Consider the following 56,291-nt stretch of genomic DNA (forward strand, 5'->3'; position numbering starts at 1 on the left):
AAAACCACCGGAGGAACTCGGCGCCGTAGGCGACCTCGCCGCGCGCCTCGGCCAGCGGCTTGCCCATTTCCAGGGTCATCAGCAGGGCAAAGTCCTCGGCGCGCTCGGTGACCAGTTCAAAGGCGCGGCGCAGGATCTCCCCGCGCTCACGGGGGGCGGTGCGGGCCCACGCGTCCTGGGCGGCTGCGGCGGCGTCCATTGCGGCCGCGCCGTCCTCGGTGGAGGCATCCGCGATGCTCAGCAGCACCTTGCCGGTGGCCGGATCCTCGACGTCGAAGGTCTTTCCGCCCGCTGCCTCGCGCCACTCGCCGTTGATCAGCAGTCCGGTGGGGACGGTCGCCAGCAGTTGCGCCTCGCGCTCAGCGGTAATAGCCATGGATGTAGCCTCCAGATTAGGCGGATGGGTGCGGGCAGGTGCCCGGGTGATTGTCTTCACCGTAAGTGGCGCGGACAAATACTGTAAATACAGTGCTGCACTGTGACGGGCGGCTGCGGTTGTGCAGCCGCACAGCCAGCGGTGGGGGCGGCCTGCCCGGTCAGGACGCGGGCGGTGCGCTGCGGGAGTGCAGGACGGCCTCGTAGAGTTCGCGGCGGCTGACTCGGGCGTCGGCCGCGACCGCGGCGACGGCGTCCTTGAGCCGGGAGCCGTCGGCGATGAGGGCGTTCACAGCCGCCACGTGGTCCTCGGGCCGGGCGGGTTCCGGTTCCGGCGCCCCTTCGACGACCACGGCGATTTCGCCGCGGATCTCCGAGTCCTCGGCCCATTTCAGCAGCCGGCGCAGCGGCCCGCGCAGCACCTCCTCATGCAGCTTGGTCAGCTCACGGGCCACCGCGGCCCGGCGCTCCGGGCCGAAGGCCTCGTCCAGGGCACGCAGCATCACCTCGAGCCGGTGCGGGGCCTCAAAGAAAACCATGGTCCGCCGCTCGCCCGCCAGTTCCGCGAGCCGTGCGGCGCGGTCCCCGGCCTTGCGCGGCAGGAACCCCTCGAAGCAGAACCGATCGGTGGGCAGCCCCGACAGGGCCAGCGCCGTCAGGACGGCGGACGCACCGGGTGCCGCGGTCACCGGAAGGTCCTGCTCGACCGCGGCGGCCACGAGCCGGAAGCCCGGGTCGGAGACCGCCGGCATGCCGGCATCGGTCACCACGAGCAGGGTGGCGCCTCCGCGGACGGCGGCGAGCAGCTCCGCCGTGCGGGTGGCTTCGTTGTGCTCGTGGTAGCTGATCGTCCGGCCGGACACCGTGATGCCGAGGGCGGAGACGAGCCGGTGCAGGCGCCGGGTGTCCTCCGCGGCGACAATGTCCGCGGTCTGCAGCAGCTCCACCAGCCGCGGTGTGGCGTCGCCCATGTTTCCGATCGGAGTCGCGGCCAGGACGATCCCTCCCGGTCCTGCCCCCTGGCCGCCCGTCACGGCAGCGCCGCCGGTGCTGCGGGGGTCGTTGCGGGGAGTGTTGCCGGTGCCTTCGGGGGTGCCTGTATCCACTCTCCTACCCTACGCGAGCGGCTAAGGTGGAGCGCGTGAGCCCTGCTACGACCGTCGGCACGCGACCGGCCGCGCCGCTGCTCCAGGACCCGGCCGCCGCGTTCCGGTACCCCGTCCTGGTCGAGCGCCTCGGAGCGCTGCGCCTGGACCGGCGGGCAGCCGGTTGGATCGCCGCCCTGGCCGCCGCCGTCGTGGCCGGGGTCCTGCGCTTCGTCCGGCTGGGCGAGCCGGGCAGCCTGGTGTTCGACGAGACGTACTACGTGAAGGACGCCTTTTCCTACCTCCAGTCCGGCTACGAGCGGGCCTGGCCGGAGGACGCCAACGACTCGTTCAACGCCGGTTCTCCGGTCGGGCCGCTCGATGAGCCCGAATATGTGGTCCATCCGCCGGTCGGGAAGTGGATGATCGCCTTCGGCATGCAGCTGTTCGGCACGGACAACGCGTTCGGCTGGCGCTTCGGTGCGGCTCTGGCCGGTTCACTCACGGTCCTGCTGGTTGCCCTGATCGCCTGGCGGTTGTTCCGCTCGCCCGCCCTCGGCCTCACCGCCGGGTTGCTGCTCGCCGTGGACGGACACCATCTGGTGCATTCGCGCACGTCGCTGCTCGATGTCTTCCTCACCTTCTGGATCACCGCCGGCTTCGGTGCCCTGCTGCTGGACCGGTATGACGGGCGACGGCGGCTGGCGGCCCGTCTGGAGGAGGACGTGCGCGGCGCGGCGCAACGCACGGCTCCGGTCTGGGGTCCGTGGGTGCTGTGGCGTCCGTGGCGGCTGGCGGCCGGGCTGTGCCTGGGCCTCGCCGTGGGCACCAAGTGGTCGGCGCTGGCCTTCGTTGCTGTGTTCGGGCTGATGAGCGTGCTCTGGGATGTTTCGGCACGCCGGGTGGCCGGGGTCCGGCTCTGGCTGCCCGCCGGAGTGTTGAAGGACGGGCTGCCTGCCTTCTTCACCCTGCTGCCCGCCGCACTGGCCTCTTACCTCGCAGCATGGACCGGCTGGTTCCGGTCCGACGGCGCCTACAACCGGTCCTGGGCCGAGCAGAACCCCGGCGAGGGCTGGCAATGGCTGCCGGCACCGCTGCGGTCCCTCGCCGACTACCACCGCAGTGCCTATGTCTTCCACAACGGGCTGGGCTCGGACCATCCCTACGAGTCGAGCGCCTGGAGCTGGCTGCTGCTGGGCCGGCCGACCTCCTTCCACTACGAAACCTACGCAGACGGCGAGGCCGGCTGCGCTGCGGCCAGCTGCTCGGCCGCCGTCACCTCCGTGGGCAATCCGCTGATCTGGTGGGCGGCCGCCCTCTGCCTGCCGCTGCTGCTGCTGTGGTGGCTGGGGCGGCGGGACTGGCGCGCCGGCGCGGTGCTGGCCGGCGTCGCGGCCGGATATCTGCCCTGGTTCGCGTTTCCCGACCGAACCATGTTTTACTTCTACGCCGTCTCTTTCCTGCCCTTCCTGGTGCTGGGGCTGACCTACGTCCTGGGTCTGGCCGCCGGACCCCCCGAAGCTCCCGCCCGACGCCGGCGGATCGGACTGCTCGCCATCGGGGCGTACCTGGTGGCGGTACTGCTGGTCTCCGCGTTCTTTGTGCCGGTCTGGACGGCCGAGGTTATCCCGTATCCTGACTGGCGGCTCCGCATGTGGATGCCCAGCTGGATCTAGCAACAAAAAGTGCCACAAGCACGGAAAGTGAGGCCGCGGTTGCGCGAGTCCGCCACGGATCTGCTCGTCCATCTGCCGGAGGGATCCAACACCACCGACCTGCTCCTGAAGGTCCACGCCGAGGCGCCGGGGCGGCCGCTCTACGCCGTCAAGGACGATCAGGGCCGCTGGCAGGACATCAGCGCCGCCCAGTTTCTGGCCCAGGTCTCCAAGCTCGCCAAGGGGCTGATCGGGCTCGGCGTGCAGCCCGGCGACAGCGTGGCGGTCATGTCCCGCACCCGCTACGAATGGACCCTGGTGGACGTGGCGATCTGGTTCGCGGGAGCGGTAACGGTGCCGATCTACGAGACCTCCTCCGCCAGCCAGGTGGAGTGGATCCTCCAGGACTCCGGTGCCTCCCATGTATTCGTGGAGGATGCCCGCAAGGCGGCCGTCGTCCATGCCGCCGCGGCGGCGTCGGGCGCCAAGGTGGGGCTGTGGCTGATGGACGGTGAGGGGCCGGAATCACTGGACGGTGTGCGTGCCGCCGGCGTCCCGATCACGGACGACGAGCTGGAGGCCGCGCGGTCCAAGCCGGGCCTGGCCGACGTCGCCTCCATGGTGTACACGTCCGGCACCACCGGGCGCCCCAAGGGCTGCGAGATCACGCACGGCAACTTCGCGCTCTTCGCGGTCAACGTTCCCGAGTTCCTGCCCGAGATGCTCAAGCCCGAAGGCTCCAGCACGCTCATGTTCCTTCCCCTGGCCCATGTCCTGGCCCGCGCGGTGCAGGTGGGCTGCATCGCCAGCGGCATCCGGCTGGGGCACAGCAGCCCGAACGACCTCATGGAGGACATGGCCTCGTTCCGGCCCACCTTCATCCTCGCCGTGCCCCGGATCTTCGAGAAGATCCACGCCGGCGCGGCGGCGAAGGCCGAGGCCGCCGGCAAGGGAAAGCTGTTCCGGGCGGCGTCCGCCACCGCGATCGCCTATTCCGAAGCACAGGACCGCGCCCGCCGCGGCGGCCGCGGCCCCTCCCCGGCGCTCAAGGCCCGGCACGCGGTGTTCGACCGCCTCCTGTTCCCCCGGGTGCGGGCCGCCTTCGGCGGGCAGATGAAGATCGCCATCTCCGGGGCGAGCGCACTCTCGCCCACCCTCGCCCACTTCTTCCGCGGCGCGGGCATCACGGTTCTGGAGGGGTACGGACTGACCGAAACGACCGCGCCTCTCTCGGTCAACACGGTGCCGCTGACCCGGGTCGGCAGCGTCGGCCTGCCGATGCCCGGCACGAGCGTCCGCATCGCCGACGACGGTGAGGTGCTGGCGTCCGGGGCGGGAGTGTTCCGCGGCTACCACAACAACCCCGAGGCCACGGCGGAGGCATTTGCCGACGGCTGGTTCCACACGGGCGACGTCGGCACCCTGGACGACGACGGGTTCCTCACGATCACCGGCCGCAAGAAGGACCTGCTCGTCACCGCCGGGGGCAAGAACGTCGCCCCCGGCCCGCTGGAGGAGAAGATCCGGGAGCACCGGCTGGTCTCCCAGGTGGTCGTCGTCGGCGAGGGGCGGCCCTACGTTGCCGCGCTGATCACTCTGGACGAGGAGGAGATGACCGCCTGGGCCCGGGAAAAGGGACTTCCCGCCGTGCCCGCCGCGGATGATCCGCGGGTGCTGGAACAGATCCAGCAGGCCATCGACGCCGCCAACGCCACCGTCTCCCGGGCGGAACAGATCCGCAGGTTCCGGACCCTGGGCCGGGACTTCTCCCTGGAGTCCGGGCATCTGACCGCCACGCTGAAGCTGCGCCGGAACGCGGTCATCGCAGACCATGCCGCCGAGGTGGAACTGCTTTACGCCCGGTAGCCGATCCACGGCAGGGTATACGCCGAGGCCCCGGCCGCTCCTTCAGGAGCGGCCGGGGCCTCGGCGTATGCGGCGTCCGTGCCGGTCTGGACGTCCTGTCAGTGCACGTCTTCAAGGGCCGCGCGGCGCCGGAGCCGCGCCGCTTCGCGGGCCTTCCGGTCCTTCTCCCGACGGCGCCGGGTCGGCCACGCCGACGCCAGCACCGCCACGCAGACCAGGAGAACGATCCCGGCAATGGCGATCCCCGCATCCATCCAGAACTGGGCCGGGAAGAGCCGGATCAGGGTGTCATCGAGGCGGAAGGTCCAGTTGCCCTGGGCAAAAAAGACATTGTGCATCTGCGTGAAGAACTGCTCCCAGCTCAGCACGGCCGTCACCACGAGGGCGCCGATCAGCACCAGGGTCAGCAGCGCACCGCTGAACAGCGCCCTCCGGATGCCGCCGGGGCTGCGGCGGGCCAGGTAGACGGCGGCGAGGATGCTCAGCAGCAGCATGCCCAGGGCGGTCAGGAAGGCCACCGTCAGCACAAGCTTGACGTCGGCCATGTGGCTGACCTCGGTGTCCAGGTACAACGGCTGGCCGTCGGCGGCAACGAGGTCTCCCAAGTAGCGCGGCCCGGACCAGTTCAGCAGGTAGTCCACCGCATAGGACCCGTAGGTCATGCGGTCCTCGGTGCTGAAACCGTAGGCGTCTGCGGGGAACCCGGGGCGGTGGTATTCAATCCACAGGAACAGCGGGGTGGCGACCGCGCGAATCGCGGCGGCCAGCAGCATCACGGGGAAGAAGACGGCGATCATGACCTGCAGCACGCGGGCCAGGACCGGGCGGGGGTCGGCTGCGGCTTCACGTTCCGCGGCGCGGCGCCGTGCCTCCGCCGCCTCCTCGGGGCTCAGCCCATCGGTGTCACCGGCGTCGGCGGCGTCGTCGTCGTCCGTCCGGTCGCCCTGTCCCTGCGGGGAGGCTGCATGCGATCCCGCTGCCCGGGGCGCCGCCGCTGACGGTACGGCAGCGGTGGTGGCAGCGGCCGGGCCGTCCGCCGGGGACGCCGCAGCCTGCGCATCCGTGGTGGGTGGCTGGGGCTTCGGGTCAGCCTCCGGGCTGTTGCCGGTGTCGGAGGCGTCCCCGCCCCCGGCGCGCTCCAGGCGGCTGATGTCCGGCAGCGTGCTGGCCCGCCGCATCGGCAGCGAGCTGCGCTGGGCCAGCGAAGGGTGCCCGCCCGGAACGGTACCGTTGCGGGAGACGTTTTCGGCTCCGGTGTCCGGAACGGCGGCCGCCTCCGGAACGGCTCCGGCTTCGGGAACGGCCCGGAGGGCTGCGTCGGGAACGGTTCCGGCTTCGGGAGCGGCCCGGAGGGCGGCTGTGTCGGCGGCTTCGGGTGCGGGGCCGCCGGGGCGGGCCTCCTGCTGGCCGGTGCCGGGCAGGGCGGCGGCGAATGCCGCGTCCCAGGCGTCGTGGTCGTGGTCCGGCGCTTCGCCGTCGGGCCCGGCGGGGCGGCCTTGATCCTCCGCCTGGGCTGCAGCTCCGGGGTCGGGCGCCTCGGTGGCGCCCTCTGCCGGCCCTTCCCTGCGTGGGCCCGGTGTGGGGGTTTCATCCTGGCGTGCCACGGCTTCCTTTCGGTTCCCTCTGCGTCATTCCGCCGTCATGAGGGACGACGGCGTCCTTGTGTTCTCCCAAAGACACTACCGGCAGAGCGCACTGCGGGATGGCCGCCACCCCGGACCGTAACCAAGCCGCTGCCTGGTCAGGCCGTGCGGACCTGGTCGCCGGCGTCGCGCACGTACAGATCGCCCCGGTGCCCGGCCCGCCATGCCCGGCGCCCCAGGATCAGCGTGTAGGCCCAGTACGCGGCCAGGACCGCCGCCCCGATTCCGATCTTCACGCCCACCGGGAGGCCGCTGGGCGTAACGAACCCCTCCACCAGCCCGGAGATGAACAGCACCAGGACCAGGCCAAGGCCCACGGTCATCAGAGACCGGCCCTCCGCCGCCAGCGCGTCCAGCCGGCGCCGCCGCCCTGGTGCCACCCAGGCCCAGAAGATCCGCAGTCCCGCGGCGGCCGCGATGAACACCGCGGTCAGCTCCATCAGCCCGTGCGGGAGGATGTAGCTGAAGAAGACGTCGAGCCGGTCGTAAGCGGCGAACAGTCCGGCGGACTGGCCCACGCCCACGGCGTTGACCAGCAGGACGTAGGGCACAAAAATCCCGGTGATGCCGAAGGCCACGCACTGCAGGGCGATCCAGGCGTTGTTGGTCCAGACCTGCCCGGCGAACGAGGCGGCCGGGTTTTCCGAGTAGTAGTTGATGAAGTCATCCTCCAGGTACCGCCGGATCTTGCTATCCGTCCCGATGGCGGCCAAAGCCCCCGGGGTGCCGGCCACCCAGGCCGCGCTGAGCCAGCCGACGAGGATGAACGCCGCCATGCAGGCCACGGTCAGCCAGCGGATCCGGTAGAAGGCCGCCGGCAGCGAGAACGCGAAGAAGGTGCCCAGGTCTTCTGCGAAGTTGGAACGGGCGCCCGTAAGGCGGGTCCTGGCCCGGGACAGCCGCATGGACAGGGCCGCCGACAACGCGCCCTCCGGCTCCACCGAGCGGACCATCGAGAGGTGGGTGGAAGTGCGCTGGTAGAGGCGCAGCAGCTCATCCGCCTCGACGCCGCTCAGCCGCCGCCGCGCAGCCAGCTGGTCCAGCCGGTCCCAGTCGGCCCGGTTCACGGTGCTGAAGGCGTCAATGTCCACGGGCTCTACCCTAGCGCCCGGACCGCCGCTGCGCCGGTCCCCGCAGCCCGTCCCCGCAGGTCGGGCCGGCCGCGCTGGGTAGAGTGGCATCGGAACGGCATGGGAGGAAACGGCATGGGAAGTGTGGTCACCGGCGAAGCCGTGGTCCTGGAGCTGCGTCCGGCGTCCTTCGGCGCGCGCATGCTGGGGGCAGCGATCGACGTCGCCGCGCAGGTGATCCTGCTCGTCCTGCTGCTTGCGCTCATGTCGCCGCTGCTGGACCGGCTGGATCCGGCCGCCGCCCAGGCCACCCTGATGCTCACCGTGGTCGGGGTTTTCCTGCTGCTTCCGGTGGCGGTGGAGACCCTCACCCGCGGCCGCTCGCTCGGCCGGCTGGCCATGGGGCTGCGGATTGTCCGTGACGACGGCGGGGCCGTCCGTTTCCGGCACGCCTTCATCCGGGCCCTGGTGGGCATCCTGGAGATCTACCTGACCCTGGGGTCGGTGGCTTTCCTGGCCGCTGTGTTCAACGAGCGGTCCAAACGGGTGGGCGACATGCTGGCCGGCACGTACTCGCTGCGGGACCGGGTGGCGGCGCAGCGGCCCGCGCCTCTGCATACCCCCGTGGAGCTGCAGCCGTGGGCGGCGCTGGCGGATCTGGGCCGGCTGCCCGACGGCCTCGCCCGCCGGATCCACCGCTTCCTGATGCAGGCTCCCCGGATGGCGCCGGCGTCCCGGGCCGCTCTTGGCGCGTCCCTTGCCGCGGAGGCTGCGGGCTACACCGCGCCCCCGCCCCCGCCGCACACGCACCCGGAGGCGTTCCTGCTGGCGCTGCTGTCGGAGCGCCGGGACCGGGACCTGCACCGTCTGGCCGGGCACCGGCAGCGCAGCGAGGTGCTCGCGCAGCGGCTGCACCGGCTGCCCTTCGAATAGCAGCCGGTCCCTGGAGGAAACATTTGAGCCGGCGTGGGTGGAACGGAAAGGGCGGATGCGTGCTGCGCATCCGCCCTTTCCGTTCCGCCGGTTCCGCCTAGTAGCGGTAGTGCTCGGGCTTGTACGGTCCCGCCGGCTCCACGCCCAGGTACTCGGCCTGCGGCTTGGTGAGCTCGGTCAGCTCCACGCCCAGGGCGTCCAGGTGCAGGCGCGCCACCTTCTCGTCCAGCAGCTTGGGCAGCACATAGACCTGGTTCGCGTATCCGCCGTCCTCGGGAGCGAGGCCGTGCTTGGTGAACAGCTCGATCTGCCCGATGGTCTGGTTGGCGAAGGAGTTGCTCATCACGAAGGAGGGATGGCCGGTGGCGTTGCCCAGGTTCAGCAGGCGGCCTTCGGAGAGCACGATGATGCTGCGCTGGGTGTCGGTGCCCTCATCGAAGATCCACTCGTGGACCTGGGGCTTGATTTCGACCTTGCGGATGCCGGGCACCTTGGCGAGGCCGGCCATGTCGATCTCGTTGTCGAAGTGCCCGACGTTGCCCACGATGGCCTGGTGCTTCATCGCCGCCATGTGGCGGGCCATGATGATGTCCTTGTTGCCGGTGGTGGTGATGAAAATGTCGCCCTGGTCCAGCACGGATTCCAGCCGCGCGACCTGGTAGCCGTCCATGGCAGCCTGCAGGGCGCAGATCGGATCGATCTCGGTGACGATTACCCGGGCACCCTGCCCGCGCAGGGCCTCGGCGGCTCCCTTGCCGACGTCGCCGTAGCCGCAGACGACGGCGACCTTGCCGCCGATCAGCGTGTCGGTGGCACGGTTCAGGCCGTCGGGCAGGGAGTGGCGGATCCCGTACTTGTTGTCGAACTTCGACTTGGTGACCGAGTCGTTCACGTTGATCGCCGGGAACAGCAGCTTGCCCTCGGAGGCCAGCTGGTACAGGCGCAGCACGCCGGTGGTGGTTTCCTCGGTGACGCCGCGGATCCCGGCGGCAATGCGGGTGAACTTCTGCGGGTCCGAGGCGAGGGAGGCGCGCAGGCGATCCAGGATGATCGTGTACTCATGGGAGTAGTCGGGATCGCCCTCGGCCGGGTTAGCGGGCACCGCGCCGGCGGCCTCGAATTCGACGCCCTTGTGCAGCAGCAGGGTGGCGTCGCCGCCGTCGTCGAGGATCATGTTGGGGCCGCCGGAGCCTTCAGGCCAGGTGAGAATCTGCTCGGCCGTCCACCAGTATTCCTCCAGCGACTCGTTCTTCCAGGCGAAGACGGGAACGCCGCGGGGGTCCTCGGGCGTGCCGGTGCCCACCACCATGGCGGCGGCCGCTTCATCCTGGGTCGAGAAGATGTTGCAGGAGGCCCAGCGGACCTCGGCGCCGAGGGCGGTGAGCGTCTCGATCAGGACGGCGGTCTGCACCGTCATGTGCAGGGAGCCGGCGATGCGGGCGCCCTTCAGCGGCTGGCTGGGGCCGTATTCGCGGCGCAGCGCCATCAGCCCCGGCATCTCATGCTCGGCCAGGCGGATCTGATGGCGGCCGGCTTCGGCCAGGGACAGGTCGGCTACCTTGTAGTCAAAGCTCACGCGTGTCAATCCTCAGTTGGTGGTGTCAGTGCCGGCGGCGGGAACCGGGCGGGACTCCTGCTGCGGCAGGAGGACGGGGATGCCTTCGTCGAGGCGGTAGCGGAAGGTGCCGCCGGGGCCGGTCGACACCAGCTCGTCACCTTCCTGGACCAGCGGGGTGCGCGTCACGGGGCAGCGCAGCACCGCCAGCAGTTCTGCGGTCAGTTGTGCCATGGGCCGGTCTCTTCCTTCAGGACGGACGGCCGCCGATGCTGCGGCCCTTCCCTCCCAGCCTAGCGCCTCGGTCCGACCTCAGGGCGGGGTTAAGCGGCGCGCTGAGACCGGTTCAGCCCTGCTCGCGCAGCACGCGCAGGTGAGCGCGCCGGGTCAGCGGAGCGTCGGCGGGCGGCTCGATGACGTGGCGCCCGGGGCGGCGCGGGCCCTCCGGGTCGGGTTCCGGTTCGGTGTCCGCCTCCGGTTCACGGACAGCGTCGACGATGGCGGAGAGCTCATCCCGGCGGGCGGTACGCGGCTGCCCGGCCAGGTCCAGCCGGAGCACTTCCCATCCGCGCGGCACGGTGAGCCGGTCGGCGTGCTGGGAACACAGGTCATAGCAGTGCGGTTCGGCGTAGACCGCCAGGGGCCCGAGCACCGCGGTGGAATCGGCGTACACGTAGGTCAGGGTTGCCACCGCAGGGTTGCGGCAGGCGGATCGTGAGCACTGGCGTATTGATTCCACGGAGGACCACTCTACAGCGCCGGGCTGCGGCAGGGCCGAAGGCACGCCGTGCCTGCCGACTCCCCCGGCCCGGTTGCCGGGACGGCGACCCGGGCCAAGGGTTACAGTGGGCGTATGTCTCCTGCATCGCCGCTCCGGATCGATTCCGAGGCTTCCGGCACCGGCCGGCCGTACCGGCGTCGGCGGCGGAACCGGCACGGCCGGGGGCTGCGCGGAGAACTGATCCCCCGGCATCTGGCCGGCTCCCGCACCCGGGGGGAACGGTTCGAGGACTGGGTCATGGAGTCCGCCGCCCGGCTGGAACGGATCTGGGGCGAACAGCTCCAGTCCTACCAGTTCATGGTGGCGGAGATTCCGCCCGGGCTGGAGGACCTGGCCCGGTCAGGGGAACCCGTGCCCCTGGGCGCTGCAGAACCTGGCGGCCGCGGCCGGCCCCCGGTGATTACCGTGTACCGCCGCCCGGTTGAATCTGCCGCCCGGGGCCTGGTCGCCGTGGAGGAGCTGGTCCACGACGTGGTGGTCGAGCAGCTGGCCGCCCATATGAACCTCGAGCCCGAAGCCGTGGACCCGGGCTACGGGCGTTACCGGCCGCTTCAGTAGCCGAGCCCGACCTCCACGCTGCGGCCGCCGATGCCGCCGCGCGGCACCGGCAAGGTCGAGATGCCGGTCTCGCCCGTGGTCACCACCTGCGCGGCATACACCTCGTCTCCGGCGGAACTGATCAGCAGGGCTGACGTACCGTCGCCGCCGACGTCCGAGGGTGCGATCGTCACTGTGCCGTCCGCAGCCAGGTCGAGCAGGCGCTCACCCGCCACAGCCCCGTCCGCGCCCAGGGCCACCAGCTGCACCTCGGCCGGACCGGCGGGAGCGGTCAGGACCAGCGAGGCGCTGCCCGCAGCGGGGATGAGGGCGAGCTGTTCGCCGCTGAGCCGCGCTGCGGAGGGCGCGACGGCGAAGTCGGCCGGCGCTTCCGGATCCGTGCCGCGGCTGAACACGGCCGCCCCGAGGACCGCAACGTCGGAGGTCAGCTCCAGCGTCCAGCTGCCCGGCGGCAGGTCCAGGGGCAGCAGCACCGACCGGCCGGCGGGCACGTCGGACCGTTCCGCAACCACCTGCCCGCGGCCGTCGGTCCCGATGGCACGGACCGTCACGGCGGCCGGCGTGGTTCCCGGGACGGTGACCTGCACCGCGCTGGCTGCGGAGGCGTAGCGGTCGCGGCTGAGCCGGGCCGAGTCCTGGGCGGGCTGCAGCCTCAGGCCCGGAATGACCTGGCGCTGCGCCGGCGACGCGGCCGGCTGGATCAGTTCGACACCGCCGGGGGTGAGGCCGCGCAGGATGTTCTGCTGGATGACCGCGGCGACCGGACCGCCGGAGCTGCGCACGTGCACCGCCACCGCCTCCTGCCCGGCGGCCAGGCCCGCGAGGACCACGGAGCGGGTCTCCCCGGGGGCCACCGCGAGGCCGCGGGTGCCGGCGGACTGCACCGGGCCCTCCCCCGTGTAGATGTCCAGGTCCACGCTTGCCGCGGTCGCCGAAGCGTTCGTCAGCTGGAGGACCGTGGATACGCCCACGGTCGTCCTGGCCCCGGCCAGCCATATGTCGTTGCCGGGCGCCTGGCAGTTTGCGGCCGCGAGGCCGGTCAGGTCGCCGTCGTCCGCGGTGAAGGTGAGCTGGGCGTTGGCGAGGGCCTGCCGCACGCCTGCGGGGTCCACCCTCAGCACGGTCGCCGCTCCGACCTCCTGCGCGGGCAGCGTGGCAGCTCCGCGCACGTTCGTCAGCGGGGTCTCGTCGGAGCCGCCGAGGGCACGCACGGTCTCTCCGGCCAGGGTGTCCAGCCGTGCGCCCGGGGCCGCGCTCCCGGCCTCGGCCAGGACCAGGGATTTCACCCGGGTACGAGCGGATTCGGACGCGGGGCTGAACTGGGCGTCCGTTCCGGCGACGTTTCCCGAGAGCAGCCGGGGCGGCTCGGCGCAGACAGCCGCCAGATCCGGGGCCGGAACCTCTACCGGCGGCGCCGCCACCGTCCGCCCCGCGCCGCCGGCACCGGCCAGCGTTCCCGCCGCCACCAGCGCGGCGGTGACCGCAATGATTCCGGCTCCCGCGGCGGCCCGGCCCGGACCGGCACCGGTTCCGGCGCGCCGGGCAGGTGCCGCCTTCCTGACTGCCATCAATGTGCCTCTTCCTCGTGGCGCGTTTTCTCGGCAGCGGGCCGGCCTGCCGGCTTCTCCGCGTCGGTCATGTCGTTGGGCCGGGACGCCGGCGGTTCCCCCGTGTCCGTCACCGGGCCCGGTGCGGCAGCCGGTGCGGCGGCCGGTGCGGCGGCCGGCGGTGCGGGCGGCGGAGCCTGTGCGGTTCCGGCCGCTGCGCCGGGCAGCCGCGGAGCCGTCCGGCGGGCGGGGACCGGAACGGCCAGCAGCAGCGTCAGGGCCAGGACGGTGACCTGGACCACTTCGGTCCACGGCTGCCAGGGGCTGCTGTACCCCACTTCCAGGTGGCCGCCCTCCGCCGGCAGCGCGAAGGCCTGCGCCCACCCGTCCGTCGCGTCCTCGAGGGGCCGGCCGTCCAGCCGGGCATACCAGCCCGGATCGCTGCGTTCGGACAGCACCAGCCGGCGGCCCTCGCTGCCCGGCTGCAGCTCGCCCGAGGCGTCCTGCAGGCCGGAGTCCAGGACGGCTTCCGCGGCCCCGTCCTGCGCTTCGACCCGCACCCGTCCAATCTGCCCGGAGTCGGCTTCCGTGCCCTGCTCATCGAGGTCTCCGGTGACCCGCCAGAGCCAGCCGGCATTCGTGCTGCCGACCGCGGCGAGGCCGGGTACGGCGTCGATCCGCGAGGCCAGCAGTTCCGAGGCTGTGGAGGAGTGCTGCAGCACGACGAACGCCGCGCCGAGGCGGTGCAGTTCCGCGCCGGGGTCGGTGCCGTTGCCTTCGGTGATGATGGCGACGGCGCGGCGGATGTCCGCGGCCGCGGCGTCGTCACGGGCAAGCTGCCCGGCGGGATCGGAGCCGACGACGGCGCGGGAAGCGGCGGCGGCGGACAGCGAGTCCAGGGTCGTGCCGCTGCCGCGCATCAGCGCCGCCGTGACGGTGCCGGCGGAATCGGTGCCGATCACCAGGGCGTGCGTGTGCTCCGGACCGGTCCCACGGTCCGCGGCCGTCATCGGCAGGGTGGCCGGAGCCGACTCCCGCACGCTGATCCGGCTGCCCGGCAGCACCGGGCCGGCGTCCAAGCCGTCCACGAACGTCGGGACGGTCCAGGCGGCCAGGGAGAGGGCGGGCCCGGCACCCAGCAGCACCGTGAGGACGACGGCGGAGGTGCGGCGTGCGCGCTGCGGCGAGGTCCGGCGTCGGGCGCCCTGCCGGCGGCTCCCCAGCAGTGCCTGCGCGGCGGGCAGGCCCGCAGCAAGCAGGCAGAAGCCCGCAATGCCGACCAGCGGTCCGGGGAACGGGGCCACGATGCCCGAAGCCGATGCGCCGGTGGCGAGGTGGCCGGCGGCCGCTGCGGTGCCCAGCGAGGCCAAGGCCAGCAGCCAGCACAGCCTGGCCAGGCCCGGGCGGGGACCGAGGAACAGGCCCAGCACGGCCAGGACCACGGTCGGCGCCCCGATGATCAGCGCCGCGGCCAGTGCCCAGGGCACAGTCTCCGGCAGCGTTTCCGAGAGTGGATCGAAGATGTCAAAGCGGATCGGGTAGCCCAGCAGCTGCTGCCAGGGGTCCGCGGCGGCGAAGCCCAGGGGAAGCCCGGGGTCTGCAGCGAGTGCCCTGGGGTTCCCGGAAAGGGAGGAAAGGACGTTGGGCAGCAGCACGGCCGCGGGCGGCAGCAGGGCCCACCACAGGGTGCGTGCCCGCCGCCGCAGCCCCAGCATGAGCGCAACGACCGCGAGCACCATGACGGGCACCGTGGACGGAGCACAGGCGGCCAGCACGGCGAAGGCCAGGCCGGCTCCGGCGGCGGCCGTCCAGCTGGGCATGCCGCCGGTGCCCGGACGCGGGCGCACGGGGGCTTCGTTCGGGCCCGGCGCCGCAGCGGTTTCCGTCCCGCCGGCGCCCACCGCCCGTGCCGTGGCCAGCACGGCCAGGGGAATCGCCAGATGCGCGATGACAGCCCCCAGCCGGCCCTCCCCCAGGGCCAGGTGCAGCGCCGGGGCGGTTCCCCAGGCCATGGCGGCCCAGAACCGCAGGCCCCTGCGGCGCGTGAACGCACCTGCCGCGAACCAGGCGGCCACCCCGGCGGCGGGCAGCGCGATCAGCAGCAGGACCAGCACGGCGGCGTTGGCATTGCCGGCCCCGGCTGCGCCGAGCAGCCACAGCAGATAATCGAAGGGGTCGCCGTGCCCCGGAGCTCCTGCCCCCACGGCGGACCACCAGCCCGAAGCGTGCGCCCAGATGTCGCCCAGCCGTTCGGAGACGGGCAGCAGAGCGCCGCCGGCCGCGGCGGGCGCTCCGAGCAGTCCGCGCAGCGCGAGCAGCGAGGCGCCCAGCAGCACCAGCGCCGCGGTCAGCGCCCCCAGCCCCACCCAGGTCCGGGAGGGCGCCGCCAGATCGGCGAAGTCATCATGCAGGTCGCCTGTCGGCTCGTGTGCTGAAGGGTCGACGCCGCCGGCCTCATCGGCCCCGGAGACCGCCCGCGACTCGAACAGTGAACGGCGGTGTTCGCGCACCTCGCGCGGTCCGGTCACCAGGGCGTTCACGGCGCTGCGCGGCCTGGTGCGGGTGGCTGCGGCGACACGGCGGGAGCGGGCCAGCTCCAGCGGATGCAGCACGCCGGCCACGCTGGCCCCCAGGGAGCGGACGGCATAGCCGGGCTGCTTGGCGACCATGCCGAGCAGGAAGCGCCACAGCCCGCCGAGTACCGCGCCCACGGCCAGGAACGGCACCTGCCAGCCGGGAGCATGCTTGAGGCGCAGCTGGATTTCGCTGCGTCGTGCGGCCCAGGCGGCTTGGGCCGCGGGCGTCCTGGAGCCGGCGTGGCGGATCCTCGCCTGCGGCACCACGACGACCCGGTGACCGGCCAGGCGGGCCCGCCAGCAGAGGTCGATGTCGTCGCCGGGCCCGGGGAGTGCGGGGTCGAACCCGCCGAGGGCGGTCCAGACGTCGCGACGGACCAGCATCCCGGCCGAGTTGACGGCGAAGGTGTCGCTGCGCGCGTCGTACTGCCCCTGATCCAGCTCGTCGGCGTCGATCAGGGTCAGGCGTTCCGCCCAGCGGCTGACGGAGAGACCTGCTTCAGCCAGGCGGCGCGGGTTGTTCCAATCCACCAGCTTGCCGCCGGCCACGGCGACGGACGGGGCGCGCTCCACGGCCAGGAGCAGTTCCTCCAGTGCCCGGGGATCGGGAGCGGAGTCGTCGTGCAGCAGCCAGATCCATTCCTGCTCGGCGCCGTCGGAGAATGCTGCGGGAAGTTCAGCCAGACCGGCGCTGACCGCCGCCCCGAAGCGGCTGCGCCCCGGAGCGGCAATCACCGGGCTGCCTACCGGAAGGCCCAGCTGGAGCAGGGATGCGGAGGCGTCGTCGGACCCGGTGTCCACGCCGATGCAGAAATCCACCGGCCTGCTCTGACCGGCCAGGGCGGCCAGGGTGTGGGGAAGGTACTGCGCGCCGTTGTGGGCGACCACGACGGCACAAACACGGACACGCGAACGAATTAGACTGCCCGCTTCCTGAGCCGACGGCGTTCACGCTCGGATAGCCCGCCCCAGATGCCGAAACGCTCGTCATTGGCCAGCGCATAGTCCAGGCACTGCACACGGACGGCGCAGCCGGCGCAGACCTTCTTCGCGTCCCGCGTGGAGCCGCCCTTCTCAGGGAAGAACGCTTCGGGGTCGGTCTGGGCGCAGAGCGCGTCGGCCTGCCAGCCCAGCTCACCCTCGTAGTCGCCGGCGTCGCCGGGCAGGCCGATCCAGGTGGGAGCGGGCGCCGGGGCGAACAGCGCGACGGGCGGATCGAGGTCCTCCGACCCGTCCAGGGCTTCGTGCGCGGCAAGGAAGGCGGTTGCCTGTTCCTCAAGGCTCGTGGCCTCGTCCTGGCGGTAGCGGTCCGCTGCGGAGGGATCGGCCGGATCGACATACCAGTCGCCGGGCACGGACCGTCCCGCGTAGGGTGCAGCGGCAGAGACGTCGTGCGTTTGTTCAGCTTGCCCCATGGATTCCTCCCGGTGTTATTGCCCCAGCAGCGGATGGATGGCCCGCGCGGAGTCGCGGACGTCGACTGCGAACGTGGATTGCTGGAACAAATCCGTACCCAAATTACACGTGTGTAATACGGCGGCGTCAAGCTGTCCCGGCATCCTATACAACTCCTCGGTGATTCCCGGACTTCGCCACGCCCGGGATTCCCGCAGGTACTTATCGGCGCGCCGGTCCCGGGGGTTAGCAGGAACGGCACACCACGCCGTTCAGGGCTCACCGGAACGGGCGCCGGGCGCTTCCGCCGGCTGGTGCCTTCCGCCCTCCGGGCGGGGCTTCCGGCCGCCGGGCCGCCGGTAGCATCGAAGCGTCAGCGTTTCCGGACAGAAACCGAGGTTCCCATGGACAACCCGATGCAGGCCCTGTTTTCCCAGCTGCGGACCACCCAGGCCAGTTCGCCGGCCCTGGTCTGGTACGGCGCTGATACGGAGCGGGTGGAGCTGTCCGGAAGGGTGCTGGAGAATTGGGCGGCCAAGACCGCCAACCTGCTGGTGGAAGAGCTGGATGCCGCGCCGGGGACGGCGCTTCGGCTGCACCTTCCCGTGCATTGGAAGGCCCTGGTCCTGATCCTCGGCGCCTGGGCGGCCGGCTCGGCGGTGGAGGCAGGGCAGTCCGACGGCGGCCCGGCCGCGGCGGACCGGGGCACGGCAGGCGAGGCCGGCGTCGAGGTCTTCGCGACAGCCTCCGCGCAGCGGGAAGCACTCGACTCGGCTGCAGGAGTGCCCATGGCGGTGGCCCTCGGAGCGCTGCAGATGCGCTGGGACCAGGACCTTCCGGCCGGGGCCGTGGATTACGCCGCCGAGGTCCGCTCCTTCGCCGACAGCTTCGACGACTTCGGCACACCGTCCCCGGTGCAGCCGGCCCTGGCCACCCCGGAGGGGGCCCTGCCCTGGTCGGCGCTGGAGGCCGGCCCGGGGTTGGACGGCGCCGCCGGGGACGGGACGCCGGTGGTGCTCGTGCAGGCGGAAGCCGGGCTGCTTCGTGCAGTCGAGGCCGCCCTGGCCGCCTGGCAGGCCGGCGGGACGGTGGTCCTCACCGGAGACGGGCGGACGCCGGACGCGGCACTGCTGGCTGCGGAGCGGGTTACGACTCGGTCCGGGGCCTGACGGCTTCGGGCCGCGCGCTGGACGCCTCGGCCGGCTTGGCGGCCTGCCGCGGACTGCCGAGGATCGCCTCGGCGTCGGCCTCAAAACCGGGCTCCTCGTCCAGCTCGGCGTTGAAGACCCAGAAACGGTAGGCGAAGAACCGCAGGACCGTCGCGACGACGATCCCCACGACCCCGGCCATGAACAGCACGTTGTTGTCGGTGATGCCCATCGGATACCGCGCCACCCAGGTGAAGCCGGTGGAGATGACAATGCCCACGCCGTTGATGAGCAGGAACTGCGCCAGTTCCCGGCCCACGTTCGACTGCCTGCGGTGCCGGAAGGTCCACCAGCGGTTGGCCACCCAGGAGAACAGGGTGGCGATCGAGGCCCCCACGAAGCGGGCCTTGGCCGGGCTGCCTTCCAGGGCACCGTGCATGAGGATCCAGGTCATCGCGTTGTCGATGACGAAGGCCACGGCCCCCACCGTTCCGAACTTCGCCACCTCCCGCCAAAACAGGGAAGCCAGGCTCCTGATCCGTGCCGACAACGTTGCAAACATGACCCTCCGTGGGCGTTAAAGCGTAAATCCCGGAGGCAGGGCGCACCGGGGTGGGGAGGCCGCGGCAGAAGCACGGCGGCCAGAGCGATAATACCTGCCAACCTTGGCAGTTTCCCCGGCGCACCCGATGATCGGCCGTTAACCGAGCAGGTTCGTCCGGCCGCGTTCGGTACCCTTGGGATGTGACTTTTCCAGTAATCGGCGTAGTTGGCGGCGGCCAGCTGGCGCGAATGATGGCACCGGCCGCCACCGCCCTCGGCTTTGACCTTCGGGTCCTGGCCGAGGCTCCCGACGTCTCCGCCGTCTCCGCGGTGCGCGCCACCGACGTCGGCGACTACCGCGACTACGACACGCTGGCGGAGTTCGCCCGCGGCGTCGATGTGCTGACCTTCGACCACGAGCACGTGCCCACGGAGCACCTGCGTGCCCTGCAGGCCGCCGGCGTCAACGTCCAGCCCGGACCCGAGGCCCTGGTTCATGCCCAGGACAAACTGGTGATGCGAGCCGCGGTCGAGCGGCTCGGGCTGCCCAATCCGCGCTGGAGCGCCGTGGCCTCCGTCGGAGAACTGGTGGACTTCGGCAAGGCGGCCGGCTGGCCGGTGGTCCTGAAGACTCCCCGCGGCGGTTACGACGGCAAGGGGGTGCGGATCATCGCCGACGCCGCCGACGCCGAGGCGGCCGCCGACTGGTTCGGTCAGGGCCCGCTGCTGGCCGAGGAGAAGGTGCCGTTCTCCCGTGAGCTTTCCGCCCTGGTCGCGCGCACCCCCGGTGGTGCCTGCGCCGCCTGGCCCGTGGTCCACTCGATCCAGGTCGACGGCGTCTGCGACGAGGTCATCGCGCCCGCCCAGGAACTCTCCCCGTCAACAGCCGAGGCCGCCCGTGACGCGGCGCTGCGCCTGGCCGCCGAGCTGGGCGTCACCGGAGTGATGGCGGTGGAGATGTTCGAGACCCCGGGCCGCTCCCCCGGCTTCCTGATCAACGAGCTGGCCATGCGCCCGCACAACTCCGGGCACTGGACCATGGACGGGTCGGTTACGGGGCAGTTCGAGCAGCACCTGCGCGCGGTCCTGGACCTGCCCCTGGGCGCGACCGATCTGCTGGGCGGGGTGGCCGTGATGAAGAACTATCTTGGCGGCGCCAACCAGGACCTCTTCTCGGCCTACCCGGCAGCGATGGCCGCCGAACCCGGCGTCAAAGTGCACGGTTACGGCAAATCCGTCCGCCCCGGACGTAAGATCGGGCACGTCAACGCCGTGGGCCGCAGCGCAGCGGACCTGCCGGCACTGCGCCGCAGCGCCGCCCGGGCGGCTGCGATCATCCGCGACGGCCGGGATTCGGAAGGACAGGAATGAACAAGGCGCAGACCCCCCTGATCGGTGTGGTGATGGGCTCGGACTCGGACTGGGCCGTCATGGACGCCGCCGCGGCCGCCCTGGCGGAGTTCGACATCCCCTTCGAGGCCGATGTGGTTTCGGCCCACCGGATGCCGGAGGAGATGCTCGAGTACGGCCGCACCGCACACCGCCGCGGGCTGCGGGTCATCATCGCCGGTGCCGGCGGCGCCGCGCATCTGCCCGGCATGCTTGCCGCCCTCACCCCGCTGCCGGTGATCGGCGTTCCCGTTCCGCTGAAGTACCTCGACGGCATGGATTCCCTGCTGTCCATCGTGCAGATGCCCGCCGGGGTCCCGGTGGCAACCGTCTCGGTGGGCGGTGCCCGCAACGCCGGCCTGCTCGCAGTACGGATGCTGGCCTCCGGAACCGACCCTCTGGCCGCCAAGCTGCAGCAGCAGCTGGTGGACTTCGCCGACGGCCTGCGCCGCACCGCCATGGCCAAGGGCGCCAACCTTCGCGCGTCCGTCGCCCCGCCCGCCTAGGCCCGCCGTGACTCATCCCGCCTCAGCCCGCACCGGCACGCCGCTGACCGACCCGGTCCGTTATCCGCAGGCCGCACCGGAGGGCCTGCGCACGCGCCGGGCCTTCATCCTGCTGCTGCTGACCCTGGTCCTGCCGGGCTCCGCCCAGGTGGTCGCCGGAGACCGGCGGCTGGGCAGGCGGGCGCTGCTGGTCACCTTCAGCATCTGGATCCTGGCCCTGGCCGCCCTGGTGCTCGCGCTGACCAGCCGTGCCCGGCTGGTGGATTTGCTCACCCACGGGTGGATGTCCATCGTCATCATCGCGGTGCTGGCGCTGCTCGCCGTCGGCTGGGCGCTGCTGTTCCTTGATACGCTGCGGATCATCCGCCCGCCCCTGCTCCGCCGCGGCGTGCGCCCCGTCGTCGCCGTGTCCCTTGCCGCCCTGATGGCGGTGACCAGCGGCAGCCTCGGCTACGGCGCCTACCTGCTGAACGTGAGCCGACAGACCGTGGGCAGCGTCTTTCAGGCGGGGCCCGCCTTCGATCCGGTGGACGGCCGCTACAACTTCCTGCTGATGGGCGGCGACGCCGGGGCGGACCGCACCGGCCTGCGCCCCGACAGCATGTCGGTGATCAGCGTTGACGCGAAAACCGGCAAGACCTCAACCTTCAGCCTGCCGCGCAACTTCCAGAACGCCCGCTTCGGAGCGGACTCCCCGCTGTGGGAGATCTGGCCCGGGGGATACAACTGCGGCGACGAGTGCATCCTGAACAGCCTGTACCAGGTGGTCACCGACAACTACCCCTACCTCTACCCGGAGGGAACGGATCCCGGAGCCGAGGCCATGATGGATGCCGCCAGCGGCATCCTGGGCCTGGAGGTGCAGGGCTACGTCACGGTGGATATGGCCGGGTTTGAACGGCTCATCGACGCCATGGGCGGCATCACTGTCAACGCCGGAGGCTGGGTGCCGATCACCGCGGGCGAGATTCCCGGTACCAACCGGCACTATCCGCCGGACGGCTGGATCCCTCCGGGAGTGCAGAAACTGGATGGCTACCACGCCCTCTGGTACGCCCGCTCCCGGGAATTCGTGACCGACTACCACCGGATCTCCCGGCAGCAGTGTGTCCAGCAGGCGATGATCAGCCAGCTGGATCCGGCCACCCTGCTCACCCGCTTCCAGTCCATCGCCTCCGCCGGCGAACAGATGGTGACCACCAACATTCCCGCCGACCAGCTGGGCAGCTTCCTCGACCTGGCCCTGAAGGCGCGCAGCCAGCCGGTGGAAAGCATGACGATCGGCCCGCCGGACTTCGGCACCGCAGCGGACAACTTCGTCACCTACCCGGATTTCGACCTCATTCATGCCCGGGTGCAGGAACGGCTGGCCGCCGCCGCGCCCGAACCGGCTCCCCGGGAGGCGGAAGCGCCTGCGGAGGAACAGGCCCCCGCCGAAGACGGCGCCGCGCAGCCCGAGGCCCCCGCGGCCGAACCGCAGCCCGCCGCCCCCGCACCGGACATCACCGAGGAGTACCTGCAGGAACTGGCTGTCCTGCAGGACGACGCCACCCTGGGCATGCTGCTGGACAACAACGGGCAGTGCTCCCCCGGGTAGCCCTGCCCCTGACCCGGCCCGCACCGCCGTCGTCGTCCCGACGCATGGTGCCCGGGCTGTCCCGCACGCCCACCGCAGCACCGACCCCGGGAGGGAAAGAAATGTACCTGCTGGACAACACCGTCCGCCCCTATGCCTGGGGATCGCGCACGGCCATGGCCGAGCTGTTTGGCCGTGAGCCGTCCGGGGAGCCCGAGGCGGAGCTGTGGATCGGCGCGCACCCAGGTGCTCCGTCCGCCCTGCGTCCTCCCGTCGGGGACGGGGCCACCCTCGATGCCCTGATCGATGCCGACCCGGAGGGAACCCTGGGCTTCGAGGCCATGGAGCGCTTCGGGCCCCGGCTGCCCTTCCTGGCCAAGGTCCTTGCCGCCGGGTCCCCCCTCAGCCTGCAGGTCCATCCGACCGCCGAGCAGGCCCGGGCCGGGTTCGCGGCGGAGGAACAGGCCGGCCTGGACCGGGCCGCGCCCGACCGCAACTATCGGGACGAGTTCCACAAACCCGAAATGATCCTGGCACTGACGCCCTTCGATGCGCTCTGCGGCTTCAGCCGTCCGGAGGCCTCCGCGCAGCGCTTCCGGGCCTTGAATGCCATGGTCCAGGGCACGGGAACTCCCCTGCCGGATCTGATGGAATGGATCACGGCGGAACTGGAATCCGGGCGCCCCGAAGCAGAGCGCTGCTCGGCGGTGTTCCGCCGCCTCATCCGCGGCGACGAGGAAGTTGTGGAGGCCGTCCGGCTGGCGGTGTCCGCCGTCGCGCCGCTGCGCCGCCCCGGCGCTGAAGGCGGGGAGGACGACGGCGACGGCCACCTGCGTGAGCTGGCCACCGTGGGCGAGCTGGGCGGGCTGTATCCGGACGACGCCGGCGTACTGATCTCCCTGCTGCTCAACCGGGTGTGCCTGCGGCCCGGCGAGGCGGTCCATCTGCCCGCGGGAAACCTGCACGCGTATCTGTGCGGAACCGGCATCGAAGTGATGGCCTCCTCCGACAACGTGCTGCGCGGCGGCCTGACCCAGAAGCACGTTGACGTGCCGGAGCTGCTGAAGACCGTCGACTTCCGGCCGATCGATCCCCCGCTGGTCCAGCCCCGGTTCACCGGAATGGCCCAGGAGCTGTACCGCCCGCCGTTCGCCGAGTTCCAGCTGCAGCGGCTGGAACTGTCCAGCCGGGAGGCGGCCGAGCCGGCCTATGATCCGGCGCACACCATGTCGGGTGCGGACGTGCCGGTGCTGCAGAACGGGCCGACGGTGGTGCTGGCCGTGCGCGGCACGATCCTCCTGGATTCCCCGAAGGGCAACCTGCTGCTGGAGCAGGGATCCAGCGCGTTCATTCCGGCGGCCGAGGCGCCGGTGATCGCCAAGCTTTCCGCCGACTCGGCACAGCACGCGCAGGGGGCGCTGGCTTTCGCCGTGACGACGAACATGGACCAAGAAGTCGACGAAAGGTAGTCGTGGAGCAGTTCCTGCAGACGGAACCCTGGGCACGTTTCCAGGAATCCCTGGGCAAGGTGGTGCATCGGGCCGCAGAGCCGGAGTACCGGTTCGTGGCCGTGGAGGAGAAGACCGCGCTGGGCCGTTTCCTGTACGTGCCGTACGGGCCAGTGGCCTCCGGGCCGGAGGGGTTCGACGCCGCGCTGGCGGCCCTGACCGCCCTGGCACGCTCCCGCGGGGCCGCTTATGTGCGGATTGAACCGGTCAGCGCCGGTATCAGCGCCGACGCGGCGGAGCAGCTGCTGGCCGGCCGCGGCCTGGTCCGGGCACCGAAGAACCTGCAGCCGGACCTGACCTGGCTGATCGACATCGCCCGGGAGCCGGACGCCGTGCTGGCCGACATGCGCTCCAGCAACCGCAACATCCACCGCAACATCCACAAGAAGGGCGTTTCCTTCTCGGTATCCCGGGATCCTGCCGACATCGGGATCCTGCTGGGGTTCCTCCACGAAACCGCAGCCCGCACCGGATTCCGGCCACAGCCGGACAGCTACCTCCGCCAGGCCGCGCAGACCCTGATGCCGCTTGGCGCGGCGAGCCTGCACCTGGCCTGGCTCGACGGCCAGCCGATCGCGGCGGCCCTCGCCTATGACTCCTCCGACACGCGCACCTACGCCCACGCCGCGGCGAGTTTCGAGCACCGCAGGCTCAACGCCGGAGTACCGCTGCTGGTCAACCTGATTCTGGACGCCGCCGCGGCCGGCCTGCAGACCGTGGACCTGTGGGGCATCGCGCCCGACGACGACCCGGAGCATGAGTGGGCCGGCTTCACCAAGTTCAAGAAATCCTTCGGCGGACGGGCCGCCGCGTATCCGGGCACCTGGGATCTGCCCGTCAACCGCGCGGCGTACCGTGCCTACCGTCTCGCCCGCACCGGGGCGGGCTTCGCCGTCCGGGCCAAGGGCCGGCTCCGGGACCTGGCCGGCCGGGTGCGGCAGGCGGCATGGCGGCGCCCGGACGCAGGCTGATCCCGCCGAGCCCGCGAGAGCGGATGGTGGTGCTGCGGATCGGCTGATCCTTCGGGGCAGTCGTTAGGCGCTCGAGATACTCAGGACTGAAAATACTAAGCAGCCTTTGTTATCGTCGACTATGGCTACTTCATCGACATCCTCCGCAGCCCGAACCCGTGAACCGGCCCGTGGCTCCGACCTTGCCCGCCAGATCGCGGTGACCGCCTGCTTCATTTTCTGCATTGTCGGTTCCATGGTCGGGGTCGGGGTGTTCGGCGGAACGCCTGTGGCCGAGTCGGCCGGCGGCGCCCTGTCAGCCGACGCCACCTACCTCGCCCCCGCCAGTCCGGCCTTCTCGATCTGGAGCGTCATCTACACCGGTCTGGGCCTCTACACCCTGTACCAGTGGCTGCCGCGGCAGCGTACCTCCCCGAGGCAGCGATCCCTGGGCTGGCTCGTAGCTGCGTCGCTGGTGCTCAACGCCGCCTGGATCCTCAGCGTTCAGGCAGATTCGGTTCCCCTGAGCGTGGCGGTCATCGTCCTGCTGCTCGCGGTGCTGGCCTGGCTGTTCGTGCGGTACACCGCATGCCGCCCCGGCAGCTGGGTGGAGGCTGTCGTCGTGGACGGCACGTTGGGCCTGTACCTGGGGTGGGTCAGCGTCGCCACCGCCGCCAATACCGCTTCCCTGCTGACCTCGCAGGGCTTCCGCGGCTTCGGTCTCCCCGCCGAGGCCTGGTCCATCGCCGTCCTGGCCGCCATCGTGCTGGTCGCCGTCGGGCTCGCTGCATACGGCCGGGGCCGGCTGGCCCCCGCGCTGGCGATCGGGTGGGGCCTGGCGTGGATCGCGGCCTCCCGGGTCAACGGCGGGCTGGAGAACACCGCCACCGCCGTGGCTGCCGCCGTCGGCGCGGCCCTGGTCCTGCTCGGTACGGCCGTCTTCCGACTGCGCAGCCGCCGCAGCACGGACAGCCGACCCGTCGGCGCTGCCCGGCCGCAGACCGCCGGCTGAGTCCGACCGGGGAAAGCAGCGGGTTCGGAGCCCGGGGCCCCGACCTGCCCGAAGCCTGGCACAAATGGTTTTGTTCCGGAGGGGCTGACAGGCACTGCCTCCGCGCAGCGGCAGACATGCAGAGGGGCCGTGCAGGACATCCTGCACGGCCCCTCCGCTGTTCAGGCCTACTTCAGCCGGGCGTAGGACTCCCACTTGTGCGACTGGTGCTCGCCGCTGACCACGCGGATGGTGCCCGACTTCGAGCGCATGACGATGGACTGGGTCAGCACCTTCTGGCCCTGGTAGCGCACGCCGCGCAGCAGGTCGCCGTTGGTGATGCCGGTGGCGGCGAAGTAGCAGTTGTCGCTGGTGACCAGGTCGTCGGTGGACAGCACCCGGTCCAGGTCGTGGCCGGCGTCGATCGCCTTCTGCTTCTCCTCATCGGAGGTCGGCCAGAGCCGGCCCTGGATGACGCCGCCGGTGGCCTTGATGGCGCAGGCGGTGACAATGCCCTCCGGCGTTCCGCCGACGCCCATCAGGGCGTCGACGCCGGTGCCCTCGCGGGCGGCGGCGATCGCGCCGGCGACGTCGCCGTCCATGATCATCCGGGTGCGGGCGCCGGCGTCGCGGATTTCCTGGATCAGCGGCTTGTGCCGGTCCCGGTCCAGCACGGCAACCGAGAGCTGGTTGATCTTCTTGCCCTTGGCCTTGGCGATCAGGTGCAGGTTCTGCTTCACGGGCAGGCGCAGGTCCACCATGTCGGCGGCTTCGGGGCCGGTGACGAGCTTCTCCATGTAGAACACGGCGGAGGGATCGAACATGGAACCGCGCTCGGCCACCGCCAGGACGGCCAGCGCGTTGTCGTAGCCCAGGGCGGTCAGGCGGGTGCCGTCGATCGGGTCGACCGCGACGTCGACCTCGGGTCCGCTGCCGTCGCCCACCTTCTCGCCGTTGTACAGCATGGGGGCTTCGTCCTTCTCGCCCTCGCCGATGACCACAACACCGTTGAAGTGGACGGTGGAGAGCAGCGAGCGCATGGCGTCGACGGCGGCGCCGTCGGCAGCGTTCTTGTCCCCGAAACCGACCCAGTGGCCGCCGGCGATGGCCGCGGCCTCGGTGACGCGCACCAGTTCAAGGGCCAGGTTCCGGTCCGGCTCGTCATCCCCGACTGCCAGGGCGGGGGAAAGTGTGGAGTACTGGGCACCTTGGGTCACGTCTTACCTCATCTTCGAAATCGCACTGGACCTGCCTGCGGGGAACCGCCGGGCGGCTCCTTCTCCTTCCGATCATAGTCCCCGCCCTGTTCGGCACGGCCAGCGTGGCGGCAAACCCCGGCCCGGCGGAGAACGCCGGGCCGCCCGGGCAGCCGGCCCGGCCTCCTCGCAGGTACCGCAGCCGACAGGGAAGCGGGCATGCGCAGCGGAATAGGCGCAGTCCGCCGAATGCGCGATCATGGAAGGCGTGAGTGAACAGCAGCAGTCCGATCCCCGGGCCGGCCAGGCCCCCTCCCCCGCCGCCCCTGCGGGGCCCGAGACCGCCGGGCCGGCGGAAGCCCCCGTCACCCCCGTCCTGACGGCCAAGCAGGCCAAGCGTGCCAACGCCACGGTCATCGGGATGCTGATCTCCACCGGCCTCACACTGGCCCTGGTGCTGGGCGCGGTCATGCTCAACCCCGCTCCGCAGGGGCAGCGTCCCGGCGCCGACGTGGCGGCCATCGCCGCCGAGGCTGAAGACATCGCCGGCTACGCTCCGCTCTCCCCCGAACTGCCGGAGGGCTGGAGCGCCAACTACGCCCGCTGGAACAACGGTTCCACCGACGGCGTGGCCCACTGGGAAGTGGGCTGGCTCTCCCCCACGGAGGAATTCATCCGCATGAGCCAGACCAGCCAGGCCAATCCGACCTGGGTCGCGCAGATGGCCGAGCAGGCCGCCCCCGCCGGTGAGCGCACCGCGGGCGGGCACACCTGGGAGCTGCGGGACGGCACGGACGGCGACGCCCACCTGATCGGCGAATTCGACGGCAGCACGGTGATCCTCAGCGGCGCCGCGGACCTGGCTGAGTTCGATGTCCTGGCCGAGGCCATCGCCGCCGATCTGCGCGACGCCGGGCAGCCCGCCCCGTAATCCGCGGCCGCCGGCACCGCACCCGGCCCGGACGCGCAGTAGGCTGTCTATGTGAGTGAACCCGCTTCCGTAACAGAATCCGCTTCCCCTGCCCTGACCCCGGCCGCCGCCTGGCAGCGGCTGCGCGAGGGCAACGAACGCTTCGTGGCCGGCACTGCCTCCCACCCCAACCAGGACGCCTCCAGGCGCAGCTCCCTGGCCGCCGGGCAGAACCCCTTCGCCGTCATCTTCGGCTGCTCCGACTCCCGGCTGGCCGCCGAGATCATCTTCGACCTCGGGCTCGGCGACGCGTTCGTGGTCCGCACCGCCGGGCAGGTGATCGACGACGCCGTGCTCGGTTCCCTCGAGTACTCCGTGGCCGCGCTCGGCGTCCCGCTCGTGGTCGTGCTCGGGCATGACAGCTGCGGCGCCGTCACCGAGGCGAAGAAGACCGTGGAGACCGGCGAGATGCCCGGCGGCCACCTCCGCTCCCTGGTGGAGAGGATCACGCCCTCGGTGCTCGCCGCGCAGCGCTCGGGCAGCAACGAGGTCAACGACATGGTCGTGGAGCACACCCGCCAGACCGCGGCCCGGCTGGTGGAGAGCTCCCAGGTGATCGCCTCCGCCGTCGAGGCCGGCAGCACCGCCGTCGTCGGCGTGTTCTACCACCTGGCCGAGGGCGGCGCGGACCTGGTCTCCGGCTTCGGCGCCGTCTCCCACCCGGCAGTGGTCCGCTCCACCCGCGGACGTGACGCAGGTTTCAGCACGGGGGCAGCCGCAGACTAGGCTTGGAACCATGACCAACTCCCCTGAGTACCGCATCGAACATGACACCATGGGCGAGGTCCGGGTTCCGGTAAACGCCCTTTACCGCGCCCAGACCCAGCGCGCCGTGGAGAACTTCCCGATCTCCGGCACGACGCTGGAAAGCTCGCACATTGAGGCCCTGGCCCGAATCAAGAAGGCCGCCGCCACGGCCAACGCCGAACTCGGCGTGCTCGACGACGAGCGTGCCCGTGCCATCGCCGAGGCCGCCGACGCCGTCGCCGGCGGCGGCTACGACGAGCACTTCCCGATCGACGTGTTCCAGACCGGGTCCGGCACCTCCTCGAACATGAACACCAACGAGGTCCTCGCCGAGCTGGCCACCCGCGCGCTGAAGGAGGCCGGCAGCGAGACCACCGTTCACCCGAACGACCATGTCAACGCCTCGCAGTCCTCCAACGACGTCTTCCCGACCTCGGTGCACGTGGCCGCCACCAGCGCGCTGATCAACAACCTGATCCCGGCCCTGGAGCACCTCGCCGCCTCCCTGGAGCGCAAGGCCGAGGAGTTCAAGGAGGTCGTCAAGTCCGGCCGCACGCACCTGATGGACGCGACCCCGGTCACCCTGGGCCAGGAGTTCGGCGGCTACGCCGCACAGGTCCGCTACGGCATCGAGCGCGTGCAGGCCTCCCTGCCGCGCGTGGCCGAGGTTCCGCTGGGCGGCACCGCCGTCGGCACCGGCATCAACACCCCGGCCGGCTTCCCGCAGCGCGTCATCGCGCTGCTCGCCGCCGACACCGGCCTGCCGCTGACCGAGGCGCGCGACCACTTCGAGGCCCAGGCCAACCGCGACGCGCTCGTGGAGGTCTCCGGCATGCTGCGCACCATCGCGGTGTCCTTCTCCAAGATCGCCAACGACCTGCGCTGGATGGGCTCCGGCCCCAACACCGGCCTCGGCGAAATCGCGATCCCCGACCTGCAGCCGGGCTCCTCGATCATGCCGGGCAAGGTCAACCCCGTCATCTCCGAAGCCGTCATGCAGGTTGCCGCGCAGGTTGTCGGCAACGACGCCGCCGTCGCCTGGGCCGGCACCTTCGGTTACTTCGAGCTGAACGTCGGCATCCCGGTGATCGCCGCGAACCTGCTGGAGTCCATCCGCCTGCTGGCGAACTCCTCGCGCGTGATGGCCGACAAGATGATCGACGGCATCGAAGCCAACGTCGAGCGCGCCCGCTACCTGGCCGAGGCGTCCCCGTCCATCGTCACTCCGCTGAACAAGTTCATCGGCTACGAGAACGCGGCCAAGATCGCCAAGTACTCGGTCAAGGAGGGCAAGACCATCCGCCAGGCCGTCGAGGAGCTCGGCTACCTGGAGCGCGGCGAGCTGACCGAAGAGCAGCTGGACGCGGCTCTGGACGTGCTGTCCATGACCCGGCCGCCGCAGGCCTAACGCAACGCGGCTTCAGGGGCGGGGCGTCCGGGCATGTGCCGGGCGCCCCGCCCTTCGCTTAACCAACGCCCCCGCCCGCCCGCTTCGAGTCCCTACAGCGAAACTTGCACTTGTTGCCCTGGAGTGCAAAACTTCACTCCGTGATGGAGAGTGCATCGGACGACGGCGGATCAGGACTGCGTGAGCGCAAGCGGCGTGCGACCCGCATCGCGATTACCGAGGCAGCCCGCGCCCTGACCGCCGCGCGCGGCGTCGGCGGCTTTACGGTCGAGGAACTGTGCGAGGAGGTGGGGATTTCCCGCCGCACCTTCTTCAACTACTTCCCGGCGAAGGAAGACGCGATCCTCGGTTCGCCCACGGACGATATCCCCGAGGACCTGGTGGAGCGGTTCGTTGCCGGCGGTTCGGGCTTTCCCGGCGACGGCATCTCACCGACCCTCCTCGCCGATTTCGTCGACCTGGCCGAGGCCATGATGGACCGGATGGCCATGACCCGCGACGAAATGTCCCAGCTGCAGTCCGCCGTCGCCGCTGAGCCGCGCCTGCTCCACAAGGTCCTGCGCGGCACGCAGGACGCGGAGGACCACTTCGCCCGGGTCCTCTCCCGGCGCGAGGGCCTTGCCCCCGACGACCCCCGGATCCGTCTCATGATCGGTGTGCTCAACGCCGTGCTGCAGCGCGTGGGCCCCGTCTTCTTCACCCCCGGCAACACCCGTCCCTACCGCGAGCTGATCACCGAGGCGCTGAACACAGTCCGCTCGGTCTTCACCATGGTGGACCCGGTGCCCGCTGCCCCTTCCCTGCCCCGCTCCCCCAAGGAATCCGTATGACCACCACCGAGGCGCGCTCCTCCGAGCCGCTCCTGCTGACCAAGAAGAGGATCTGGATCATCTTCTCCGCGCTGATCGCCGGCATGCTGCTGGCCAGCCTGGACCAGACCATCGTCTCCACCGCCATGCCGACCATCGTCGGCGAGCTCGGCGGCGTCGAGCACCAGACCTGGATCACCACGGCCTACCTGCTGGCCACCACCATCGTGATGCCGATCTACGGCAAGTTCGGCGACGTGCTCGGCCGAAGGAACCTGTTCCTGTTCGCCATCGCGCTGTTCACGCTCGCGTCCGTGGGCTGCGCCTTCGCCACGGATTTCTGGGGCTTCGTGGTCTTCCGCGCCCTGCAGGGCCTGGGCGGCGGCGGCCTGATGATCCTCTCCCAAGCCATCATCGCCGACATTGTGCCGGCCAATGAGCGCGGCAAGTACATGGGCCCGCTGGGCGGCATCTTCGGCCTCTCGGCTGTCGGCGGCCCCCTGCTGGGCGGCTTCTTCGTGGACCACATGACCTGGCAGTGGGCCTTCTACATCAACATCCCGATCGGCATTGCAGCGTTCGCCATTGCCTTCTTCACCCTCACCCTGCCCGGAAAGAAGATCCGGCAGCGCATCGACATCGCCGGCGTCGTGCTGCTGTCCATCGCCACCACCTGCCTGATCTTCTTCACCGACTTCGGCGGCAGCGACGAGCGCGGCTGGACCGATCCGCTGACCCTGGCCTTCGGCGCCGGGATGCTGGCGGCCGCCGCCGCGTTCGTGCTGGTCGAACGGCGGGCCGAGGATCCGATCATTCCGCTCAGCCTGTTCCGCAACCGGATCTTCGTCAACGCCACGGCCATCGGCTTCGCCCTGGGCATGGGCATGTTCGCCGCCCTCGCGTTCGTGCCGACGTTCCTGCAGATGTCCACCGGCACCTCCGCCGCCGTCTCCGGGCTGCTGCTGCTGCCGATGATGGTGGGCATGATGGGCACCTCCATCTGGTCCGGGCTCGCCATCACCAAGACGGGCACCTACAGGAAGTACCCGATCGCCGGCGCCGTCCTGGTCATCGCCGCCATGCTCTGGCTGACCACGCTGGCGGCCGACACCCCCGTCTGGGTGATCTGCGCGCAGCTGTTCGTGTTCGGCGCCGGGCTGGGCCTGATCATGCAGGTGGTCGTCCTGGTGGTGCAGAACTCCGTTCCGGTGGACCAGATCGGCACCGCCACCTCCTCGAACAACTACTTCCGTGAAGTCGGGGCCGCGCTCGGCGTGGCCATCTTCGGCGCCATGTTCACGACCCGGCTCTCAGAGAACCTGATGGGCGTCTTTGGCTCGGCAGGCCTGGATCCGGCCGCGGCCGGCGAAGCCACCGCCACCCTGCAGCCCTCGGTGCTGCAGGACCTGCCGGAGCCTCTGCGCGACGGCATTGTCACCGCCTACGCGGACGCCCTGGCGCCGGTGTTCTGGTACCTGATTCCGTTCCTGGCCATCGCCCTGGTCCTCGCACTGTTCCTCAAGCAGATTCCGCTCTCGGATGTGGCCGGCATGGTGGCGCGCGGCGAGGCGGTCGGCGGCGAGGAGGCCGAGCGGCTCGAAGCCGAACGGCTGGCCGCCGGCGCCGGATCCGAGGCTGCCGGGCTGCAGGACGGCGGGCCCGCCGCCTCACCGGCAGCGCAGGACGCAGGCGAAGCCAGGCCGGACATCCCCGGCCGGGAAAGCCGCTCCTAGCCGGCATTCCGGAATTTCGGCGCCTCCTCCCGTAGGGGAGGAGGCGCCGGGCCGTTCCGGCCCGTTCAGCGTGCGAAGGCAGGCACGCCGTCGGCCCGGACCGCCAGATCGATCAGCATGCGGTGCCGGTCGCTGAGGTCGGGCAGCGCGTCGACGGCGAACCACGCCACCTCCAGCGACTCGTCGTCGTTCACCCGCGCCTGCCCGGACACCCGCCGGCAGCGGAAGGCCAGGTTGAGGAACCGGCAGACATCTCCGTTGGGGAACGTGATGGGCCCGTGCGACCCGGCGTGGATCATATGCTCGACCTCGGCCACCACCCCGGTTTCCTCTTCCAGCTCCCGAAGCGCGCCCGGCGCCGGTTCCTCCCCCGGATCCAGAATGCCGGTGATCAGCGCCCATTTCCCTGAATCCGCACGCCGGCACAGCAGCACGCGTCCCGCGTCGTCGAAGGTCACCGCCGTGACTCCGGGCAGCCACAGCGGGTCGTGACCGATCCTGGCGCGCAGCGAGGTGACAAATTCGGGTGTAGCCATGAACCCAGCCTAGGGCAGGCCTACCCGGCGACGGGCAGGAGCATGGCCGCCGCCGTCCCCAGCAGCATGCAGGGTCCGAACGCGATCGCGGTCTTGAGCGTTGCCCGCCGGAAGGCCACCAGTGCCCCCGCCCAGAGACCGCCGATGAGGAACGCGGCCATGGTGCCCGCCAGTACGTGGGACCAGCCCAGGAACCCCAGGTACAGGCCCAGCACCCCAGCCAGCTTTACATCGCCGTAGCCGAGCCCGGCAGGACTGATCAGCCGCAACAGGAAGTAGCCCAGCCACAGGGCGGCGGCCCCGGCGAGCATGGCCACGGCCCTGCCTGCCTCCCCCGCCGCGGCGGCCGCCCCGCCCAGCAGCACGGCGGCTGCGGGGTATGCCGGCAGCACCAGCCGGTTGGGCAGCCGGTGCGAGCGCAGGTCCTCAACACACAGCAGTACGGCGAGCGCGGCGAAGAGGCCCAGCGCCGCCGCGAGGAACCAGGCCGCCGGCCCGCCGGCCGCAGCGTAGTCCCCCAGGAGTGCTCCCATGACCGGCAGGCTACCCGGTGGACAGCCGCAGAGGGCCCGGCGCGGTTCTATTGTGGACAAAGACGGGGCGCGGCGGGCCACGTTGCCCGCCACGGAGCGCCCGCCGCCAAGGTGAAGGGGGTACCCGGGGGCGGGGCCCGCTCCCGGGACCGGTCCGGAGCGGCATCGGCCGCAGCACGCAGGAAAGGATGGTTATGGCTTCGGAGCGCCCGTGGGACAGCACGCCGGACGGGAGCGGTGCGGCCGAGGGCGCCGCGGCAACGTTGGAGCGCGCCTCCAACCGCCCCTGGCTGGACGTCACGGCCCGCATCGGATTCGCGGTGATGGCGCTGCTGCACATACTGATCGGGAGCATTGCCCTGCAGGTTGCCCTCGGCGGTTACGGCGAGGCGGAAACCAGCGGGGCCATCGGCCCGCTGGCCCGGACGGAGCCCTTCGGGCCGGCGATCATGTGGGCCGGCTGCGTTGCGTGCGCAGCGCTGGCCGTCTGGCAGCTGGCGGAGGCCACGGTCCGGATGCGGCGGGAGAAGCTGCGGGCACGGGCGGCGAAGGCCGTTTCCTCCGGCTCGCTGTTCTTCATCTACGGCAGTGTGGCCCTCACCTTTGCCTCCTTCGCCCGGGGCCGGGGCAGGGACTCGGGCGAGAGCATCTCCTCCTTCAGCCGCACGGTCCTGGACTCCGCCGCGGGCATCCCGGCGCTGGCCGGCGTCGGGGCCCTGATCCTGGGGATCGGCGTCTACTTCATCTACAAAGGCTCGGCGCGCCGCTTTCGACCGGAGCTGCGGTACTTTGAGGACACCCGCCGCGGGCGCGTGCTCAACGCGCTCGGCGTCGTCGGGCACATAGCCAAGGGCGTGGCCCTGGTCCTGGTCGGGCTGCTGTTCGCAGCCGCCGCGTACAATTATCGGCCGCAGGACTCCACCGGACTGGACGGCAGCCTGAGGACGCTGCTGCAGTATCCGGTCGGCGTGCCGGTGATCCTGGTGATCGCCGTGGGGCTCATCTGTTACGGCATCTTCGCCCTCGCCCGGGCCCGCTGGGGCCGGATGTAGCCGCCGTCCGGCCCCGCCCGGGTTCAACCGTGCTGGCCCTCCTCCAGCAGCTCGGTCACCAGCGCGGCGATCGGCGAGCGCTCCGATCGGTTCAAGGTGACGTGCCCGAACAGCGGATGGCCCTTCAGGGCCTCGACGACGGCGGCCACGCCGTCATGCCGGCCGACGCGCAGGTTGTCCCTCTGGGCGATGTCATGGGTCAGCACCACCTTGGAGTTCCGGCCGATCCGGGACAGCACGGTCAGCAGCACGTTGCGTTCCAGGGACTGCGCCTCGTCCACAATCACGAAGGCGTCGTGCAGGGAGCGTCCGCGGATATGCGTGAGCGGCAGCACCTCGAGCATGCCCCGCTCCAGGACCTCCTCGACCACGGCCGGCGACACCACGGCCTCCAGGGTGTCGAAGACCGCCTGCCCCCACGGGCCCATCTTGTCCGACTCGGTACCGGGCAGATAGCCCAGCTCCTGGCCGCCGACGGCATACAGGGGCCGGAACACCATCACCTTGCGGTGTTCGCGCCGCTCCAGCACGGCGTCCAGGCCCGCACAGAGCGCAAGCGCGGACTTGCCGGTGCCCGCCCGTCCGCCGAGCGAGACGATGCCCACCTCAGGGTTGCGGAGCAGGTCGATGGCCAGCCGCTGTTCGGCCGAGCGTCCGTGCAGCCCAAAGACGTCGTTCTCGCCGCGGACCAGGCGCACGTGTTTGTCCGCGCCCACCCGGGCCAGCGCCGAACCACGTCCGGAGAGCAGGACCAGGCCGGTGTTGCACGGCAGTTCCGCGGCGTCGGGCAGGAACACCGGGCGGTGGGCGTAGAGCTCGACGATGTCCTGCTCGGAGACCTCCTGCTCCGCCACTCCGGTCCATCCGGCATCGCGCACGAGCCCGTTGCGGTATTCCTCCGCCGCCAGGCCCAACGCCGAGGCGCGCAGCCGCAGCGGCAGATCCTTCGAGACGACCGTGACGTTCCGGCCCCCGGCGGCAAGGTTGCAGGCTACCGCCAGGATCCGGCTGTCATTGTCCGGGCCCCGCATGCCGGCGGGCAGCACATCCAGGGCGATGTGGTTCAGCTCAACCCGCAGGGTGCCGCCGGATGGCAGGGGCACCGGATCGGCGAGGCCGCCGTGCTCGACCCGCAGGTCGTCGAGGTTGCGCAGCGCGCTGCGCGCAAACAGGCCCAGCTCCGGATCGTGGCGTTTGTGCTCCAGCTCCGTAATCACCGCCAGCGGCAGGATCACCTCGTGTTCAGCGAAGCGGAAGAGCGCGCCCGGGTCGGAAAGCAGCACCGACGTATCGAGGACAAAGCTGCTTTCGGCGGAGCCCCGGGCTCCGGAGCCGGCGGTCTCGTCCGGACGCATGGTGGTGTTGGCGGCCACGGTGTCTCCAGTCAGGGGCCTGGCGGCCCCGGGTCGAAGTAAGCTGCCGCAGGCCGGAACGGGGGCCGGCCGCGGCCTGGACCACCCGTCTGGTGTGCATCCGGCCTCCGGTTCATCAGCGTCTGGCTGATTGATAGCACCAAGGTACGCCCGGCACCGCATACCGTGCACCGTGACACGGGGAGGGGGAAAGGAATTCACCCGGCGTTGGCCCTGGGCCGTTCCCCGGGCCGCGGGGTGCGGGTGGCCAGGCGCAGGCCGACGGCCAGAATGACGGCGGCTGCGGCCGGCAGGCAGTCCAGGCCGACGGCGAGGTACCCGAGTCCGCCGGCCAGGGATCCCGCGGTCAGGGACGCCCAGAGCAGGAAGTACCGCCCGGCGCCCGTCCGCCTGCCGCCGGCCAGCGCGGCGGCGATCTGCTGGCCAAGCTTCACCAGCGTTCCGGTCATATAGGTCAGCCCGATGCTCACTTCCCCGTCCCGTTCGAACACCGAGTTCAGCGCGCCCATGGCCAGGGACAGCAGCGGTGCCGTCATCACACCGGCCGGCTCCACGCTGGCCCAGGCGCCCAGCAGCAGCAGGCCCACGAGCGCGCAGACCGCGGCCGCAGGCCGTGACGGCACGGCCCGGCGCAGCAGGGAGGCTGTGATGACGCCGGCCAGGAAGGCCGCGATCAAGGCGAAGGCGGCCAGAAATCCCTCCAGGGAGAAGGCGGCCAGCGACGCCGCGGCGCGGGTCGAGTTTCCTGTCATGAAGGCGACGAACCAGCCGCCGAAGTGGATGAAGCCGGCAGCGTCAACGAAGCCTGCGCTGGCGGCGAGCAGCGCCGCCAGGCCCACTTCCCGCCGGCTGTGGGCCCGCATGGTTCAGGACCCGAACCGCCGCTGCCGGCTGGCGTAGTCGCGGAGGGCGCGCAGGAAGTCCACCCGCCGGAAATCAGGCCAGAGCGCTTCGCAGAAGTAGAACTCGCTGTACGCGCTCTGCCACATCAGGAATCCGGACAGCCGCTGCTCGCCGGAAGTGCGGATCACCAGCTCCGGATCAGGCTGGCCGCGGGTGTAGAGGTACTCGGAGATCTGGGAATCGGTGAGCGTCTCGGTGACCTCGGCGATGCTGCGGCCGTTCGCCTCGGCGTCCCGGAGCAGTTCCTTGACGGCATCCACGATTTCGCGGCGCCCGCCGTAGCCGATCGCCACGTTCACGTGCAGCCCCTGGCCGCCGGCGGTGCTTTCGCCCAGGCGGCAGAGCTGCGCTGCGAGGTCCTCCGGCAGGATGTCGAGGGCCCCGACCGGCTGCACGCGGAGGTCCCGCTGTTCTCCCAGCCGATCGAGCGTATTGCCGATGATCCCCAGCAGGGGTTCCAGCTCCTCGGGATCGCGGTTGAGGTTGTCGGTGGAGAGCATATAGAGCGTCACCACCCGGACGCCCAGCTCCTGGCACCAGCCCAGGAACTCGAGGATCTTGTCGGCTCCCGCCTGGTGCCCGTCCCGGGTCGGCGCGCCGGCCAGGCGCGCCCAGCGGCGGTTGCCGTCCACCATCACGCCGATGTGCTCAGGGAGCCGCTCCGCGGGCAGGCTCTGCCGCAGGCGACGCTCGTACCAGGCGTAGGCGATGCCGGGAAAGCGCAACGGGGCTCTCACCTGCCTTCGGGAATCGGTGGGTGGATCGGGCAGTTCCAAGGTTACCGCCTGCCTGCCCCGCCCCCTGCTTACCAACCGGTAACTTACCGACCCGTAGGTTAGGATGGCAGTCATGGATTCCCGTCAGTCCTCAGCCCTGCCCGAGCACGATCCCGAGTCGCGGCGCTCCCCGGGGCCGGTCGAATCCGCGGTGGAGACCGTGGCCGACATCCTGGACATCAAGCCGCGGCTGCGCGGCTGGCTGCACCTGGGCGCCGCACCGCTGGCCCTCATCGCCGGCATCATCCTGGTGACCCTTGCTCCCACCACCGGCACCCGGATCGCCTCGGCAGTGTACGCAGCGACCGGTGTGCTGCTGTTCGGCGTCTCCGCCGTCTACCACCGGGGCAACTGGTCTCCGCCGGTGAAGAAGGTCCTCAAACGCCTGGACCACACCAACATCATGCTCGTCATCGCCGGGTCCTACACGCCGCTGGCCTGGTCGCTGCTGCCCCACGACAAGGCACGGCTGCTGCTGATCATCATCTGGGCCGGGGCCCTGGCCGGCATCGCGTTCCGGCTGCTCTGGCTCAATGCGCCCCGCTGGCTGTACACGCCGGTCTACATTGCCCTCGGACTCGCGGCCGTCTTCTACATTCCCGATTTCTGGTCCGTCAACCTCCCCGCCGCCGTCCTGGTCATCGTCGGCGGTGTCATGTACATCGCCGGGGCGGTCATCTACGCCATGAAGCGTCCCAACCCGTCCATCGAGTGGTTCGGTTTCCACGAGATCTTCCACGCCTTCACCCTGGCGGGATTCAGCGCGCACTACGCAGCCATCATGATGGCCGTCCTCGCCGTTCAGCCCTGACCGCGCCGCGCGGGCCGACCCGCGCCTACTCGCCGCGCAGCAGCTCGCCGAGCTCCTCGGCGGTGTCCACCGGCCGGGCGCAGACCATGCCCCGGCACAAGTAGGCCCGGGCGCCGTCGCCGGCTCCGCGCGAGGCCAGCAGCGGCACATCCGGTACCGCCCGAGCCCCGGCGGAGACGGCAGCGGCGGCCGCCGCAGCGGAGCCGGCGTCGGGCTGCGCGCCGTCCAGCAGCCGCGGGGCGATCACGATGCCCGGCCCGCCGTCCCTGCGGGCCTCGGCGAGCATCGCGGCCACCTCGGCGGCGTCGGAGCCCACCACGGCCAGTTCCTGCGGACCGGCGACGGCGGCCTGCAGCACGCCCATGGCCCAGCCGACGGCGCGGGGGGCGCGCACCGACAACAGGGCCGCGTGGGTCAGCAGGCTTTCGGCCATGGCCCGGCGGCGGGCGGAACCGGTGTAGGCGGCGGAGGTCAGCAGCACGCCGGCAAACAGGGCCGTGCCGCTGGGAGCGGGGCCGTCCAGCGGGTCCGCCGCTGCTGCGGTGCCCTGCGCCCGGACCAGCTGCTCGGTCTGCTCCGCCGTATCCCGCAGCAGGCCCTCCGTCAGGAAGCGCTGCTCGACCGTGGCGAGCAGCCACTCCGCCTCGCGGTACCAGCGCACTTCCCCGGTGGCGGCAAACAGCGTGTAGAGCCCTTCCGCCAGCCCCGCATAGTCCTCCAGCAGCCCTTCAATGCCCTGCGCCGCGCCGTCGTGCGAGGTGCGCAGCAGCCTGCCGTCCTGCACGTGCACGTCCAGGACATAGTCGGCTGCCGCCCGGGCCGCATCCAGCAGCCGGTCCGCGGCGGCGCCGTCTCCGAGGTCGGCGGCGACCGCGGCGGCGTCGGCCAGCCCGGCCACGGCCAGGCCGTTCCAGCCGGCCACCACCTTTGCGTCCCGTTCAGGCTGCGGACGGGCGTCCCGGGCCCTGGCCAGACGCGGGCGCAGCCGCAGCCAGCGTTCCTCATCCGCCGGGGAAGGCCGGCGGGCGAAATGCAGGGTGAACGCCCCATCCTCCACCGCGCCGGACTCCAAATCCATCAGCTCGGCCACGAACCCGGCGTCCTCGGCGCCCAGGGCCTCCTCCAGCCCGGCACGGGTCCACACGTAGGTTCCGCCCTCGACCCGCCGGCCGTCGATGACGGTGTCGGCGTCCAGGGAGGAGGCGAACCCGCCGCCGGATACCTGCAGCTGCGAGATCATCCAGTCCGCGGTGTCCAGGGCGGTGCGAAGGGCCAGCGGGCGGTCGGCGGGAGCCGCGTCCCGGGCCCACCAGGCATAGAGGCGCACCAGCTGGGCATTGTCGTAGAGCATCTTCTCGAAGTGCGGCACCGCCCAGCGCCGGTCCACGGCGTATCGGGCGAAGCCGCCCTCAAGCTGGTCATAGGTTCCCGAGAGCGCCATCGCGGCCAGGGTGCGCCCGGCCAGCCCTGCCGCGACGTCGGCGGTGGAGGAATCGGAGCGGGCGTGGAGCTGCAGGAAGCGCAGGACGGTCGACGGCGGGAACTTGGGTGCCTGGCCGAAACCGCCGTAGGCGGGATCCTCCTGGTCGGCGAGGGTTTCCACGGCCTGCGACAGGGCTGCCGCGGAGACGTCGGCGGCGCTGCCTTCGGGCGAGAAGGCGCTCATGTCCAGGGGCCCCAGCAGCCGCCGGTTTCCCTGCTGGGCGCCAGCCAGATGCGCGGCGATCCGGGCGGCTGCCTCCTCGGTTTCGGCGCGGCGGGCGGTGAAGGCCTCATTCACCGCCTCCAGCACCTGCCGGAAGGCGGGCATGCCCTGGACGGTCCGGGGCGGGTAATAGGTGCCCGCGTAGAAGGTGCGTCCGTCCGGCAGGGTGAAGACGCTCATCGGCCAGCCGCCCTGGCCGGTGAGGGCCTGGACGGCGGCCATGTAGGCGGCGTCGACGTCGGGGCGTTCCTCGCGGTCGACCTTGATGTTCACGAAGTGCCGGTTGAGGTACTCGGCTGTCTCCGGGTCCTCGAACGACTCGTGGGCCATGACGTGGCACCAGTGGCAGGCGGCATAGCCCACCGAGACGAAGACGGGCACCTGCCGGCGCTGCGCTTCCTCGAAAGCCTCATCGCCGAAGGGCCACCAGTCCACCGGGTTGTCGGCGTGCTGGCGCAGATAGGCGGAAGCCTGCTCCTGCAGCCGCCGGCCCACGGGTCAGCCCCTGGATCCGGTGCGGGGGGCGGAGCCTTCGGCTCCGGGGCCGGCGGAGGTACCGGCGTCGGACTGCTCTGCCGCCCCGGTTCCGGCGGCGGCGTTTTCCTCTTCGAGCATCACCTGGCTGCGGTATCGGACCCGCCGGATGCGCTTCACCATGTCGCGGATCAGCAGGAAGATGGCGACCGCCACGAAGAGGGTGAACAGGAAGCCCGCCACGCCGGGGGTCACCATGTCGGGAGTGAGCCCTTCCTTGAGCTCATCGTCCGGTACCGGGTTGACGGTCAGGGGCAGGCTGTAAAGGAGGTTCACGGGTCTGTCTTTCTTCTGCTGCGGCAGGCAGGCGGCTTGCTCACCCGCCCTCTATCGTATGCCAGCGAAAAGGTCGCGTTCAGGGAGTTCGGTCGGTACGCGGGATTCGATCAGGGAATAGTCCTCCCACGGCCAGACCCGGCGCTGCAGGTCGGTGCTGACGGCGAAGAAGAATCCCTGCGGGTCGACCTGGGTTGCGTGGCTGATGAGTGCCCGGTCACGTGTGTCGAACCACTCACCGCATTCGATCTGGGTGGTGGTGGGGTGGGTGGGCTGCGGCGGCTGGTGGCCTTCGCTGTCGCTCTCCAGCACCGCCGCCAGCCGGGCCGCGTACGGGGACTCCAGGCCGGCTTCCTCCAGGGCGCGGTGCAGCGCCAGGAAGCGCTCCGGGTTGAAGGCCCGGTCGTAGTAGAGCTTCAGCGGCTCCCAGGCCGCTCCGGTGCCCGGGTAGCGTTCCGGGTCGCCGGCCGCGTGGAAGGCCTCGACGGCGATCCGGTGCGCCATGATGTGGTCCGGGTGGGGGTAGCCGCCGTTCTCGTCGTAGCTGAGGATCACATGCGGGCGGAAGGAGCGGACCAGCCGCACCAGCGGAGCGGCGGCCGTCTCGAGCGGCTGCCGGGCGAAGCAGCCGAACGGCAGCTCCGGCAGCGGATCGCCCTCGGGCAGGCCGCTGTCCATGAAGCCCAGCCAGCGGTGCCGGACCCCGAGCACGTCCCGGCTTGCGGCCATTTCCCGGCGGCGCAGCCCGGCGAGGTCGCGCGTGGCCGCGGGGTTCGTCTCCATGGCCGGGTTCAGGATCGAGCCGCGCTCTCCGCCGGTGCAGGTGGCGACCATGACCTCGACGCCGGCGGCGGCGTAGGAGGCCATCGTGGCGGCGCCTTTGCTCGCTTCGTCATCGGGATGGGCGTGCACGGCCAGCAGCCTGAGCGCTCCGGGCTGCGGCCGGAGCGACGGGGATTGTGCCGAAGAGGACATCGACAAGGCAGAGCTCCTGAACGTTTGTGCGGAAGGGACGGACCGCGGTTCGGTAGACTGATCGGGTGAGCACCCAGGACCCCGCGGACCATCGGAGGCCTTCGGACGAAGCTGCCTCCGCTCCCAGCCTAGCCAATCGGTACGGGGCGCCCAAGCGGGGGCTGTCCCGCCGGTCCCGCCTCCTGCTGGCAGGCGGCGGTGTGGCTGTGGCCGTCGCCGCGGTTGCGTACGCGTCCTGGCCCTCGCCCGGGGCGGAAATGACGACCGACCCCGTCGGTTTCACCGTTCCGGACGAGACTTCCACCCTGGTCGACTTCAAGCTCACCAAGTCCCCCGAGGCGACGGTGACCTGCGCGGTGCAGGCCTTGAACGAGGGGTACGCCGTGGTCGGCTGGGAGTACGTCACCATCGGCCCCGCCGAGGAGTCGGTAACCCACCACCGGGCCGAGCTCAGGACAGTGTCCCTGGCCACCACGGGAAGCGTGCACACCTGCTGGGTGGTCGGCACGGATTCCTGACCCCGCCCTCGGGTTCCCGGCCCGCCGTCGCCCCGGCGGGTCCACAGCACGCCTCCGTTCCCGCCCCGGCCCGCCGGAGGCAGGTATTGGGTTATTCCGGTTGCCCAACTAATATGGACCTACGTTCAGCCCCGCCAGGTGATGCCCCAGGTGATGCCAGGGACTCGGGACGCCAGGGAATCTGGCCTCCGGTCACCGCACGGCGGGGTATTTGCTTGTCAGGCTGTTGCCCGGCGGGCAGTCAGCCAACCGGGCCGTCCAGCGGCCCGGATGTCATTAAGGAGAGACCGTGTCTACCAACAGCGCACCTGTCGCCTGGCTCACACAGGAGTCTTACGACCGCCTGAAGGCGGAACTGGATCACCTGTCCGGCCCCGGGCGCACGGAAATCGTGGCCCGCATCGAGCAGGCGCGGTCCGAGGGCGACCTCAAGGAAAACGGCGGCTACCACGCCGCCAAGGAGGAACAGGGCAAGGCTGAGGCCCGGATCCGCCAGCTGACCGATCTGCTGAACAACGCCCATGTGGGCGAGCCGCCGGCCGACGACGGCGTCGTCGAGCCGGGCATGCTGGTCGAGGCCCGCATTGCCGGGGACACCGAAACCTTCCTGCTGGGCAGCCGCGAGATCGCCGGTGACAGCAGCATCGACGTCTACAGCGAAAAGTCGCCCCTCGGCGCCGCAATCAACGGCCTCAAGGCCGGCGAGAGCACCACGTACACTGCACCGAACGGCAAGAGCATCGAGGTGGAGATCATCTCCGCCAAGCCGTACGCAGGCTAGGCACCTGCACCCACACGCCGACGGCGGGCTCCTCCCCTGGGAGGCGCCCGCCGTCGGCGTCTGCACCGCCTGCACGCGGGGAACCCGGGCTGGGAAAGCGCTGCCGGCACCGGACGGGCCGGTGGGTGCCGCCCCGGGCTCAGCGCTGCGGCAGCGCCGGGTCTGCCTGCCGCGGCCGCAGCAGGACGGCGGCCAGCACCCCGCCGGCGGCTCCGAACAGGTGCGCCTGCCAGGACACGCCGAAGCTGACCGGCAGCACGCCCCAGAGGATGGAGCCGAAGACGGCGAACAGCAGCAGGGCCAGCAGGATCTGCCCGGCGCTGCGGTTGTAGAACCCGCGGACCAGCAGATAGGCGAAGAGCCCGAAGACCACGCCCGAGACGCCGACCGTCAGGCCGCTGCCGAAGATCCACACGCCGAGGCCGGAGGCCAGCCAGCAGATCCCCGCCACCAGCAGGAACCGGCGGACGCCCTCGAGCAGCACCAGGAACGAGAAGATGATCAGCGGCACGGTGTTGCCCAGCAGGTGCGGGACGCCGGCGTGCAGCAGCGGCCCGAAAAGGACGCCGTCGAGGCCGTCCACCCGGCGCGGGGCAATGCCCAGTTCGCGGATGAGCCCGCCGCCGGAGAACACCGTCAGGATGAACACGCCCCAGAGCACCGCAGCGAAACCCAGCGAACATGCCAGTGCGGTGCGGGCGCGCTCTCCCATGGTCAGCCTTCCAGGACCATCGGCTGGAACCCCTGTGCCCGCAGGTTGTTCAGCACCTGCTCGCAGTGTTCCGCGCCCTTGGTTTCCATGTTGATGGTGATGGCGACGTCTCCCATGCTGATCGAGCCGCCCACCCGGGTGTGGTCGACGCCGGTGACGTTCGCGTCGGATTCGGCAATGATGCGGGAGATCGCGGCCAGGGAACCGGGCCGGTCGTCGAGCAGCATCCGCACGGTCAGGTAGCGTCCCGCGGCGGCCAGGCCGCGCTGGATCACCTTGAGCATCAGCATCGGGTCGATGTTGCCGCCGGAAAGCACGACGGCGGTGGTGCCGGGGTTCTCGATCCGGCCGTCCAGCAGGGCCGCCACGCCGACCGCGCCGGCCGGCTCGACCACCATCTTGGACCGCTCCAGGAGGAAGATCAGCGCCCGGGCGAGTGAATCCTCGCTGACGGTCACCACGTCGTCCACCAGCTCCCGGATGATCGAGAAAGGCAGCTGTCCGGGCCGCCCCACGGCGATGCCGTCGGCAATCGTGGAGACCTTGGTCAGGGGCACCAGCGCATCCGCGGCCAGGGACGGCGGGTAGGCTGCGGCGTTCTCCGCCTGCACCCCGATGATGCGGATCTCGCGGCCCAGCTCGCGGGCCCGGTTCCGCAGGGCGACGGCGACGCCGGCGAGCAGCCCGCCGCCGCCGACACCCATCAGGACGGTATCCAGGTGGGGTACCTGCTCGAGCAGTTCCAGTCCGATGGTGCCCTGGCCGGCGATGATGTCCACGTTGTCGAACGGGTGCACGAAGACCGCGCCGGTCTCATCGGCGAACCGCTGGGCCTCGGCCAGGGCCTCGTCGACGTTGTGCCCGTGCAGCACCACTTCGGCGCCGTGCCCGCGGGTCGCGGCGAGCTTCGGCAGCGCGACGCCCAGCGGCATGTAGATCCGTGCATGGATGCCCAGCCGGGCGGCCGCCACGGCCACGCCCTGGGCGTGGTTGCCGGCGGAGGCCGCCACCACTCCCCTGGCCTTCTCCTCGTCGCTGAGCCGCGCCATCCGCACGTAGGCGCCGCGGACCTTGAAGGACCCGGCCCGCTGCAGGTTCTCGCACTTGAAGAACACCTCGCCGCCCGTCATCCGGCCCAGGGCGCGGGAGGCCTCGATGGGGGTGCGTTCAATCACGCCGTCCAGCAGCTTGGCGGCAGCTTCGACGTCGTCGATGGTTACGGGCAGCAGGGGCAGGTCGGTCACGTCAGTTCTCTTTTTCCATCGCCGGCGCCGTGCGCCGGCTCGTCTTCGTCATCGTCTTCGGGTTCCGCGGCTCCGGGGGGTGGCCCCGCCGCCTCGGAGCTGAACAGGGGATCCTTCTCCAGGGCGGGGTCGTGTTCCCATTCCCGGCCGGAAATGTAGCGCACCATGGCGTTCAGGATCGCCAGCAGGGGCACCGAGAACAGCGCACCGGCGATGCCGGCGACCAGCGTGCCGCCGGTGACGGCGACAACCACGGCCAGGGGGTGGAGGGACACCGCGCGGCCCATGATCAGCGGCTGCAGGATGTGGGACTCCACCTGCTGGACCAGCAGCACGATGCCCAGCATGATGAGCGCGTTCACCCAGCCGTTGGCAACCAGGGCCAGCAGCACGGCCACGAAGCCGGTGACGAACGCCCCCACCAGCGGCACGAAGGCGCCGAGGAAGACCAGCACGGCCAGCGGCAGCGCCAGCGGAACACCGATGAGGGCGGCACCGCCCCCGATGCCGACGGCGTCGATCAGGGCGACGACCATCTGCACCCGCACGTAGTTGACCATCGACGTCCAGCCGCGCACGCCCGCGCCGTAGGCCGCCGGCCGGGCGCGGCGCGGCATCAGCTGCACGGTGAACAGCCAGATCCGCCGCCCGTCGAGCAGGAAGAAAATCAGCGCGAACAGGACCAGGAGGATGCCTGCCGCGAAGTGGCCGGCGCTGCTGCCCACGGTCAGGGCACCGGACAGGATGTTGGCGGAATTGTTCTGCAGGGTGCCGGCGGCCTCGTCCAGCAGGTCCTGCATCTGGGCGCTCGTGACCTGCAGCGGTCCGCTGGCCAGCCAGTCCTGGATCTGCTCGAAGCCGGTGAGCAGCTCGCCCCAGAGATTCCGGAAACCGAGGGCCAGCTGGCGTCCCACCAGGGTCAGGGCCGCGACGATCAGGCCGAGGAAAGTCACGATGGTGACGGTCACGGCAAGCCCGCCGGGCACCCGGTTGCGCTGCAGCCAGGCCGAGATCGGTGCCAGCAGCCCGGCCAGCAGAGCGGCGATCATCAGCGGAATGATGATCAGCGTGAAATGGCTCAGGATCCAGATCAGCCCGGAGCCGACGATCAGCACGACGCCGAGCCGCCAAGCCCAGGAGGCGCTGATCCGAAGGGCGTAGGGAACGTCGTCGCCGGCGCGGGCGGAACGCACGGCCGCCGCCTGGACAGCCCGGGGGGCGGCGGTCCGTCGTGCGTGGGGTCTCATGGCCTCATCTTTCCATAAAGGCTTCTCGCCGCCGGTCCGTTACGGGAACCGGGTGGAGCGGCCGGGCCTGATCCCCCATTCGCCGCCCACGGAGGCCCCGGGATCGAGCCACAGCAGGCCTTCGCCGGAGTTCAGGGCGTTGGCGGGGGCGGTCATGGGCTCGATCGCGACGGCGCGGGCCCGCCCCGGGAACCGGTCGGTGACGAAGACGTGCACATAGGGGAAGGCCTGGTCCGTCCACAGCGTGAGGCTGCGCCCGTCCGGGGCCCGGAGCACATGGCGGTATTCGCCCTGTTCGGCGGTGAGCCGGGTGTAGGCGGTGTCCGTGAGCAGTTCACCCACCCTCCGGCCGCGGCGCAGGTCGTAGCCGCCGTCGACAGGTACTTCGCCGATGGGTATGAGCCGGTCATCCGTTTCCAGGCGCGCGGAGGCCTGCACGCTCAGTTCCAGATCCTCGGTGGGCGTGTCGCCCAGCCTCAGGAAGGGATGGGCGCCGAAGGCAGCCGGCGCGCTGCGGCTGGAGAGGTTCACCAGTTCCTGCCGCACTCTCAGGCCGGCCCCGTCGAGGCAGTAGCTCACCCGGTGCAGCAGATGGAAGGGCCACCCGTGCTGGGGATGGATGGCGGCCTGCAGGATGACGCACTCCGACGTCTGCCGGACCAGGCCGTACGCGGTGTTGCGCAGGAGCCCGTGGCTGGCGTGGCCGCGGGACGGCTCGGTGATGTCCAGCTGCTGGACCTCGCCGCCGAGCGTCCACCGGGCGTCGGCCACGCGGTTGGGCCATGGGGCGAGCAGGATTCCGGCGGCTGAGGGGGCAATCGAATCGTCCGGATAGGTCTCGACCAGCTGGACGCCCTCCACCGTAAAACTTCGGAGCCCGCCTGCGAGGGCCGCAATAACGGCGTGGGAGTCCCCCCGGGAAAGGGTGAACTGCTCGCCGGTGGCCGGCTGTCCTTCCGGGTGTATCTGGGACATGGATCCAGCCTACCCGCAGCACCCCCGGCTATTCATCGAAATGGGTGCGAACCCGCTCGCTCACGCCTGCAACCACGCCGGCGGCGACGTCCCGAACCTTGATGTTGCGGGAGTTGGAGACGTTGCGCAGGATCTGGACCGCTGCCTCCTGGCTGCAGCTGTTCTGCCCCATGATGATGCCGACGGCGATGTCCACGACGGTGCGTGACTCCAGGGCCGCCTGGAGGTTCCGCGCACGGTGGAGCTGGGCGTCCAGGCGCAGTGCCAGCCGAAGGGAGGGGGCGGCGGCGGCGGTAAAGCGCCTCAGCAGTCCCATGCTGTCGGTGCCGAAGGACTCGGGGGCCTCCGCGTAGCAGGCCAGCGCTCCGCGGCTGCCGGGTTCCAGGACCAGGGCGAGGGCTGCAGCCGACCTCAGCCCGGTTTCGGCCACGGCGGCACCGTACGCCCGGTACCGGCGGTGGCTGCCCAGATCCCGGACCAGGACCTCCGCTCCGGTGTCCAGTACCGTGCTGCAGGGGCCTTCCTCCCCCACCCCGGCCTCGTCCATCCGGTCCGCCCGCCCGCTGCTGCCGGTCCAGAGCCGCGGGCGCCGGCTCCGCTCGAGCGTGACGGCGCATTCGTGCACGCCCATGCCGGCGTGCTCGTCCGCACAGAAGGCGGCGAACGCGGCAAGGAAGTCCTCCAGCCCCCCGGCGTCAAGCAGCAGCTGCTGGAGGCGTTCCGGGACCTTGGCCGTGCCGTTCCCCGCCATGACCGTCCTCTCCCGGCGCCGGTCCCCCGACCGCGGTCCGCCGTGCCCGCTGCTGCCATGCGGTCCGGAAGGTCCGGCAGCGGCGGAAAGCACGACTGTAGGCGCAGGCCTCGGCGCGGGACCAGAGTGAAACGCAAAAGGCGGAGGCCGCGGACATGGTCCGCGGCCCCCGCCTTGGGTTTTTGAGCTGCTCTGCCTTACTCGTCGCCGCCGCGCAGGATGGCCAGCAGGCGAAGGATCTCGACGTAGAGCCACACCAGGGTCACGGTCAGGCCGAAGGCCGCGGACCAGGAGTAGCGCTGCGGAGCGCCGTTGCGCACGCCCGCCTCGATGGAGGTGAAGTCCACAATCAGGGAGAACGCAGCGAGGCCGATGGCCAGCAGGCCCACGAGCACGCCCAGCGGAATGCCCATGATGGTCACGTCGGTGCGCAGGCCCCAGGCGCTGTCGGTGGCGCCGAAGAGCATGAGCCCCAGGTTGAGCAGCGAGAACACCGCGTACCCGACCATGGCGATCAGGAAGAACCGCATGGCCTTCGGGGTGGCGCGGACCTTGCCGCTCTTGAACAGGGCGAGGGTGACGCCGAAGACGGCCAGGGTGCCGAGCACGGCCTGCAGGCCCACGCCCGGGGCGTAGCTGTCGATGACGCGGGTGATGCCGCCCAGGAACAGGCCCTCAAGGCCGGCGTAGGCGAGGATCAGGCCGGGCACCGGCTCGCGCTTGAAGGAGTTGACCAGACCCAGGACGAAACCGCCCAGGGCACCGATGATCATCAGGCCCATGGCCAGCCCAGGTGCGACGGCGAGGGCGACGGCCGCGCCGGCCACCACGACGGCCAGGCAGACCAGGGTCTTCATGATGACGTCGTCGTAGGTCATCCGGCCGGTCTGAGCCGGGCCGGCGGACGGCGCCGTATACATTTCCTGCAGCTGCTGCGGGCTCATGTACTGTCCGGCGGCCGCGGGGGCTGCCGGGTGTTCAGCCATGGCTGCACCGCCGGTCTGGGAACGGAAGTTCTTTCCGTTGAATACTGGGTTGCCGCCAAGTGCCATGTGGGTCTGTCCTCCATCGTCGGGGGGCTGTTTTCAGAAGCCTACCAATCCCAACGGACGGGAGGACTCCGGGATTCCCGCAACCGGGCGCCTGCGCATAACGATTCGGCTTCACCCCCGCGCGCCGACCCCGTTCGCCCTTGCTCCCGCGCCGCCTGAGCGAAGTCGTTATCGTTTCGCGACCCGCCGTCAACATAATCGCGTCCCGACGGAAACAAACCACGGTTAGCATGTTCCTCACTCCGTGACATGCATCACATGCGTCACGCCACTGCGCCTATCCGGCGCCCGAACCCCCGCGTGGAGGTTTCAGTCTTGGGAACTACTTCGGCGCCAGCCCGGATGACCGGGGTGCTGGCAGCGGTGATCGGCATCTGGGCCGCACTGCTGTTCGGCTCCTTGCCCGCGCAGGCCACCACCACTCCGCCCGGCACGCCCGCACCTGAGGCGTCGGCCAGCCCGGGCGCGACCGACGGTGCGGACTTCCAGAACCGCATCAGCGGAGTCCTCCGCAACGCCGGCGCACCGGTACCGGACGTGCGGATCACCGCCGTCGGCAACGGATACGAGGCGGAGACCTTCACCTCGGAGAACGGCTCCTGGTCCATCGGTGTCCCGGAGCAGGGCACCTGGGAGGTGGCCGTGGACGAATCCACGCTGCCGGACGGCGTCGCCCTGGCCGAGGGCCAGGAGAATCCGCGCGACGTCGCCTTCACCGGCACCTCGAACATCACCACCCTCTTCCTGCTGGGCGAGGGCATCGTGGTGCAGCAGGACAGCTTCGCCACCGTGCTGGCCGAACGGGCCGTGGCGGGCCTGAGCTTCGGGCTGCTGCTGGCGCTGAGCGCCGTCGGCCTCTCGCTGATCTTCGGCACCACCGGGCTGACGAACTTCGCGCACGGCGAGATGGTCACCCTCGGGGCGGTGCTGGCCTTTGCCTTCTACTCCGCGGGGCTGCCCACGTGGCTGGCCATCCCACTGGCCGTGGTCGGCGGCGCCGCCGCGGGCTGGGGGCAGGACGCCGGACTCTGGAAACCGCTGCGCCGCCGCGGCAGCGGCCTGGTACCGATGATGATCGTCAGCATCGGCCTGGCACTGGCGGCCCGGTACATCATCCTGTTCTTCTTCGGCGGCGGCACGCAGCAGCTGCCGGGAGCGCAGAGTCCCATCCTGAACTTCGGTCCGGTATCGATCTCCCGCAACAGCCTGGTCTCGCTGGGGGTCAGCCTGGTGGTGATCCTGGTCGTGGCGATGCTGCTGCTGCGCACCAGGATCGGCAAGGCCACCCGGGCGGTGGCGGACAATCCCCCGCTGGCCGCGGCGTCGGGCATCGACGTCGACAGGGTGATCCGGATCGTCTGGACCACCGGCGGCGCCCTCGCGGCGCTGGGCGGCATCCTGTGGGCCTACTACCGTCCCGGGGTTTCGTTCAACATGGGCCAGCAGATTCTCCTGCTGATCTTCGCCGGCGTCACCCTCGGCGGTCTCGGCACGGTCTTCGGGGCGCTCATCGGCTCGGTGATCGTCGGGCTTTTCGTGGAGATCTCCACCCTTTGGCTGGAAGCGGACCTAAAATACGTAGGCGCGCTGGTCATCATGATTCTCGTCCTCCTCGTCCGGCCGCAGGGCATCCTGGGCCGCCGCGAGCGCATAGGTTAGGGGCTTCGGCATGGACATCGGCAACATCCTGATCAACGCGCTGGGGGAAATGATCAGCCCCACCACCGCCGCATACGCACTCGCGGCCCTCGGGCTGGCGGTGCACTTCGGCTACACCGGCCTGCTGAACTTCGGCCAGGCGGGCTTCATGGCCGTCGGCGCCTACGGCTTCGCCATCTCCGTCCTGACCTTCGGTGCGCCGCTGCCGGTGGCGCTGCTGGTGGCGCTCATCGCCTCGGTCGCGTTCGCCGTCGTGCTCGGCCTGCCGACGCTGCGCCTGCGGGCCGACTATTTGGCCATCGTCACCATCGCCGCCGCGGAAATCGTCCGCTACGTCGTCACCACCAACGGGCTCACCGAAGTCACCGGCTCAGCCAACGGCCTGGCCGCCTTCGAGGGCGGGTTCTACGCCCTGAACCCCATCCCGGCCGGCAGCTATGACCTGGTCTTGTTCACCTGGAACGAGCGGGACCTGTGGATCCGCATCATCGCCTGGATCGTCGTCGCCGCGGCCTGCCTGGTGGTCTGGATGCTGATCCGCAGCCCCTGGGGGCGGGTGGTCAAGGGCATCCGGGAGGATGAGAACGCCGTCCGCGCCCTGGGCAAGAACGTCTACGCCTACAAGATGCAGGCCCTGATCATCGGCGGCCTCCTGGGCTCACTGGCCGGCATCATCTTCACGCTGCAGCGGGGGGCGGTCCAGCCGGCCAACTACGGCACGGAGCTGACGTTCTTCCTCTACACGGCGCTCCTGCTTGGCGGCATGTCCACGGTCCTGGGACCCGTGCTGGGGGCCATGGTGTTCTGGGCCGTGCTCTCGCTGACCCAGAGCCTGATCTACGGCGCCGTCGAATCCGGCGCCGTCACCTTCATCAGCACCGTCCAGGCCGGCCAGCTGCGCTACATCCTGGTCGGCGTGGCCCTGATGCTGCTGATGATCTACCGGCCCCAGGGCATCCTCGGGAACAAGAAGGAGCTCTCGTTCGCATGAGCCATGCAGCAGAACCGGCAGGCCAGGGGCCGGCCGGAGCCCACGCAGCCGACGCGCCGTCCGCCGTCGACCACATGACCGACACGCGGCCCATCGCCGAACAGCCCGGCCCCGGCTGCCGCAAGCGCGATCCCATCCTGGTCGCCAGCGACGTGACCCGGGCGTTCGGCGGCATCAAAGCGGTCGATGTCGGGCATGTGGAGATCCCGCGGAACAAGATCACCGCCCTGATCGGGCCCAACGGGGCCGGTAAGACCACCCTGTTCAACCTCCTGACCGGATTCGACACGCCGCAGTCCGGGACGTGGACGTTCGAGGGGCAGGACCTGGCCGGCGTGCCGGCCTACAAGGTGGCGCGGCTGGGCATGGTGCGCACGTTCCAGCTGACCAAGGTGATGGGCAAGCTGACCGTGCTGGAGAACATGCGCCTGGGCGCGTCGCAGCAGCCCGGCGAGGCCCTGCGGCGGGCCCTGCTGCCGCCGCTGTGGAAGCGGCGGGAGCAGGAAATCACTGAGCAGGCGGATGAACTGCTGGCCCGGTTCAAACTCGACACCAAGCGCACCGATTACGCCGCGTCCCTTTCAGGCGGGCAGCGGAAGCTGCTGGAGATGGCCCGCGCCCTGATGGTCCGCCCCAAGCTGGTCATGCTCGACGAGCCGATGGCAGGCGTGAACCCCGCCCTGACGCAGTCCCTGCTCGACCACATCCGCAACCTGAAGGCCGACGGCATGACGGTGCTCTTCGTGGAGCACGACATGCACATGGTCCGGCACATCGCGGACTGGGTGATCGTCATGGCGGAAGGAAAGGTGGTGGCCGAGGGCCCGCCGGCCGAGGTGATGAAGGATCCCGCGGTCATCGACGCCTACCTCGGCGCCCACCACGACGTCGACCTGGGCGATTCCAAGGGCTTCGAGAAGCTCGAGGAGGAACTCGAGCACGACCCCGAGTCCGTGATCGGTGAGGAGCCGGACGGCATCGTCGGCCGGCGCATCGACGAACGCAAGGAGAAGCCATGACCGCCCAGGACTTCGAGGGCGACGCCGTCGTCACCGTCACCGACCTCGTGGCCGGCTACCTGCCGGGCGTGAACATCCTCAACGGCTGCAGCATCGAGGCCAGGCGGGGTGAGCTGATCGGCATCATCGGGCCCAACGGGGCGGGGAAGTCGACCCTTCTCAAGGCCATGTTCGGGCTGGTGAAGGTCCATTCGGGCACCGTCACCGTGCGTGGCCAGGACCTGACCGGACTGAAGGCCAACAAGCTGGTGAGCCGCGGGGTGGGGTTCGTACCGCAGACCAACAACGTCTTCCCCTCGCTCACGATCGAGGAGAACCTGCAGATGGGCATGTACCAGCGTCCGAAGCGGTTCCGTGAGCGGTTCGACTTCGTCACCGAGCTGTTTCCGGAGCTCGCCAAGCGCCGGGCCCAGCGCGCGGGGTCCCTGTCCGGCGGTGAGCGCCAGATGGTGGCTATGGGACGGGCCCTGATGATGGAGCCGGCCGTGCTGCTGCTCGATGAGCCCAGTGCAGGTCTCTCCCCCGTCAAGCAGGACGAGACCTTCCTGAGGGTGCATGAAATCAACCGTGCAGGCGTCAGCGTGATCATGGTCGAGCAGAACGCACGGCGCTGCCTGCAGATCTGCGACCGCGCCTACGTGCTGGACCAGGGCCGGGACGCCTACACCGGCACCGGTCGTGAACTGATGAAGGATCCCAAGGTCATTCAGCTTTACCTCGGCACCCTGGCCGACGCCGTCTGACCGCCGGATCCCCGTCGGCGAAGCGCCCCTCCTTTCCCTCAGGGGAAGGCAGGGGCGCTTCGCTGCTCCTGCCCGGGGTCGGCCCCGGCGCACCTAGGACAGGTGGGCTGCCTGCGGCTGCACGGGCGTCTGTGGCTGCGCGGCCGGGCGCGCCGGCCGGGCCCGGGCTTCCAGCCCGGCGATCACCTGCGGCGGGAGGTCAAGGATCCCGCGAAGGCTGCTGCGCAGGCTCCGATGGGCGGCTTCAACCTCCGATGGAGGAGCCCCGGGATCCAGGATGATGTTCAGCGCCGTGCGTGCCGCCGAGAGCCGGCTGCGCTCCTGCGGAGTGAGCTTCGACTGGCCGAGCCTGCGGGCATGGCGTTCGGCGGCCAGGAACGCCACCTCGAACCTGTCCACCGCTGCCCGAAGGGAGGAGCGGGCCGGGTCGCGGCTTTCGTCGGCTTCCGCCTCCGCCGCCCGGACCGCCTGCATCGACTTCAGCACCTCCCGGATCACGGGGTCGCTGTAGTCGGTCATCACCGGGTAGTCGATCATCAGCGCGACGTCGGTCTCGTACCGGGACCAGCGCACCATCAGGTCGTCGCGGCGGGCGTGGAGCATCCGCCAGGCGTGGCTTCGGGCTGCGGCATCGAGCTTCCGTCCGCGGCGGGAGAGCAGGGCCCGCCGGCTGCGACGGGCCCCGATGAAGGCAGCCACCAGCCCGCCCACCAGCAGCGAGGGGCCCATGAACAAGCCGAGCAGCACCCCCAGGGAGAGCTCCGGATCCTCCCCGCCGACGTCGGCCACTTCGGCGAGGGCCGACTGCAGGAAGAAGAACGCAAGGTAGCAGAACGAGGCGGCAAGTCCGGCGACCAGTGCAGCCAGGGCGACGGCGGCGGCCGCGGCACGCACGGCGAATCGCTTGAGCATGGCGACAGCATACCCAGCAGCAGCGCGGCTGTGTCCCCGGATCAGCCAAAAACCGGCATGAGACGCGCCACGCTGCCGCCGGTGCTGCCCGGCCGGCGGGCCGGACCGGACATGCGGGAGGACCGGACCCAGGCGGGGCCGGTCCTCCTCCTGCAGCCGCAGCCGGCTGCAGGCTGCTTAGTTCAGGCTGCCCACTTCGGCCTGGCTCGGCTGCGGAACGTTGTCCGCATCGAAGCGGTAGATGCCGATGTATGCCTCGGTCGGGTCGCCGTTCTCGTCGAAGGTAACCGGGCCGGAGTAGCCGTCGTAGTCGATGTCTCCGCCTTCACGCAGGATCGTCACGCAGCTGGCGAAGTCGGAGCACTTCTCGCCGTCGGCCGACACGCCCTGCAGCTCCGCGGCAATGGCCTTGCCGTCGGTGCTGCCGGCGGCCTCGGAGGCCAGGGCAACCAGCGTCACGGCGTCGTAGCTCTCACCGGAGTACGCCCAGTCCTTCAGGGCCGGATCGATGGCAAGCAGCTCATCCTTGAAGGACTGCGAGGCGAACGGGCCCGGGATGGTGCCCTGGGCTCCCTCCAGCGTGCCGGCCTCGAGGTCCTCGCTGTAGTCGGAGGTGTTGCCGTCCACGAAGAACAGCTGGGACGGGTCCACGCCCTTGGCGGTCAACAGCGGGACGATGCTCTTCGCCTGGTCGAAGCTGATCACCACGATCGCGTCGGGGTCGGCGCCGACGACGGCGTCCACCTGGCTGCTGAACTGGGAGTCGCCCTCGTTGAACATCTCGGAGATGACCACCTGTCCTCCGGCTGCCTCCACCGCCTCGGTGACGTTGGCCTGCAGGCCCGTACCGTAGGCGTCGTTCAGGACAATCATGCCGACCGTCTGTGCGCCGCACTCCATGATGTAGTTGCCCAGGGTGGTGCCCTGCAGCACGTCCGAGGGAGCGGTGCGCCAGTACAGGCCGCCGTCGTCCCACGTGGTGAAGTCCGGCGAGGTGTTGGCCGGCGAAATCTGGATGACGCCTGCTCCGGTGATCTGGCCGATCACCAGCTTGGACACGCCCGACGACGCCGCGCCGACGACGGCGCTGACACCCTGGCCGAGCAGGTCATTGACGGACTGGGTGGCGATGTCGGTGGTGGTGTCGCCCGAATCCCGGTACACCGCTTCGACATCCTGGCCCAGGACACCGCCTGCCTCGTTGATGTGCTGGACGGCGAGCTTGACGCCCGCGATTTCCGGCGGGCCGAGGTAGGCCAGCGATCCCGTGACGGGAAGCAGCGAGCCGATCTTCAGCGGCGTTTCCGTGGTGCCGGTGGAGGCGGGCACCGCCGACGCGTCGCCGGCCCCTTCCGGCTCCGAACCTTCGGTGCCTTCCCCCGTGGGGCAGGTCAGCGAGGCGGCCTCCGCCGTGTTGCCGCCGTCGGCGCTGTTGGTCGCGCCGGACTCGGAATCACCGCCGCCGCTGCAGGCGGTGGTGAACATCACGAAACCGAGCCCAAGTGCTGCGAGCTTGGCGGCCCTGGCCTGGCCCCGGCCAAGGCGTGCGCCAGTGTTTGGTGCAGTCATAGGTGTTTCTCTCCCCGATCAAAGGCCCGCCTGCAGGCGAAGGCCCAGCTGTAATGCCTGAGTGAGAAGAAAGCTAATGGAATCTCGTGTCCAACATAAGAGTTTCCGGTTACATCCTTGTAACGCTCGTC

52 protein-coding genes (1 of these 52 cut by a window edge) are annotated in these 56,291 nt (G+C 70.7%); 24 read left to right on the top strand and 28 right to left on the bottom strand.

The window, feature by feature from the left end; genetic code table 11:
* Together AC5RUW_RS09320 and rsmI are read right to left on the bottom strand one after the other, a co-directional pair.
* Positions 1-376 carry the beginning of an NAD-dependent succinate-semialdehyde dehydrogenase gene (locus AC5RUW_RS09320; RefSeq protein ID WP_494007657.1) on the bottom strand. It extends 1,106 nt beyond the left edge of the window, so only the first 376 of its 1,482 coding nucleotides appear in the window; the start codon lies at positions 374-376; its stop codon lies off the left edge, out of view.
* Positions 377-536: 160 nt separating this feature from the next.
* The gene (rsmI, locus tag AC5RUW_RS09325; RefSeq protein ID WP_494160794.1) at positions 537-1,409 is read right to left on the bottom strand and encodes a 16S rRNA (cytidine(1402)-2'-O)-methyltransferase; all 873 of its coding nucleotides are present in this window, start codon (positions 1,407-1,409) and stop codon (positions 537-539) included.
* Positions 1,410-1,516: 107 nt separating this feature from the next.
* On the opposite strand from rsmI, the gene AC5RUW_RS09330 reads away from it, so the two are divergent.
* Positions 1,517-3,136: a dolichyl-phosphate-mannose--protein mannosyltransferase gene (locus AC5RUW_RS09330; protein ID WP_494160443.1), complete on the top strand. Its 1,620-nt coding sequence runs from the start codon at positions 1,517-1,519 to the stop codon at positions 3,134-3,136.
* Between the two features lie 39 nt (positions 3,137-3,175).
* Complete coding sequence (locus AC5RUW_RS09335) at positions 3,176-4,981, top strand: AMP-dependent synthetase/ligase (RefSeq protein ID WP_494160795.1); 1,806 nt, start codon at positions 3,176-3,178, stop codon at positions 4,979-4,981.
* A 98-nt stretch (positions 4,982-5,079) separates the two neighbouring features.
* Here AC5RUW_RS09335 and AC5RUW_RS09340 read toward each other — a convergent pair whose 3' ends face one another.
* The gene (locus AC5RUW_RS09340; RefSeq protein WP_494160444.1) at positions 5,080-6,585 is read right to left on the bottom strand and encodes a TIGR01906 family membrane protein; all 1,506 of its coding nucleotides are present in this window, start codon (positions 6,583-6,585) and stop codon (positions 5,080-5,082) included.
* A gap of 137 nt (positions 6,586-6,722) precedes the next feature.
* Complete coding sequence (locus AC5RUW_RS09345) at positions 6,723-7,715, bottom strand: stage II sporulation protein M (protein ID WP_494160445.1); 993 nt, start codon at positions 7,713-7,715, stop codon at positions 6,723-6,725.
* Between the two features lie 114 nt (positions 7,716-7,829).
* Between AC5RUW_RS09345 and AC5RUW_RS09350 the strand changes: the two genes are divergently transcribed.
* Positions 7,830-8,627: an RDD family protein gene (locus tag AC5RUW_RS09350; protein ID WP_494160446.1), complete on the top strand. Its 798-nt coding sequence runs from the start codon at positions 7,830-7,832 to the stop codon at positions 8,625-8,627.
* 97 nt (positions 8,628-8,724) lie between these two features.
* Here the strand turns inward: AC5RUW_RS09350 and ahcY are convergent, their stop codons facing one another.
* The 3 genes from ahcY to AC5RUW_RS09365 form a co-directional block, all read right to left on the bottom strand.
* Entirely contained in the window at positions 8,725-10,203 is a 1,479-nt protein-coding gene (gene ahcY, locus AC5RUW_RS09355; RefSeq protein WP_494160447.1) for an adenosylhomocysteinase, read from the bottom strand.
* A gap of 12 nt (positions 10,204-10,215) precedes the next feature.
* The gene (locus AC5RUW_RS09360) at positions 10,216-10,416 is read right to left on the bottom strand and encodes a Trm112 family protein (RefSeq protein WP_494160448.1); all 201 of its coding nucleotides are present in this window, start codon (positions 10,414-10,416) and stop codon (positions 10,216-10,218) included.
* A gap of 112 nt (positions 10,417-10,528) precedes the next feature.
* Positions 10,529-10,921, bottom strand: a complete 393-nt coding sequence (locus AC5RUW_RS09365) for a DUF3499 domain-containing protein (RefSeq protein WP_494160449.1) — start codon at positions 10,919-10,921, stop codon at positions 10,529-10,531.
* A gap of 114 nt (positions 10,922-11,035) precedes the next feature.
* Between AC5RUW_RS09365 and AC5RUW_RS09370 the strand changes: the two genes are divergently transcribed.
* Positions 11,036-11,521: a metallopeptidase family protein gene (locus AC5RUW_RS09370; RefSeq protein ID WP_494160450.1), complete on the top strand. Its 486-nt coding sequence runs from the start codon at positions 11,036-11,038 to the stop codon at positions 11,519-11,521.
* Here AC5RUW_RS09370 and AC5RUW_RS09375 read toward each other — a convergent pair.
* The 3 genes from AC5RUW_RS09375 to AC5RUW_RS09385 are packed head-to-tail and all read right to left on the bottom strand — an operon-like array spanning position 11,515 to position 17,059.
* Positions 11,515-13,089 (bottom strand): DUF5719 family protein, encoded by a 1,575-nt coding sequence (locus tag AC5RUW_RS09375; protein ID WP_494160451.1) that lies wholly within the window; start codon positions 13,087-13,089, stop codon positions 11,515-11,517. The two genes, AC5RUW_RS09370 and AC5RUW_RS09375, sit on opposite strands and share 7 nt — an antisense overlap.
* On the bottom strand, positions 13,089-16,532 hold the full coding sequence (locus AC5RUW_RS09380) for a glycosyltransferase (protein WP_494160452.1): 3,444 nt from the start codon (positions 16,530-16,532) through the stop codon (positions 13,089-13,091). The genes AC5RUW_RS09375 and AC5RUW_RS09380 overlap by 1 nt, the downstream gene beginning before the upstream one ends.
* Positions 16,533-16,561: 29 nt before the next feature.
* Positions 16,562-17,059, bottom strand: a complete 498-nt coding sequence (locus AC5RUW_RS09385) for a WhiB family transcriptional regulator (protein WP_494160453.1) — start codon at positions 17,057-17,059, stop codon at positions 16,562-16,564.
* Between the two features lie 384 nt (positions 17,060-17,443).
* Here AC5RUW_RS09385 and AC5RUW_RS09390 point away from each other — a divergent pair, with 384 nt between their 5' ends.
* Positions 17,444-18,208 (top strand): TIGR03089 family protein, encoded by a 765-nt coding sequence (locus tag AC5RUW_RS09390; protein ID WP_494160454.1) that lies wholly within the window; start codon positions 17,444-17,446, stop codon positions 18,206-18,208.
* Here the strand turns inward: AC5RUW_RS09390 and AC5RUW_RS09395 are convergent.
* The gene (locus AC5RUW_RS09395) at positions 18,186-18,749 is read right to left on the bottom strand and encodes a GtrA family protein (protein WP_494160455.1); all 564 of its coding nucleotides are present in this window, start codon (positions 18,747-18,749) and stop codon (positions 18,186-18,188) included. The two genes, AC5RUW_RS09390 and AC5RUW_RS09395, sit on opposite strands and share 23 nt — an antisense overlap.
* A gap of 182 nt (positions 18,750-18,931) precedes the next feature.
* Here AC5RUW_RS09395 and AC5RUW_RS09400 point away from each other — a divergent pair, with 182 nt between their 5' ends.
* The 6 genes from AC5RUW_RS09400 to AC5RUW_RS09425 all read left to right on the top strand — a co-directional run bounded on the left by AC5RUW_RS09400 (position 18,932) and on the right by AC5RUW_RS09425 (position 25,671).
* Positions 18,932-20,101: a 5-(carboxyamino)imidazole ribonucleotide synthase gene (locus tag AC5RUW_RS09400; RefSeq protein WP_494160456.1), complete on the top strand. Its 1,170-nt coding sequence runs from the start codon at positions 18,932-18,934 to the stop codon at positions 20,099-20,101.
* Positions 20,098-20,625, top strand: coding sequence for a 5-(carboxyamino)imidazole ribonucleotide mutase (gene purE, locus AC5RUW_RS09405; protein ID WP_494160457.1), 528 nt, complete (start codon positions 20,098-20,100; stop codon positions 20,623-20,625). The genes AC5RUW_RS09400 and purE overlap by 4 nt, the downstream gene beginning before the upstream one ends.
* A gap of 7 nt (positions 20,626-20,632) precedes the next feature.
* Entirely contained in the window at positions 20,633-22,222 is a 1,590-nt protein-coding gene (locus tag AC5RUW_RS09410) for an LCP family protein (protein ID WP_494160458.1), read from the top strand.
* Between the two features lie 101 nt (positions 22,223-22,323).
* Positions 22,324-23,670: a mannose-6-phosphate isomerase, class I gene (gene manA, locus AC5RUW_RS09415; RefSeq protein WP_494160459.1), complete on the top strand. Its 1,347-nt coding sequence runs from the start codon at positions 22,324-22,326 to the stop codon at positions 23,668-23,670.
* A gap of 2 nt (positions 23,671-23,672) precedes the next feature.
* Complete coding sequence (locus AC5RUW_RS09420; protein WP_494160460.1) at positions 23,673-24,680, top strand: lipid II:glycine glycyltransferase FemX; 1,008 nt, start codon at positions 23,673-23,675, stop codon at positions 24,678-24,680.
* Positions 24,681-24,801: 121 nt separating this feature from the next.
* Positions 24,802-25,671, top strand: a complete 870-nt coding sequence (locus tag AC5RUW_RS09425; protein ID WP_494160461.1) for a TspO-related membrane protein — start codon at positions 24,802-24,804, stop codon at positions 25,669-25,671.
* Positions 25,672-25,838: 167 nt separating this feature from the next.
* Here AC5RUW_RS09425 and glpX read toward each other — a convergent pair whose 3' ends face one another.
* On the bottom strand, positions 25,839-26,867 hold the full coding sequence (gene glpX, locus AC5RUW_RS09430) for a class II fructose-bisphosphatase (protein WP_494007677.1): 1,029 nt from the start codon (positions 26,865-26,867) through the stop codon (positions 25,839-25,841).
* Between the two features lie 247 nt (positions 26,868-27,114).
* On the opposite strand from glpX, the gene AC5RUW_RS09435 reads away from it, so the two are divergent.
* The 5 genes from AC5RUW_RS09435 to AC5RUW_RS09455 all read left to right on the top strand — a co-directional run bounded on the left by AC5RUW_RS09435 (position 27,115) and on the right by AC5RUW_RS09455 (position 32,513).
* Positions 27,115-27,777: a DUF4245 domain-containing protein gene (locus AC5RUW_RS09435; RefSeq protein WP_494160462.1), complete on the top strand. Its 663-nt coding sequence runs from the start codon at positions 27,115-27,117 to the stop codon at positions 27,775-27,777.
* Between the two features lie 51 nt (positions 27,778-27,828).
* Entirely contained in the window at positions 27,829-28,542 is a 714-nt protein-coding gene (locus AC5RUW_RS09440; protein ID WP_494160463.1) for a carbonic anhydrase, read from the top strand.
* Positions 28,543-28,552: 10 nt separating this feature from the next.
* Positions 28,553-29,971, top strand: a complete 1,419-nt coding sequence (locus AC5RUW_RS09445; protein ID WP_494160464.1) for a class II fumarate hydratase — start codon at positions 28,553-28,555, stop codon at positions 29,969-29,971.
* Positions 29,972-30,114: 143 nt separating this feature from the next.
* Positions 30,115-30,801 (top strand): TetR/AcrR family transcriptional regulator, encoded by a 687-nt coding sequence (locus AC5RUW_RS09450; RefSeq protein ID WP_494160796.1) that lies wholly within the window; start codon positions 30,115-30,117, stop codon positions 30,799-30,801.
* Positions 30,798-32,513 carry an MDR family MFS transporter gene (locus AC5RUW_RS09455; RefSeq protein ID WP_494160465.1) on the top strand — a complete coding sequence of 572 codons (1,716 nt, stop codon included), beginning with the start codon at positions 30,798-30,800 and terminating at the stop codon, positions 32,511-32,513. Before AC5RUW_RS09450 ends, AC5RUW_RS09455 begins: the two co-directional genes overlap by 4 nt.
* Before the next feature lie 65 nt (positions 32,514-32,578).
* Here the strand turns inward: AC5RUW_RS09455 and AC5RUW_RS09460 are convergent, their stop codons facing one another.
* Both AC5RUW_RS09460 and AC5RUW_RS09465 read right to left on the bottom strand, forming a co-directional pair.
* Positions 32,579-33,049 (bottom strand): NUDIX hydrolase, encoded by a 471-nt coding sequence (locus tag AC5RUW_RS09460; protein WP_494160466.1) that lies wholly within the window; start codon positions 33,047-33,049, stop codon positions 32,579-32,581.
* A 20-nt stretch (positions 33,050-33,069) separates the two neighbouring features.
* Positions 33,070-33,582 (bottom strand): prepilin peptidase, encoded by a 513-nt coding sequence (locus AC5RUW_RS09465; protein WP_494160467.1) that lies wholly within the window; start codon positions 33,580-33,582, stop codon positions 33,070-33,072.
* Between the two features lie 194 nt (positions 33,583-33,776).
* Between AC5RUW_RS09465 and AC5RUW_RS09470 the strand changes: the two genes are divergently transcribed.
* On the top strand, positions 33,777-34,634 hold the full coding sequence (locus tag AC5RUW_RS09470) for a DUF1206 domain-containing protein (RefSeq protein ID WP_494160468.1): 858 nt from the start codon (positions 33,777-33,779) through the stop codon (positions 34,632-34,634).
* Between the two features lie 23 nt (positions 34,635-34,657).
* On the opposite strand, the gene phoH2 is transcribed toward AC5RUW_RS09470, so the two are convergent.
* The 3 genes from phoH2 to AC5RUW_RS09485 form a co-directional block, all read right to left on the bottom strand.
* Entirely contained in the window at positions 34,658-35,989 is a 1,332-nt protein-coding gene (gene phoH2, locus AC5RUW_RS09475; protein WP_494160797.1) for an RNA 5'-3' helicase PhoH2, read from the bottom strand.
* Between the two features lie 215 nt (positions 35,990-36,204).
* The gene (locus AC5RUW_RS09480; protein ID WP_494160469.1) at positions 36,205-36,870 is read right to left on the bottom strand and encodes a YoaK family protein; all 666 of its coding nucleotides are present in this window, start codon (positions 36,868-36,870) and stop codon (positions 36,205-36,207) included.
* A 3-nt stretch (positions 36,871-36,873) separates the two neighbouring features.
* The gene (locus tag AC5RUW_RS09485; RefSeq protein WP_494008085.1) at positions 36,874-37,635 is read right to left on the bottom strand and encodes an isoprenyl transferase; all 762 of its coding nucleotides are present in this window, start codon (positions 37,633-37,635) and stop codon (positions 36,874-36,876) included.
* 211 nt (positions 37,636-37,846) lie between these two features.
* On the opposite strand from AC5RUW_RS09485, the gene trhA reads away from it, so the two are divergent.
* On the top strand, positions 37,847-38,497 hold the full coding sequence (gene trhA / locus AC5RUW_RS09490; RefSeq protein WP_494160798.1) for a PAQR family membrane homeostasis protein TrhA: 651 nt from the start codon (positions 37,847-37,849) through the stop codon (positions 38,495-38,497).
* A gap of 25 nt (positions 38,498-38,522) precedes the next feature.
* Here the strand turns inward: trhA and AC5RUW_RS09495 are convergent, their stop codons facing one another.
* The 3 genes from AC5RUW_RS09495 to mca are packed head-to-tail and all read right to left on the bottom strand — an operon-like array spanning position 38,523 to position 41,987.
* The gene (locus AC5RUW_RS09495; protein WP_494160470.1) at positions 38,523-40,697 is read right to left on the bottom strand and encodes a thioredoxin domain-containing protein; all 2,175 of its coding nucleotides are present in this window, start codon (positions 40,695-40,697) and stop codon (positions 38,523-38,525) included.
* A gap of 3 nt (positions 40,698-40,700) precedes the next feature.
* Positions 40,701-41,012 (bottom strand): hypothetical protein, encoded by a 312-nt coding sequence (locus tag AC5RUW_RS09500; protein ID WP_494160471.1) that lies wholly within the window; start codon positions 41,010-41,012, stop codon positions 40,701-40,703.
* Positions 41,013-41,063: 51 nt separating this feature from the next.
* On the bottom strand, positions 41,064-41,987 hold the full coding sequence (mca, locus tag AC5RUW_RS09505) for a mycothiol conjugate amidase Mca (RefSeq protein ID WP_494160799.1): 924 nt from the start codon (positions 41,985-41,987) through the stop codon (positions 41,064-41,066).
* 65 nt (positions 41,988-42,052) lie between these two features.
* Here mca and AC5RUW_RS09510 point away from each other — a divergent pair, with 65 nt between their 5' ends.
* Both AC5RUW_RS09510 and greA read left to right on the top strand, forming a co-directional pair.
* Positions 42,053-42,505, top strand: coding sequence for a DUF4307 domain-containing protein (locus AC5RUW_RS09510; RefSeq protein WP_494160472.1), 453 nt, complete (start codon positions 42,053-42,055; stop codon positions 42,503-42,505).
* 289 nt (positions 42,506-42,794) lie between these two features.
* Complete coding sequence (greA, locus tag AC5RUW_RS09515) at positions 42,795-43,286, top strand: transcription elongation factor GreA (protein ID WP_494007691.1); 492 nt, start codon at positions 42,795-42,797, stop codon at positions 43,284-43,286.
* 139 nt (positions 43,287-43,425) lie between these two features.
* Here greA and AC5RUW_RS09520 read toward each other — a convergent pair whose 3' ends face one another.
* From AC5RUW_RS09520 to AC5RUW_RS09545, 6 genes are all read right to left on the bottom strand, one after another.
* Positions 43,426-43,998: a rhomboid family intramembrane serine protease gene (locus AC5RUW_RS09520; protein WP_494160473.1), complete on the bottom strand. Its 573-nt coding sequence runs from the start codon at positions 43,996-43,998 to the stop codon at positions 43,426-43,428.
* A gap of 2 nt (positions 43,999-44,000) precedes the next feature.
* Positions 44,001-45,242: a threonine ammonia-lyase gene (gene ilvA, locus AC5RUW_RS09525; RefSeq protein ID WP_494007693.1), complete on the bottom strand. Its 1,242-nt coding sequence runs from the start codon at positions 45,240-45,242 to the stop codon at positions 44,001-44,003.
* Positions 45,239-46,489: an AI-2E family transporter gene (locus AC5RUW_RS09530; RefSeq protein ID WP_494160474.1), complete on the bottom strand. Its 1,251-nt coding sequence runs from the start codon at positions 46,487-46,489 to the stop codon at positions 45,239-45,241. The genes ilvA and AC5RUW_RS09530 overlap by 4 nt, the downstream gene beginning before the upstream one ends.
* A 39-nt stretch (positions 46,490-46,528) precedes the next feature.
* Positions 46,529-47,464: an aldose 1-epimerase family protein gene (locus AC5RUW_RS09535; protein WP_494160475.1), complete on the bottom strand. Its 936-nt coding sequence runs from the start codon at positions 47,462-47,464 to the stop codon at positions 46,529-46,531.
* 28 nt (positions 47,465-47,492) lie between these two features.
* On the bottom strand, positions 47,493-48,215 hold the full coding sequence (locus AC5RUW_RS09540) for a GAF and ANTAR domain-containing protein (protein ID WP_494160476.1): 723 nt from the start codon (positions 48,213-48,215) through the stop codon (positions 47,493-47,495).
* Positions 48,216-48,412: 197 nt separating this feature from the next.
* On the bottom strand, positions 48,413-49,267 hold the full coding sequence (locus AC5RUW_RS09545; RefSeq protein WP_494160477.1) for a Bax inhibitor-1/YccA family protein: 855 nt from the start codon (positions 49,265-49,267) through the stop codon (positions 48,413-48,415).
* Between the two features lie 342 nt (positions 49,268-49,609).
* On the opposite strand from AC5RUW_RS09545, the gene AC5RUW_RS09550 reads away from it, so the two are divergent.
* The 4 genes from AC5RUW_RS09550 to AC5RUW_RS09565 all read left to right on the top strand — a co-directional run bounded on the left by AC5RUW_RS09550 (position 49,610) and on the right by AC5RUW_RS09565 (position 53,679).
* Complete coding sequence (locus AC5RUW_RS09550; protein ID WP_494160800.1) at positions 49,610-50,926, top strand: branched-chain amino acid ABC transporter permease; 1,317 nt, start codon at positions 49,610-49,612, stop codon at positions 50,924-50,926.
* Between the two features lie 10 nt (positions 50,927-50,936).
* Complete coding sequence (locus AC5RUW_RS09555; protein ID WP_494160478.1) at positions 50,937-51,917, top strand: branched-chain amino acid ABC transporter permease; 981 nt, start codon at positions 50,937-50,939, stop codon at positions 51,915-51,917.
* A gap of 74 nt (positions 51,918-51,991) precedes the next feature.
* Positions 51,992-52,936: an ABC transporter ATP-binding protein gene (locus AC5RUW_RS09560; protein ID WP_494008088.1), complete on the top strand. Its 945-nt coding sequence runs from the start codon at positions 51,992-51,994 to the stop codon at positions 52,934-52,936.
* Positions 52,933-53,679, top strand: coding sequence for an ABC transporter ATP-binding protein (locus tag AC5RUW_RS09565; protein WP_494007699.1), 747 nt, complete (start codon positions 52,933-52,935; stop codon positions 53,677-53,679). The genes AC5RUW_RS09560 and AC5RUW_RS09565 overlap by 4 nt, the downstream gene beginning before the upstream one ends.
* 93 nt (positions 53,680-53,772) lie before the next feature.
* On the opposite strand, the gene AC5RUW_RS09570 is transcribed toward AC5RUW_RS09565, so the two are convergent.
* Both AC5RUW_RS09570 and AC5RUW_RS09575 read right to left on the bottom strand, forming a co-directional pair.
* Positions 53,773-54,591 (bottom strand): hypothetical protein, encoded by an 819-nt coding sequence (locus tag AC5RUW_RS09570; protein ID WP_494160479.1) that lies wholly within the window; start codon positions 54,589-54,591, stop codon positions 53,773-53,775.
* Between the two features lie 177 nt (positions 54,592-54,768).
* Positions 54,769-56,160, bottom strand: a complete 1,392-nt coding sequence (locus AC5RUW_RS09575) for an ABC transporter substrate-binding protein (RefSeq protein ID WP_494160480.1) — start codon at positions 56,158-56,160, stop codon at positions 54,769-54,771.
* Positions 56,161-56,291: the final 131 nt, after the last annotated feature.

The organism is Arthrobacter sp. Y3222053, assembly GCF_059092805.1.

Bases quoted from the DNA above. Each gene is read 5' to 3' on its own strand.
- AC5RUW_RS09350 (WP_494160446.1), top strand. From the start codon at position 7,830: ATGGGAAGTGTGGTCACCGGCGAAGCCGTGGTCCTGGAGCTGCGTCCG.
- AC5RUW_RS09360 (WP_494160448.1), bottom strand. From the start codon at position 10,416: ATGGCACAACTGACCGCAGAACTGCTGGCGGTGCTGCGCTGCCCCGTG.
- AC5RUW_RS09370 (WP_494160450.1), top strand. From the start codon at position 11,036: ATGTCTCCTGCATCGCCGCTCCGGATCGATTCCGAGGCTTCCGGCACC.
- AC5RUW_RS09375 (WP_494160451.1), bottom strand. From the start codon at position 13,089: ATGGCAGTCAGGAAGGCGGCACCTGCCCGGCGCGCCGGAACCGGTGCC.
- AC5RUW_RS09385 (WP_494160453.1), bottom strand. From the start codon at position 17,059: ATGGGGCAAGCTGAACAAACGCACGACGTCTCTGCCGCTGCACCCTAC.
- AC5RUW_RS09390 (WP_494160454.1), top strand. From the start codon at position 17,444: ATGGACAACCCGATGCAGGCCCTGTTTTCCCAGCTGCGGACCACCCAG.
- AC5RUW_RS09395 (WP_494160455.1), bottom strand. From the start codon at position 18,749: ATGTTTGCAACGTTGTCGGCACGGATCAGGAGCCTGGCTTCCCTGTTT.
- purE (WP_494160457.1), top strand. From the start codon at position 20,098: ATGAACAAGGCGCAGACCCCCCTGATCGGTGTGGTGATGGGCTCGGAC.
- manA (WP_494160459.1), top strand. From the start codon at position 22,324: ATGTACCTGCTGGACAACACCGTCCGCCCCTATGCCTGGGGATCGCGC.
- AC5RUW_RS09425 (WP_494160461.1), top strand. From the start codon at position 24,802: ATGGCTACTTCATCGACATCCTCCGCAGCCCGAACCCGTGAACCGGCC.
- AC5RUW_RS09445 (WP_494160464.1), top strand. From the start codon at position 28,553: ATGACCAACTCCCCTGAGTACCGCATCGAACATGACACCATGGGCGAG.
- AC5RUW_RS09450 (WP_494160796.1), top strand. From the start codon at position 30,115: ATGGAGAGTGCATCGGACGACGGCGGATCAGGACTGCGTGAGCGCAAG.
- AC5RUW_RS09455 (WP_494160465.1), top strand. From the start codon at position 30,798: ATGACCACCACCGAGGCGCGCTCCTCCGAGCCGCTCCTGCTGACCAAG.
- AC5RUW_RS09460 (WP_494160466.1), bottom strand. From the start codon at position 33,049: ATGGCTACACCCGAATTTGTCACCTCGCTGCGCGCCAGGATCGGTCAC.
- AC5RUW_RS09465 (WP_494160467.1), bottom strand. From the start codon at position 33,582: ATGGGAGCACTCCTGGGGGACTACGCTGCGGCCGGCGGGCCGGCGGCC.
- AC5RUW_RS09470 (WP_494160468.1), top strand. From the start codon at position 33,777: ATGGCTTCGGAGCGCCCGTGGGACAGCACGCCGGACGGGAGCGGTGCG.
- phoH2 (WP_494160797.1), bottom strand. From the start codon at position 35,989: ATGCGTCCGGACGAGACCGCCGGCTCCGGAGCCCGGGGCTCCGCCGAA.
- AC5RUW_RS09480 (WP_494160469.1), bottom strand. From the start codon at position 36,870: ATGCGGGCCCACAGCCGGCGGGAAGTGGGCCTGGCGGCGCTGCTCGCC.
- mca (WP_494160799.1), bottom strand. From the start codon at position 41,987: ATGTCCTCTTCGGCACAATCCCCGTCGCTCCGGCCGCAGCCCGGAGCG.
- AC5RUW_RS09520 (WP_494160473.1), bottom strand. From the start codon at position 43,998: ATGGGAGAGCGCGCCCGCACCGCACTGGCATGTTCGCTGGGTTTCGCT.
- AC5RUW_RS09530 (WP_494160474.1), bottom strand. From the start codon at position 46,489: ATGAGACCCCACGCACGACGGACCGCCGCCCCCCGGGCTGTCCAGGCG.
- AC5RUW_RS09535 (WP_494160475.1), bottom strand. From the start codon at position 47,464: ATGTCCCAGATACACCCGGAAGGACAGCCGGCCACCGGCGAGCAGTTC.
- AC5RUW_RS09540 (WP_494160476.1), bottom strand. From the start codon at position 48,215: ATGGCGGGGAACGGCACGGCCAAGGTCCCGGAACGCCTCCAGCAGCTG.
- AC5RUW_RS09545 (WP_494160477.1), bottom strand. From the start codon at position 49,267: ATGGCACTTGGCGGCAACCCAGTATTCAACGGAAAGAACTTCCGTTCC.
- AC5RUW_RS09550 (WP_494160800.1), top strand. From the start codon at position 49,610: ATGACCGGGGTGCTGGCAGCGGTGATCGGCATCTGGGCCGCACTGCTG.
- AC5RUW_RS09555 (WP_494160478.1), top strand. From the start codon at position 50,937: ATGGACATCGGCAACATCCTGATCAACGCGCTGGGGGAAATGATCAGC.
- AC5RUW_RS09560 (WP_494008088.1), top strand. From the start codon at position 51,992: ATGACCGACACGCGGCCCATCGCCGAACAGCCCGGCCCCGGCTGCCGC.
- AC5RUW_RS09565 (WP_494007699.1), top strand. From the start codon at position 52,933: ATGACCGCCCAGGACTTCGAGGGCGACGCCGTCGTCACCGTCACCGAC.
- AC5RUW_RS09570 (WP_494160479.1), bottom strand. From the start codon at position 54,591: ATGCTCAAGCGATTCGCCGTGCGTGCCGCGGCCGCCGCCGTCGCCCTG.
- AC5RUW_RS09575 (WP_494160480.1), bottom strand. From the start codon at position 56,160: ATGACTGCACCAAACACTGGCGCACGCCTTGGCCGGGGCCAGGCCAGG.